Source organism: Klebsiella sp. GG_Kp173 (assembly GCF_040062415.1).
GTDB lineage: Bacteria > Pseudomonadota > Gammaproteobacteria > Enterobacterales > Enterobacteriaceae > Klebsiella > Klebsiella quasipneumoniae.
The window spans coordinates 1-42,603 of sequence record NZ_JBEAFZ010000013.1 but is presented as its reverse complement, the minus strand read 5'-3'; the positions used below and the strand labels follow the sequence as shown (position 1 = coordinate 42,603).

Below are 42,603 nucleotides of genomic sequence, written 5' to 3'. Positions count from 1 at the left end.
AATTTTAATCAGCGAGTCAGCTTGGGAAGAAATGACCTGCTTATTCGCACCTTCCTTAGCGAAATGGCATAGTTATTCAGGCGATAAAGCATGGCGTATGTGAATCATCTACTGACGTTTATTGAGAGTAATCCGGCGCTGGCGGTGGGATTTAACCTTATTCTGCTGCTGCTCTCCGGCATATTTGCCCACCTTTTATGCAAGTTCTTGCTGATTAAAGTGGTGCGTAAGGTCTTCTTTGGTAGCCATAAACAGGACGTGCCGCTGGAGAAGGATCGACGCATCGCCGAAAAGCTGTCCAATTTCATTCCGGTTATTATCGTCTATTACGTTCTGCAGTTTATGCCGGCGATGCCGGCATCGCTGGTGACGGCGATTAATACCGTCTGCGGGATCTTGTTTTTTATTTTTATGTCGGTGTTTTTCAACGAGATGCTGGATATTGTCAACAGCTCTTATCTGCGAAAAACCAAACGTAAAAATCATTCCATTAAGGGCTATATCCAGATAGGCAAAATCTTAGTTCACATCCTGGCGGCGATTATGATCCTCGCCGTGATGTCGAATAAATCGCCGATTATTATTATCTCCAGTTTGGGGGCGGTGGCGGCGGTGCTGATGATCGTGTTCCAGCATACCCTGCTGTCGCTGGTGGCGAACGTTCAGCTGTCGTCCAACGACGTGCTCCAGTTGGGGGACTGGATTGAAATGCCTGACAAGAACCTCAGCGGCGAGGTGACGGATATCGCGCTGCACACCATTACCATCCGCAACTGGGACAATACCATCTCCCGTATTCCCACCAAGAATTTCCTCACCGAGACCTATACCAACTGGCAGGCGATGTTCTCCTCCGGGGCGCGGCGGATCATGCGCAGTATCGCCATCGATCAGCACTCGGTGCGTTTTCTCGACCAGGAGATGCTCTCCTCGATGCTGGCCATCCGCGGGGTGAATGAGCCTTTGACCACGCTGCTTGACGGCCGGGATCCCGGCGGCGTGGCGGACCGCTGGTTTGTCGATAACGGCCTGACCAACCTGACTCTGTTTCGCCACTACCTGATGCACTATCTCGCCGAGCGGCCGGATATTATTAAGGAAATGTACATTGTGGCGAGAACGCTGAAACCGTCGCCGTCGGGTATCCCACTGGAGATTTACTGCTTCACCTCCTCGACGCTGTGGAAAGACTACGAAAACACCCAGTCGGCGATATTTGAGTACATTACCGCGGTGGCCGGGCAGTTCTCCCTGCGCCTCTATCAGTATCCCGCCGGGCACGATTTCTGGCGTCTCTCCCAGGAGCACGCCGCCCGGGCTGGCCTGCCGCCGTCGGCCGAAGGCTAAGCGCTGATCTGCTGGCGCCAGAGGGCAATCTCCTCTTCCAGCCAGGCGATGAACCGGGCGATTTCCGGCCGGTTCTCTGCCTGCGGGGAGACGGTCAGCCAGTAGTGCCAGGGGTAGGGGACGGTGACGGCGGTGAGCTGCACCAGCTCGCCGCGGGCTATGGCTCCCGCCACCAGCGAGCGCCGCTCCAGCGCCACGCCGGCCCCCAGGCGAACCGCCTCCAGCACCAGGTTGGAGTCGTTCAGGCGCAAGCCCGCGGGGACAATGGTCTTTTCCAGCCCCGCCTGGCTGCACCAGGCGTGCCACGACTCCATGGAAAAAACGATATCGCTGGCGGCGATCGCCTGCGGGGTGGTCGGCAGGTCGCCGCCGCGATAGTGCGGCGCGGCCACCACCAGCTGTTCATCGGCAAACAGATGCCGGCTTTCCATCCCCTCCCAGTCGCCTTGCCCCATGCGAATGGCCAAATCGATACCCTCCTGCTGCAGGTTGACTACCGCCAGGCTGGTCAGCAGGCGCACCGCGATCTGCGGATGTCGCGCCTGAAAGCGCGCCAGCCGCGGCAGCAGCCAGTGGCAGCCAAAGGAGGGGAGGGTCGCCAGGGTCAGTTCCATGGTGCGGGGTTTGATCTGCACCATCCGCGTGGCGTCGGCGATGTGCTGTAACGCCTCGCGGATTTGCAGGGCATAGAGCCGCCCCTCTTCCGTGATGCGCACCCCGCGGCCGTGGCGGACAAACAGTGAGACGCCGACCAGGGCTTCCAGCTGTTTGATGTGCTGGCTGACCGCCGAATGGGTCACGCTCATTTCGTGGGCGGCCTGCGTCACGCTGCCGAGGCGCGCCACCGCCTCAAAGCTGCGCAGGCTGGCGACAGGGGGAAAATCTGCCATGGTGATCTCTCAGTCAGTGAGTCGATACGTTAACGTTACTACCGGGTTAGCGGGTTTTATAGCCGCCGTGAACAGGCTGTCGAGGGGATGCAGGCTGTCTCAGTCGGTATAGCACAGGGGAGACCGGCGAACTACCCCGTGGCGCCAGTTTGTTAGTTTTCCTAACCATTGCGGTAAGCATCCCCTGATATTCGCGGGGCGGGTTTTCCAGTAAGGTAAGCCAGCAACCCCTTTATCGCAGGCAGGAGTGACGATGAAACTCATTGGTATGATGGATTCACCTTATGTAAGACGCGTGGCGGTTTCTCTGGCGCTCTATGGCGTGGAATTTGAGAGCCTGCCGCTATCGGTCTTTAGCGGCTTTGACGAATTCTCCCGTATTAATCCGGTGGTCAAGGCGCCGACGGTGATTCTTGATAACGGGACGCAGCTGATGGACTCCACGCTGATCCTCCATTATTTCGAAACGGCCAACCCCGCCGGGCGTCGGCTGCTTCCCGCTCATCCCGAGGCGCTGGCCCACGACCTGCACCTGCTGGGGGTGATCCTCGCCGCCAGTGAAAAAGCGGTCCAGCATGTTTATGAGCACCGTCTGCGGCCGGAAGAGAAGCAGCATCAGCCGTGGATAGCCCGGGTGACCGGCCAGCTGCTCGCCGCCTGTCGGGAATGGGACGCCCGGCTGGCAGACCGCGCTGTCGCCGCGCATCCGGACCAGGTGATGGTCACCAGCACGGTGGTCTGGTCCTTTATCCAGTTGATGATCCCGGCGGTGGTGCCGGCAGCGGAGTTTGCGCATATTCGCGTGCTGGCGCAGAAGGGGGAGGCGCTGCCGGCGTTTCAACAGTATCCTCTGGCTTAACGGCGGGGATGGAGAGGGGCGCCGCAGCGTGGCGCCCTGAAGCAGGAAAGGATCACCAGCAGACAAACCCGCCGTCGACCACCAGGTCTACGCCGGTGCAGAACGAGGCGGCGTCGCTGGCGAGGAACAGCGCCGGGCCGGCCATCTCTTCCACCTTCGCCATCCGCTGCATCGGCGTCTGGCTTTCAAACTCGCGGGTTTGGTGCACCATCTCCGGGCGGGTATTCATCGGCGTGGCGGTATATCCCGGGCTGATGGAATTGACGCGGATCCCTTTGGCCACCCACTCCATCGCCAGGCTTTTCGACAGATGGATCACGCCGGCTTTGGAGCAGTTGTAATGCGCCTGTTCGAGGCCGCGGTTAACGATAATCCCCGACATCGAGGCGATGTTGATAATCGACCCGCCGCCGGACTCCAGCATCAGCTCCGCTTCCGCTTTGCAGGAATTCCACACCCCGGTGAGATTGATATCGATCACCCGCTGCCATTGCTCGCTCTCCATCTCCAGCGCCGGATTGGCGTTGGCGATCCCGGCGGCGTTAACGGCGATGTCGAGGCGGCCAAAGCGGCTTTTGGCCAGCGCGACGGCGGCGCGCAGGTCGGCCAGCTGGCGGACATCGCCGGTGTAAGCGCAGGCCTGGCCACCAATGGATTCAATATGACTGACCGTTTCCGCCAGCCCGCCGTCGTCGCGAAGATCAAAACAGACCACCCGCGCGCCGGCGCTGGCGAGACTGCAGGCGATGGTCTGGCCAATGCCGCTGCCGGCGCCGGTGACAAAGGCGACGCGATCCCGCAGGCTAAACAGCTGTTGTGCAAAGTCTTTACCGATCATAATGATTATTCTCTTCAATATAGTGTCGAACATCGGGAGCCAGGCTTCCCGGTTGGCGGCGCGCCGCGCCTTAACCGGCTACCGTGCTCAGGACATAATCAAACCGCCATCGATGTTAATGGTCTGTCCGGTGAGATAGCGGGCGTCGTCGGAGGCGAGAAACGCCACCAGCCCGGCGACGTCTTCCGGCTTGCCGGCGCGCTTCATCGGAATGCCTTCGACCCACTCCGCCATGAGCTCGCCTTTGCCGTAGCGCTTCTGCTCGGTGCTGAGAATTTCGCCCCACACGCGGTCGTTGTAATCCCACATTTCGCTTTCAATAATGCCCGGGCAGAAGGCGTTGACGGTGATATTCCACGGCGCCAGCTCATGAGCCAGGCTTTGGGTAATGCCGATCACGCCCATCTTGCTGGCGGCATAGTGCGGGGTATAGATGAAGCCCTGGCGCCCCTGACCGGATGAGGTGTTGATCAGGCTGCCGTGATTCTGTTTCACCATATATTTGGCCGCCTCGCGGCAGCACAGCCAGACGCCGGTGGTGTTGACCGCCAGCACTTTCTCGAAATCGGATTTTGGCATCCGATCGTAGTAATCAATGGTGATCACCCCGGCGTTCTGAATGGAGACGTCAATGGTGCCGAAGCGGGCGGCGGCCTGCTCATACAGCCCCTGCACCTGGGCTTCGTCGGTGACATCGACCTGCAGCGATAAAATGTCCGCCTGATAGCGCTGACGCAGGGTTGCGGCGGTCTCATGAACGCGCTCGGCGTTGGAAACCATCACCAGGTTCGCGCCGTCGCGGGCGAAGCGCTCGGCAATACCCGCGCCGATGCCGCGGCAGGCGCCGGTGATCACCACCGTTTTGTTCTGGAAATCTCGTTGCATATGTTGTTCCCTTTCGCTGAGCCGGGCACCAGGCCCGGCGGAAGATATGAATCGTTGCCGGTTAGCTGGAGGTGGCGCCGTTGGGGGGGATGGCGGCCAGTTTCTCCTCATGGCGGCGCATCAGGATGACCTTGCTCTGCAGCTTCTGCTGGAACTGGTCGACGACCACGGCGGTGACGATCACCACGCCTTTAATCACCATCTGCCAGAAGTCGCTGACGCCCATCATCACCATGCCGTCGGCAAGGAAGACGATCACGAAGGCGCCGATAATCGAGCCGGTTACCCGACCACGGCCGCCGGCCAGCGCAGTGCCGCCGAGCACGGTGGCGCCGATGGCATCCATCTCAAACATGTTGCCGGTCATCGGGTGCGCGGTTTGCAGCTGTGATGCGACGATCAGGCCGACAAAGGCCGCGCACAGGCCGGAGAAGGCATAGACGAATATTTTCGCTTTCACGATCGGCACGCCGGCGAGGCGAGCGGCGGACTCGTTGCCGCCGATGGCGTAGATGTAGCGGCCAAGCGGCGTTTTGGTGGTCAGCCAGTAGCCCAGCACCAGGAAGCCGATCATCAGCCAGATCGGCAGATAGACGCCGAGCAGGGTGCCGGAGCCGAGGGTGGCGAAACCGGTGTTGCCCAGCGCTTCCATGCCGTTGAGATTCGGGTAGGTGCTCCCGTCGTTAAACAGCAGCGCGGAGCCGCGGGCGACGTACATCATGCCTAAGGTGCAGATAAACGGCGCCACGCCGAAGCGGGTGATCACCGCGCCGTTGACCAGACCGACCAGCACACCGAAGATCGCCACGCAGAGGATCACCTCCGGGACATTAAAGAAGAGGATATCGCCGTTCCACAGCGGCAGGCCGTTGGTCAGCAGCGCACCCGCCACCATGCCGCAGATCCCCGCCACCGCGCCGACGGACAAATCAATGCCGCCGGTGAGAATGACCAGCGTCATGCCGATGGCCAGCAGGCCGGTGATCGCCACGTGCTGGGTCATGATCAGCAGGTTAGAGGCGGTCAGGAAGTTGGGTACCATCACGCTGAAGAATGCGATCACCATCAGGAGGGCGATAAAGGTGCGGGCCTTCAGCAGGTACATATAAATCATATATTTCTGGTTCATGATGGATTCCAGCCTGATTAATCTTGAGGAGTTGAAGCCGCGATTAACTGTTCGCGGGTCACCGCGTGACGCGGTAGATCGACGGTAATGCGGCCATCGGCCATCACCAGGATGCGGTCGGCCAGGGCCATCACCTCATCCAGTTCAGAAGATGAAAACATCACCGCCAGCCCCTGCTGGGCCATTTTGCCGATCAGGTGGTAGACGTCGGTTTTCGCACCGACGTCGATGCCGCGCGTCGGTTCGTCGAGGAACACCACCTGCGGCTGGGTCATCAGCGCTTTACCCAGCACCACTTTTTGTTGATTGCCGCCGCTCAGCGAGGTGATGGGCAAATTGGCGTCGCTGACCTTGATCGCCAGCTGCTGGATCATCGCTTTCACGCAGGTCTCTTCTTTTTGCGGATTCAACCAGCGCCAGGCGCGGCGAAAACCCTGTAGGCTGAAATCAGAGAGCGTCATGTTGGCCTGAATCGACATCATCTGCACCACGCCTTCGCCCTGGCGGTCCTCCGGCACCAGCGCCAGCCCTTTTTTCAGACGCTGCTGAAAGCGTGCTTTGCCGATGCTTTCGCCATTGAGGTGCACCTCGCCGCGCTGGCAGGGCATCAGGCCCACCAGGCCTTTAAACAGCTCGGTGCGCCCGGCGCCCAGCAGGCCGTAAATACCGATCACTTCGCCTTTGCTGAGGGTGAAGGTAACGTCATTAAGTTTGTAGCCGCCGCTAGGATGCAGCGCGGTCAGCCCCTTGACGTCAAGCACTGCGTCGCCTTTTGGCGCCGGTTGATAATCAAAGTGTTTTTTCTTATCGCCGACCATCTGCTCGATGATCCACGGCACGCTGGCGTCGCTGACGTGACGCTCGCTGATAAAGCGGCCGTCGCGGAAAATGGTGATGTGGTCGCCGATCTCCATCAGCTCTTCGAGGCGATGCGAGATATAGATAATGGTCACGCCGCGGCGCTTAAGCTGCGCGATCACCTTGAATAGCACTTTCACCTCAGACTGGCTCAGCGCCGAGGTGGGTTCGTCCATGATCAGCACCCGGGTGTCTTTCGACAGCGCGCGAGCAATCTCGACTAATTGCTGGTGGCCGATACCGAGTTCGCCCAGCGGGGTGTAGGGATCGACATCCAGCTCCAGTCGCTCCAGCAGCGATTTGGCCAGCGCGTACTGATATTTTTCGTTGATGCGTCCTTTCTGAAAGAATTCATTTGCCATGAAGATGTTGTCCATCACATTCATATTGGGAAATAAATTCAGTTCCTGGAAAATAATGCTGATGCCGAATTTCTCTGCCTGATGGGTAGAGTTTAAAGTCACCGCCTCGCCATCGAGAATAATTTGCCCGGAGGAGGGTGTTTCCACACCGGCAAGCATTTTCATCATGGTGGATTTACCCGCACCATTTTCTCCGATCAGCACGTTGACCTTATTTCGATAGACCCGGTAATTGACATTATCCAGGGCGGTCACGCCGGGATAGACGCGCGACAGGCCGCGAGTTTCGATAATCACTTCAGACTCAACGGGCTGGGGAGCGACGAGATCGTGCGGCGCCATATTATTGCCCCCCCGCGTGAACGATTTTCGCCGGGGTAATTTCCGGGAGGGTTGGCGGAATATCCCACGCCGAGAAGACGCCGTACACATCCACGCTGTCGCCGGTTTTGACGTTGGCTGTCTGAATCATTTTGACCGCCTGGCTGTTGATATTCTTGCTGTACTCGCCGAACAGCACCTGGTCGTTAAAGTCCTGATAGCTGGCGCCGCTGTAGCCGTCGCGCAGCTGGGTGCCGCGCAGGGTGGGGCCAATTTGCACCGTCACATTGCCGACGCTGGCGTCGGACAGGGTCATCTTGCCGCTGCGCGAGGCGGTATCGAGCTTGCTGACAGTACCTGAAACCTTGACGTAGAAGATGCAGGGGTTTTCGTCCTGCGCGCGGTAGCCAAGGGCTTTGCAGGCGCTATCGATATCTTTTGCCGCCTTGAGCGCGCTCATCAGTTCCGCCGCCGGGCGCGCTTTCGCCACCACCTGGGGTACGATGCTCTGCTGCCAGGTTTTATCCATGTTCGCCATATGCGGGTTGGGCGGCGATTTCAGATCTGCCAGCTCCTGCTGCGAGACGATGCGACAGCCCCCAAGCGCCAGTACGGCCAGCGTCAGACAGGTTTTCTTAAACATAATGCTCTCCTCTGCGCCCCCGCGGGGGCGCAACCACCCGAACTCAGGACTTAATGTTGAAATCCTGGACTTTATCGGCGTTATCCTGGGTAATCAGAATGCCGCGGAACATCACGCGCTGTTTGGCCGGCTTTTCGCCTTTTTGCAGGTAATTATCCAGATCGGTGACGCCCTGAGCGGCGATGGCCTGCGCTTGGAGCATCACGGTCGCCTGCAGGGTGCCGGCTTTCACGGCGTCGCGCTCATCGTTGCTGCCGTCGATGCCGACGACGATCACATCGCTACGGTTGGCCGCTTTCAGCGCTGCAATCGCGCCGAGGGCGACCGGCCCGTTGCCGCAGATCACGCCTTTCACGTCCGGGTGAGCCTGCAGAATGCTGTCCATGATGCGCTTGCCGTCGATCAGGGTGCCTTTGGCATCCTGTTTCGCCACGCTGACCATATCCGGATACTGGTCAATGACCTGATGGAAAGATTTAGAACGGGTGACGCAGTTATTATCGGCGAGGTTGCAGGTCAGCTCGGCGTATTTGCCTTTCTCCGCCATCTTCTCGACGAAGACGTTGGCGACCTCGGAGCCGGCCTGGAAGTTATTGTGGGTAATTTGTTCCAGCGCCACATCATCAACCGGAATTTCACGGTTAATTAAGACCACCGGAATGCCGGCTTTTTTGGCCTTTTCAATGGCGGCGACGCTGGCGGTGGAGTCGGCGTTATCAAGAATAATGCCCTGCACCTTTTTACCAATGGCGGTGTCGATAAGCTCATTCTGCTTTTTGACATCTTCGCCATGCGACAGCACGGTGGTTTTATAGCCGAGCGCCTGGGCTTTTTCGCTGGCGCCTTTGGCTTCCGAGGCGTAATACGGGTTATCCAGCGAGTTGACCATGATCATAATGGTGCCTTTCTCCGCGGCGTGCGCGGCAAAGGAGAAGGCGGTCAGGATAGCAGCGGTTAAAAGGGTTATACGTAATTTCATGACTCTGTTCCTGTATTTTTATATTCGAACAAATGAGCCCCTGAGCGGGCAGGCTTTTACGGTCTGAAATTTCCCCTGATGTATTCGGGGATAGCGATATCGTTATGGGCCGGGTTTCTCCTGTGATAAGTGAATGCGTGTCGTCGCGCAGTCTGGCGTTCAGGCTGGCGAGTCCGGTTTCCATAATGTTCGGTCGACCGCATGGCGCCACTCCTGCCAGCGCGTTTGCAAGCGCTGGTGGCGGGCCATGTCGGGCTGAAAGGCGCTGTGTTCGGTTAAGAAGGCCTGCAGGTCGGCGGTCGACCCGGGATGGAGCGCTTTACGTGCCAGCAACGCCGCGCCGATGGCGGACAGCTCCGGCACGTCGCTGCGCATCACCGGGCAGCCGAGCAGATCGGCCTGGTATTGCATCAGCCAGTCATTGTTGGTCGGCCCGCCGTCCACCATCAGCGCCGTCAGGGTGAATTCCTCATGCTGACGCATCGCCACCACCACGTCGGCAATCTGATAGGTGATGGACTCCAGCGCCGCACGGATCAGATGCGCGCGTTTCACCCCGCGACTCAGGCCGCAGATCACGCCGCGGGCGCTATCGTCCCACCAGGGGGCGCCGAGACCGGTCAGCGCCGGCACGAAGTACACCCCGAGGGTCGAGTCGACGGAGGCGGGAAGGGTGTTCAGCTCATGGGCCAGCTCGGCGGCAGAGCGCTCGCTCAGACCGGTGCTGTCCGCCATCCAGGCGACGGCATCGCCGGTGTGGGGAATATTACCTTCCAGCCCCCACACCAGCTGATCGCCATCGTGCCAGGCGACAGTGGTCGCCAGCGCCTCGATATCGCACTGCGCCGATTTGACCGGCGCCATCACCGATGAGCCGGTGCCGTAGGTGGCTTTCACGCAGCCCGCTTCGCCGAGCGCGTGGCCGAACAGCGCCGCGTGGGAGTCGCCGATCATCGCCATAATGGGAATACCGTCTGGAATAGCGGCCAGCCCTTTGGTATGGCCGAAGAGGCCGCTCGACGGTTTAATGTCCGGCAACGCCGCGCGCGGAATGCCGAACAGCGCTAGCATCTCGTCGTCCCACTCGCCGCGGTGCAGATTCAACAACTGGGTGCGGGCGGCATTGGAGTAGTCGCAGCAGAAGGCTTCTCCGGCGGTCAGATTCCACAGCAGCCAGCTGTCGATGGTGCCGAGGCAAATCTCGCCGCGTTCGGCGCGCAGGCGGCCATCGGCAGTCGCATCCAGCAGCCAGCGCATTTTGGAGGCCGAGAATAGCGGGGCGATCGGCAGGCCGGTGGCCTGTTTAATACGCTGTTCCTGACGATCGTGACGCAGCGTGTCGCAGAACGCGGCGCTGCGGGTGCATTGCCAGGTAATGGCTGCGTTAATCGGTTCGCCGCTGTCGCGATACCAGCCGATGGCGGTTTCCCGCTGGTTGCTGATGGCCAGCGCGGCGACGTTTTCCGCGCCGACGTGGGCCACCGCGCTGGCGATCACCGCCAGCGAGGCGGCCACCAGCGCCTCGCCCGACTGCTCCACCCAGCCGTCGCGCGGCGTTTGGAGCGCCAGCGGCTGCGAGAATTTGACGATAACCTTGCCCCGGCTATCCAGCACCACCGCTTTGGCGTTGGTGGTGCCTTCATCCAGGGCGATGATGAACTCTTTTGCTGTCGCCTGCATCGTGCTCTCCTCGGTCACCCGGTGTCCTGGAACAGCGGAGACGGGATATCTTCCACCGTCTCATGCGTTTACGCAGGCCATGATGTGACATTTCGTTATCATCTTCTTAATCACTGAATATATATTCGATAGTGATTATTTATTTGATACCTTAAGCCACAAACCCGGTGACGGGCTACCGGAAAAATCATCAATTGTGCTGGCAATCACATTTCGCCGATCGGCGAAAGCGGCGGCAGGCGACTGGAGTGGTAGATTAACTCATTGAATTTCAATGCATTAAATGAGGCGGCCCTGAGGCTAAAAAAGCGCGTCAGGGCGGCAGAGAGGAAAAACAGCGCGGCAGGTTAGTCGCTGACCAGCATGCGGGCGGTAGGATAATCGGTGATTAAAACGTCAATGTAGCCGCCGGTGAGGGCGCCTTTGATGGCCGCGACTTTGTCAGTGCCGCCGGCCAGCGCGACCACATTCGGGCATTTTTTGACCTTCTCCAGCGCCATGCCGATCACCGGATCTTCATCATCGCGTAACACCGGATGGCCGTTTTTGTCGTAGTAGTGCAGGCAGATATCGCCCACCGCGCCGCGCGCCGCCAGCACCTGCAGCATATCTTCGTGATAGTAGTTCCCGGAGGTTTTCAGCAGCTGGGAGGGTTCGAGAATGCCGATGCCGACGATGGCGATATCCACCTCGTCAAAGCGCGACACTACGTCCGCGACGTCTTTGCTGGCCAGCAGCCGGTTGCGCTCCTCCATGGATCCCTCAATGCTCTGCGACGGCAGCAGCCAGGCGTCGCAGTTCAGGCGCTGGGCGAGGGTCTGGGTAAGAATCGTCGCCTGCACGTTACCGTTGGGCCCGACGCCGCCGAGCAGCTGGATCACGCCGCTGGCCTTCAGGTTCTGCGCATGAACTTCATCGACCATCGCGCGAATGGTTGAGCTCCAGGAGGAGACGCCAATCAGATCTTTTGGCCGCAGACGGGTTTCCAGGTAGTGGGCGGCGGCGGAGCCAATCGCCCGCTTAATGGTGTGATCGCTGGCCTCTTCCTCGGTATCCACCACCACCGCCTGCTTAAGACCGTAGCGATCCTCAAGCCCTTTTTCGAGCTTCAGAAAAATGTTTGACGGCTGTACGACGCTGATTTTGACGACGCCCTCTTTCTGGCAGCGGGTAATGGCGCGGGAGACAAATGACTGTGAGAGCGAGAGAAGTTGGGCGATATCAGACTGCTTTCGTCCTTCCAGGTAGTAAAGCGTGGCAATCTTAACCAATAGCCGTTGTTCATCCTGCTTAGCCATATTAATCCTCGAAAATCATTTATCGCCTGTGTTCAGGCGCTTAGCGGCAGCCATTTTATTTAGGGTATAGAGGCTTCTATCATACGCGAAAAAAAATCACACTTAAGTGTGACAGGCATCTAACTTTTGCCAATCCTCAAAATCGACTATGGACAAAAACAAGACAGCCAGGTCATAATCGAATAAAGAATCATAATTGAATATATATTCAAGGCGATTTCGAGTCAACGTGTTTTCCGGGCTAAGTCCGGAGCGGGAGGCAGAATGTTCCTGAGTAGGGCGCTGTGGCAGAAGGCTTACCACCCGGCATAGGGATATCTGGTTTTTTTAGTCCTTGCTGGAATAAATATTCCATGATGAAAATAAATTCAGAGGTGTGAAATGAATCCCTACAGATTTGATATTCAGACGCTGGAGCGTAAAGCCCGCGCGGTGCGGCGCCACATTGTGCGCTTAAACGCCAATAGTCCGGCCGGCGGCCACACCGGGGCCGACCTCTCGCAGGTCGAATTGTTAACCGCACTCTATTTCCGCGTTCTCAACGTCGCGCCGGATCGGCTCGACGACCCGCAGCGCGATATCTATATCCAGTCGAAAGGCCACGCGGTGGGCTGCTACTACTGCGTCCTGGCGGAGGCCGGCTTCTTCCCGGTCGAGTGGCTGGAGACCTACCAGCATGCTAATTCTCATCTCCCGGGCCACCCGGTGCGGCAGAAAACGCCGGGTATTGAGCTGAACACCGGCGCGCTGGGCCACGGTTTGCCTGTTGCGGTGGGGCTGGCGCTGGCCGCGAAGAAAAGCAACAGCACCCGCCGCATTTTTTTGATCACTGGCGACGGCGAACTGGCGGAAGGCAGCAACTGGGAAGCCGCTCTGGCAGCGGCGCATTACGGTCTGGATAACCTGGTCATTATTAATGATAAGAACAATCTCCAGCTGGCCGGGCCGACGCGCGAAATCATGAATACCGATCCGCTGGCCGACAAATGGCGCGCCTTCGGCATGGCGGTCAGCGAATGCCAGGGGAACGACATGGCCTCGGTGGTCGCAGCCATCGAGGGGCTGCAGCAGAAGGGTAAACCAAACGTCATTATTGCCAACACCACGAAAGGCGCGGGGATCTCCTTTATCCAGGGGCGCCCGGAGTGGCACCACCGGGTGCCGAAAGGTGAAGAGATCGCTCTGGCGCTGGAGGAACTGAAAGATGAGTAATGCAGAACACCTGGCTAACGTCATGGTCGAGGCCTTTATCGCCGCCGTGGAAAGCGGTGTCGATCTGGTGCCGGTGGTGGCCGACTCCACGTCGACGGCCAAAATCGCCCCCTTTATTAAGCAGTTTCCCGGCCGGCTGGTGAACGTCGGCATCGCTGAGCAGAGTATGGTCGGCACCGCCGCTGGTCTGGCGCTGGGCGGCAAAGTGGCGGTGACCTGTAACGCCGCGCCGTTTCTCATTTCGCGGGCCAATGAGCAAATCAAAGTGGATGTCTGTTACAACAACACCAACGTGAAGCTGTTTGGCCTTAACGCCGGAGCCAGCTACGGTCCGCTGGCCAGCACCCACCATGCGATTGACGATCTGGCGGTGATGCGCGGCTTCGGCAATATCCAGATCTTCGCCCCCTCCACGCCGCGCGAATGTCGGCAGATTATCGACTATGCCCTTGCTTATCAGGGCCCGGTCTATATTCGCCTCGATGGCAAGGCGCTGCCGGAGCTGCTTGACGAGTCGTATCGCTTTGTTCCCGGCGCCGTGCTGACCCTGCGCGAAGGCAAGGACGTCGCGCTGGTGGCCACCGGTTCGACGGTGCATGAGGTGGTGGAGGCAGCGCAGCAGCTTGCCGACCTCGGCGTTCAGGCGAAAGTGGTCAGCGTGCCGTCGATCCGCCCCTGCGATACCGCGGCGCTGCTGGCGGCGCTTCGGCCGTGCGGCTCGGTGATCACCGTCGAAGAGCATAACGTCAACGGCGGTCTGGGCAGCCTGGTGGCGGAGGTGCTGGCGGAAGCAGGCGTGGGCATGACTCTACAGCGCTTGGGGATCCCGGACGGGGAGTACGCCGCCGCCGCCGATCGCGGCTGGATGCGCCAGTACCACGGGTTTGATGCCGCCGCCATCGTCGCCCGGGTGCAAAACAGGGGCTGATGGTCTGAACGCCCGTCGCGTGAAGCGCGCGGGCGTTTACTGCTGCAATGCGCAAAGCGTGATGACCTGCTCCTCCGACGCGGTCCAGTGCAGCGGATAGCGTTGCCCCGCAAACCGCAGCGCTACGGTGCTTGCCGTTACCTCCACGATCTGAAAGTCGTCGAACCCCAGCGCGCGCTGGCTTGCCGTCGGCGTCGCCTTAAACCCACTCTCTTTCGCCGAAAACGCCAGCGTCAGCGCCAGCGGGAAGGGCAGGCCGCTGTGTAACAGCACCTTTTTTTCCACCTCGTTGATAATGCTGCTCTCCAGCTCCGCCGCCAGCGGTGGCGTAAACCGGCGCTCGATATCGACCCCCACCGGCCGGTCAGTCACTACCGCCAGCGCGCGCTGGCCGCAGTGGCTGATGCTGCCGAACCAGGGCGCGGGCCATAGCGGCTGGCGCCGATCGCCGATGGCGGGAGGCTGTTTTTCCCCGACCTCGCGCAGGGCGTAGACCGCGGCGATGCGCCCGGCCAGGTGCTCCGCCTGCCGCTTGCGGCCCCAGCCGCTCAGGCTGGCGTGGTAGGGCAGCCACAACAGATCTTCAGGCTGGAAAGTCGCCGGGTCGAAATCGATCTGCTGCAGCGTATAGCCGGCCAGCGGCAGGGTGGCGTGATGGATGCGCATAGGGCAAGAATACCGTGGTTGTCCCCGCCCTTTGTCCTGCAAGGGCGGGGCAGGGAGAACCCGCTATCAGAAGTGGGTGTTGACGCTCAGGTACCAGGTGCGGCCCGATTCGTTGTAGGTCTCGGCGCCGGCGCCGTACATCGTGCCGGTGGCACCCCCGGTGGTCTGGGCGTTGCCCGCGCGCCAGTGGCGCTTGTCGAAGACGTTATCCACGCCGCCGGTCAGACTAACGTATTTGGTGACGTCCCAGGTCGCGCTCAGGCCGAGGATGCTGTAGGGGCTGACCTCGTTCTTCTCGCTGCCGGTAACCGGTTGACCCTTATAGTTGTACTTCTTCGGCTCCTGTTTGCCGTACCAGGTAAAGGTCGATTGCAGCGAAACATCATCGCGTACCTGCCAGCTCAGCGTGGAGTTTAGCGTGTATTCCGGGATAATCGACAGACGATCGCCGGTCTCTTTGTTCTTACTCTGCAGCATATAGGTGATGTTGTTGGTCCAGTTGACGGTCTCGCTCACCGGGACGTTGAGCGTGCCCTCCAGGCCCTCCACTACCGCTTTCGGCACGTTTTCCCACTGGTAGAGATCGGTACCTTTACCGTTTTGATAGACCGGAGCATAGCCTGCCTCAATCTTGTTGCGGTAATCGTTGCGGAACCAGGTCACGCCCGCCAGCCAGCCGTCGCGTTTAAACTCAAGGCCAATCTCTTTGTTGATGCTGGTCTCGGCTTTTAAATCTTCATTCCCCTGCAGATAGCAGCCGTCTTTGCTGGCGTAGCAGCCCTGGCCTTTGCTGTAGAGAATGTAGTTCGGGTTGGTCTGATACAGGCTCGGCGCTTTATAGGCGCGGGCGATGCCCATCTTCAGCGTGAAGTCGTCCCACAGCCCTTGGGACAGGTTAAGGGACGGACTCCAGTTGTTGCCGACGATGCTGTGGTGATCGAAACGCAGCGCCGGGGTCAGCATGGTGGTGTCGGTCAGCTCCATGTTGTTCTCAGCAAACAGGGAGAAGATCTCCGCCTGCGAGTACGGGCTGCGGCCGGTGCTGTCGTAGCCCGGAATTTCTCCTCCCGACAGCGCCTGGGTATTGGAGGCATTATCCTTCATCCGCTGCTGGTTCCACTCGCTGCCCAGCGTCAGGTTCTGATTAACCAGATAGTCGAACGGGATGCTGACTTCGCTGTGCAGCATCACATCCGCCAGATCGATATCGGTGAACTGGTTGCTGTTGAAGATCCCCTCGGTACCCCCGGCCAGACCTTCGCCTTTGCGCGAGTTGCGGGTGCGTTCGTACTGCGCCCAGTTGCTGGTGGTCACGCCGTTGTCCCAGGCGCCGTTCCAGGTGACCGAGTAGGTGTTGCGGTACAGACGGTTGGTCTCTTTGCCGTAGTTCTCTTTCACCAGGTCGTTGGAGTTGGTGTTCTGAGTGTCGCCGGCATAGAGGTTCCCCTGGCGGCTGTAGCCGGCCTCAAACTCCAGCGACTGCATCGGGGCGAATTCCCAGCGCACCAGACCATCGATGTTTTTATTTTTTACCCCTTCGCGCCCGGCCGGCAGGGTGTCGGCATAGATCCCGGTGCGTTCGGACTGATGACCCTGGTTGATGTCCCAGGCGTCGGCCTGCGTTTTGTCGAGGTTACCGAACAGGCGGAAGCTGAAATCGCCGCCCAGCGGGCCGCTGAGGCTGAAGTTGGTGCGCTTGGTGGAGCCTTCGTCTTTGTGCTCCGGGGCGTTCATATAGGTGTTCCAGGAGCCGTGCCACTCATCGCCGGTTTTTTTGGTGATGATATTCACCACGCCGCCGGCGGCGCCGTTACCGTAGCGGGCGGCGGCCGGGCCGCGAATCACTTCGATGCGTTCGATCATCTCCGGCGGCACCCAGCTGGTGTCGCCGCGGGTGTCGCGCTCGCCGCGCCAGCCGAGACGCACAGAGTTGCGGCTGGTGACCGGCTTGCCGTCGATCAGGATCAGGGTGTTTTCCGGGCCCATGCCGCGGATATCAATCTGGCGGTTATTGCCGCGCTGGCCGCTGGTGGAGTTGCCGGTCAGGTTGACCCCCGGCATGGTGCGAATGATCTCCGAGACGTCGCGCGCCGGCGGACGCTTGCGGATTTCATCGGCGGTGATGGTGGAGACGCCCGGCGCCTGCAGGTTCTGCTCGGCGGCGGTGACCACCATGGTCTCTTCCGCGGCGCTGTTTTTATCGTCGGTGGCGGTTTCCGCTGCGCTTAACGGAAAAGCAACCCCGTAAATTCCCAGATTGACCAGCAAGGCCAGGGATTTGATCCTGTTATTCATTTTTATTCCTGCTTTTTTGTCGCCACGTTCCCCAAACGCCCCTTCCCACCGGGAGGGGAGGCGGCATAAATGTTGCCGGAAGAGGGCAAAGGCACTCCGTCGCTAGCTGAATAAGCTCTCTTCGACATGTGTTGTGAAAGACGCGCTTCCCACGGCGCGCTAATACGCTATTGCAAATGCAAATAGTTATCAATAATATTATCAATAAAGAATGACAATTAATTAAAAAAGTCACGCGATACATAGGGTTAATGACAGAATGTTAACGACAGGAAGCGAGGAGTGGTGGCGAACCCTGCAGGGTCCGCAGTCCCGGGCGGTGGATGACGCCATCGAGGTGACGTTCTGGTGGCGGGATCCGGCAGGGGATGAAACGCGTTCTCCGCGCCGTCGGGTATGGCTCTATATCACCGGCGTGACCGACCACCATCAGAATGCGCGGCCGCAATCGCTGCAACGTCTGCCCGGGACCGACGCCTGGTGCTGGCGAACCACGCTGTCGCCGACCTGGCGCGGCAGCTACTGCTTTATTCCCTCCGACCGTGACGATGATTTTTCCCCTGAGGTGTTCAGCGCTGATAAGCCGGACCGCGCGCTGCTGCGCGAAGGCTGGCGCAAACTGCTGCCGCGGGCGATAGCCGATCCGCTGAACCCGCACAGCTGGCGGGGTGGACGCGGCCATGGGGTCTCGGCTCTGGAGATGCCGCAGGCGCCGGCGCAGCCCGGCTGGGACCAGCTTAATGCAGCGCATCCTCCCGCCCATTGCCTTGAGTGGCGCAGCGCGCGTCTGGGCAACCATCGCCGGGTCTGGATCTACACCCCCGGCGAGGCCGTCGATCCGCAAACACGGCCGCTGGCGATCCTGCTTGACGGCCAGTTCTGGGCCGAAAGCATGCCGGTGTGGTCGCCACTGGCCGCGCTGACCCGCGAGGGGAGACTGCCGCCGGCGGTCTACCTGCTGATCGACGCGATCGATAACCAGCGCCGCGGGGTTGAGCTGCCCTGTCATCGCGATTTCTGGCTGGCGGTGCAGGAGGAGCTCCTGCCCCTGGTCCGCGGCCATGCCCCGTTCAGCGACCGCCCGGATCGGACGGTGGTGGCCGGGCAAAGCTTCGGCGGCCTGGCGGCGATGTTCGCCGCCCTCAACTGGCCGCAGCGCTTTGGCTGCGTACTCAGCCAGTCAGGCTCCTACTGGTGGCCGCATCGCGATGGCCGCGGGGAGGGCTTTATCGGCGAACGTCTGCGCCAGGGCGAGGCGTCCGCGGCCGGGCTGCGCATCTGGCTGGAGGCGGGCCAGCGTGAACCGATTATTTTTCGCGCCAACCAGGCGCTGCTGGCGCAACTCACCACCACGCAGCAGACAATTTTCTGGCGTCAGGTTGACGGCGGGCATGATGCGCTCTGCTGGCGCGGCGGGCTGACGGCAGGGCTTATTCAGCTCTGGCAGCCTCTGCTGTCGCCCCCTTAGCACAGCGCTTTACGACAGGAGTTTGATATGCAATTCAGTAACCCCTTCGACAATCCGCAAGGGCAGTTTTACATTCTGCGCAATGATGAGCAGCAGTACAGCCTGTGGCCGGGGCACTGCGCGCTGCCTGCCGGCTGGACGGTAGTGTGCCCTCCGCAGTCGGTTGAGGCGTGCAACGCCTGGCTGGCGGCTAACTGGCCGACACTGACCCCCGCTCATCATGCGGCATAAGGAGCTGACCATGACCACTCGTTTACCGCTGGTTGCCGCGCAGCCGGGGATCTGGATGGCCGAGCGCCTCTCCACTCTGCCTGGCGCCTGGAGCGTGGCCCACTATGTTGAACTGCGCGGCGCGCTCGACCCCGCGCTGCTGGGTAAGGCGATTGTCGCCGGTCTGCAGCAGGCAGACACCCTCAGCCTGCGCTTTGAGGAACAGGAGGGGGAAGTCTGGCAGTGGGTAGCGGCGGAGCGCACCTTTGCCGAACCGCCCATCATTGACCTGCGTACGACGCCGGATCCGCATCGTGCCGCCACGGAGCGGATGCAGGCGGATCTGGCGCAGGATCTGCGCGTCGACGGCGGTAACCCGCTGGTGTGCCATCAGCTGCTGCGCGTCGGCGACGACCGCTGGTACTGGTATCAGCGTTATCACCATTTGCTGGTGGATGGCTTTAGCTTCCCGGCGATAACCCGGCAGATCGCCGCCATCTACCGCGCCTGGCAGCGCGGGGAAGCCACTCCTGAGTCGCCTTTCACCTCCTTCGCCGAGGTGGTGGACGAGTACCAGCGCTACGCCGGCAGCGAGGCCTGGCAGCGGGATAAAGCTTTCTGGCAGGCCCAGCGCCAGGCGTTACCGGCTCCCGCCTCACTCTCTGCCGCGCCGCTGGGCGGACGCGCCGCCGGGAGCGATATCTGGCGGATGAAGCTGGAGATGAACGCCGACGCCTTCCGCCGCCTGGCCAGCCATGTGCCGCAGTGTCAGCCCGCTGATCTGGCGCTGGCGCTCACCACGCTGTGGCTGGGCCGCCTGTGCAACCGGATGGACTACGCGGCGGGCTTTATCTTTATGCGCCGGATGGGCTCAGCGGCGCTGACCTCGACGGGGCCGGTGCTCAATGTCCTGCCTCTGGCGGTGCATATTGACGCCCAGGAGACGCTGGCGGACCTGGCGATGCGCCTCGCCGCTCAGCTGAAAAAGATGCGCCGCCATCAGCGCTATGACGCCGAGCAGATCGTCCGCGACAGCGGCAAAGCGGCAGGGGACGAACCGCTGTTTGGCCCGGTGCTGAACGTCAAAGTCTTTGATTACCTACTGGATATCGACGGCGTCGAGACGGTGACCCATACTCTCGCCACCGGCCCGGTCAACGATCTTGAGCTGGCGCTGTTCCCCGATGAGACCGGCGGGCTGTCGCTGGAGATCCTCGCCAACAAGGCCCGGTATGATGAAGCCGAGCTGCGTCGCCACATGGCGCGACTGACCGCGCTGCTGGTGCAGTTTGCCGCCGATCCGACGCTGCGCTGCGGCGACGCGGAGATGCTCTCCGCCGACGAGCTGACCCGCCTGGCGGCGGTCAACGATACCGCTATGCCGCTGCCCGCCACCACCCTCAGCGCGCTGGTGGCCGACCAGGCGCGGAAGACCCCTGATGCCCCAGCGCTGGCGGATGCTAACTGGCAGTTCAGCTATCGCGAGATGCGTCAGCAGGTGGTGGCGCTCGCGCAGCTGCTGCGTCAACGCGGCGTGAAGCCGGGCGACAGCGTGGCGGTGGCCCTGCCGCGCTCGGTGTTCCTGACCCTGGCGCTGCACGGCATTGTCGAAGCGGGGGCCGCCTGGCTGCCGCTGGACACCGGCTACCCGGACGACCGTCTGCGGATGATGCTGGAAGACGCCCGGCCGTCGCTGCTGATCGCCTCGGAGGATCAGCTGGCCCGCTTCAACGATATCCCCGGGCTGGAGAGCCTCTGCTACCAGCAGCCGCTGGCCGTTGCGGATGACGCGCCGCTGGCGCTGTCAAAACCGGACCATACCGCCTACATCATCTTTACCTCGGGCTCCACCGGGCGGCCGAAAGGGGTGATGGTCGGCCAGACCGCCATCGTCAACCGCCTGCTGTGGATGCAGGATCGCTATCCGTTATCTGCCGACGACGTGGTGGCGCAGAAAACGCCGTGCAGTTTTGACGTTTCGGTGTGGGAGTTCTGGTGGCCGTTTATCGCCGGCGCGCGGCTGGTGATGGCCGAGCCGGAGGCGCACCGCGACCCGCAGGCGATGCAGCAGTTCTTCGCCCACTACGGCGTGACCACCACCCACTTTGTGCCGTCGATGCTGGCGGCGTTTGTCGCCTCGCTGGATGCCGACAGCGTCGCCGCCTGCCGCACGCTGCGGCGGGTATTCTGCAGCGGCGAAGCGCTGCCGACGGACTTGTGCCGCGAGTGGGAGCGCTTGACCGGCGCGCCGCTGCATAACCTGTACGGCCCGACGGAAGCGGCGGTGGACGTCAGCTGGTATCCGGCCTGCGGGCCTGAGCTGGCGGCGGTGACCGGCAGCAGCGTGCCGATTGGCTGGCCGGTATGGAACACCGGGCTGCGCATTCTGGATGCCGCGATGCGCCCGGTGCCGCCGGGGGTGGCGGGGGATCTTTATCTCACCGGCATTCAGCTGGCGCAGGGCTATCTGGGGCGTCCGGACCTCACCGCCAGCCGCTTTATCGCCGACCCGTTTGCCCCCGGCGAGCGGATGTATCGGACCGGCGACGTGGCGCGCTGGTTGGCGAACGGCGCGGTGGAGTATCTTGGCCGCAGCGACGATCAGCTGAAGATCCGCGGGCAGCGCATCGAGCTTGGCGAGATTGACCGGGCGATGTCGGCCCTGCCGGACGTGGCGCAGGCGGTGAGTCACGCCTGCGTCTTCAACCAGGCGGCGGCGACCGGCGGTGATGCCCGGCAGCTGGTGGGCTATCTGGTCTCTGACTCCGGCCTGCCGCTGGATACCGCGGCGCTGAAAGCGCGGCTGGCGGAACAGCTGCCGCCGCATATGGTGCCGGTGGTGCTGATGCAGCTCGCTGACCTACCGCTCAGCGCTAATGGCAAACTGGATCGCAAAGCGCTGCCGCTGCCGACCCTCGGCGGCGAGCGCAGCGGCCGGCCGCCGGAGCCCGGCATGGAAACTCTTGTCGCCGCCGCCTTCAGTCAGCTGCTGGGCTGCGAGGTGAATGATATCGACGCTGATTTCTTTGCCCTCGGCGGCCATTCGCTGCTGGCGATGCGCCTGGCGGCACAGCTTAGCCGCCAGCTGGCGCGACAGGTGACCCCGGGGCAGGTGATGGTGGCCTCGACGGTGGGCAAACTGAGCGCGCTGCTGGCGGCCGATCTCAGCGATGAGCAGGCTCAGCGCCTGGGGCTGGATACGCTTCTGCCGCTGCGCGAGAGCGACGGTCCGACGCTGTTCTGCTTCCATCCGGCCTCCGGCTTCGCCTGGCAGTTCAGCGTGCTGGCGCGCTATCTCAGCCCGCGCTGGTCAATTACCGGTATTCAGTCGCCGCGCCCGCAGGGGCCGATGGCCAGCGCCGCCAGCCTCGACGAGGTCTGCGAGCATCATCTGCAAACGCTGTTGGCGCAGCAGCCGCACGGCCCTTATTACCTGTTCGGGTATTCGCTGGGCGGCACCTTAGCCCAGGGCATTGCCGCCCGCTTGCGCCAGCGCGGCGAAGCGGTGGCCTTCCTCGGCCTGCTGGATACCTGGCCGCCGGAGACGCAAAACTGGGCGGAGAAAGAGGCTAACGGGCTGGATCCGGCTGTGCTGGCGGAGATTGCCCGCGAGCGCGAAGCGTTTCTTGCCGCCCAGCAGGGGCAAGCCTCCGGCGAGCTGTTCAGCGCCATCGAAGCCAACTATGCCGATGCGGTACGGCTGTTAACCACCGCGCACAGCGCGAAGTTTGACGGCAAGGCGACGCTGTTCGTGGCGGAGAAGACGCGGCAGGCGGGGATGGATCCGCAGGTCGTATGGGGCCCATGGGTGGGCGAGCTGGAGGTGTTCAGCCAGAACTGCGCCCACGTCGACATTATCTCCCCGCAGGCCTTTGAAGCCATCGGCCCGGTGGTCAAGGAGATTCTGGGATAACGGTTGAGTTCGGGCTACAGCAGGTAGCCCGGCTCAGGGTAGCGCAAGCCGGGGAAAGGGAGAATTACCGGCGCCCCAGCGGCACCACCAGCGGCGTATGCGCCACCGGATCCTCAATGATCGTGCAGCGCAGGCCGTAAATTCGTTCAATCAGTTCCGCCGTGACGATCTCCTTCGGCGCCCCCTCGGCGACGATCTTGCCGTCGCGCAGGGCGATCAGGTGGGTGGCGTAGCGGCAGGCCTGGTTAAGATCGTGCAGCACCGCCGCCAGGGTATAGCCCTTCTCGCGATTCAGCTCGCTCAACAGCTCCAGCAGGTCGATCTGATGGCTGATGTCCAGCCAGGTGGTCGGCTCATCCAACAGCATAATCTCTGTCTCCTGGGCCAGCACCATCGCAATCCACGCCCGCTGGCGCTGGCCGCCGGAGAGCGTATCGACGCTCTGCAGCGCCAGGTCGCTGATTCCGGTAGCCCGCATCGCGTTGTTTACCGCCGCTTCATCTTCTTTGCGCCAACGGGTGAACAGCGGCTGGTGCGGGTAGCGCCCGCGGGCCACCAGCTCCTGCACCGTGATATCGCCAGGAGTGGTGGCATTCTGCGCCAGCAGTCCGATGCGGCGGGCAACCTCTTTCGTGGCATATTGCTGGATCTGCGCGCCGTCGAGCCAGACATGGCCGCTGGCCGGCGCCATCAGGCGGCTGAGGGTGCGCAGCAGCGTCGATTTGCCGCAGCCGTTGGGGCCGATAATGGCGGTGAAGTGGCCGTCAGGGATGGTCACGTTCAGCGACTCGGCGATAGTCTTGTTCCCGTAGGCCAGGGTTAACTTCTCGCCGCGCAAACGGGAGGGGACAGCACTCATTTTTTGCGGGACTCCTGAATCAACAAAGCAATAAGGTAAATACCGCCGAGGCTGACGGTTAGCACGCCCACCGGCAGTTGCCAGGGCATAAACAGCCGCTGGGCGCCGTAATCGGCCAGCGCCAGCAGCAGCGCGCCGCACAGGGCAGACTGGGTTAATCCCCAGCGGGTCGTGCCGCTCAGGCGGCGGGCGATATGCGGCGCCACCAGCGCGATAAATGAGATTGGCCCGGCCAGCGCCGTCGAGGCGGCGGTGAGCACCACTGCCACCAGCATCAGCAGCAGGCGCGAGCGTTCGACCTGCACCCCCAGCGCGCAGGCGGTATCGTCGCCCATCTCCAGCAGCCGCATCCGGCGAACCAGCAGGGCGCTGCCCACCAGCATCAACAGGATCAGCGGCGCTGACGGCCAGGTTTTACCCCACGTCAGGCCATTAAGCGATCCGGCGTTCCACAGGCCCGCAGAAAGGGCGGTCTCCAGCGAGGCGCGCAGCAGCAGCCAGGTGTTGAATGCCACCAGCATGGCGCGCACGCCGATGCCGATAATGATCAGGCGGAAGGTCTCGATCCCGTTGCGCCAGGCCAGCAGCCAGACCACCAGCGAGGTCAGCACCCCGCCGGCCATCGCCGCCAGGGCGATCGCCGTCAGGTTCTGGCCGAAGAGCACCATCGCCACCAGCACGCCGCTCCAGGCGCCGGTGTTAAAGCCCATCACGTCCGGGCTGCCGAGCGGGTTACGGGTCAGCGACTGGAAAATGGCGCCGCTGACGCCGAGTGCGGCGCCGATGAGCAGCGCCATTAACACCCGCGGCAGCCGCCATTCGTTTACCACCATCGTGACGTTGCGCGGCGCGTCGCCGAACAGCGCCGAGAACACCTGGTCAATCGTTAGCGGCACCGGGCCTTGCGCCAGCCCGAGCAGGGAAATCAGCAGGCTGGCGGCCATTAGCAGCAGACAGCTGGCTATCAGGCGGCGGGACGGGGCAATCACAGGCCACCTCCCCGCGGCTGGCGGCGCACCAGCCAGATCAGCACCGGCGCGCCGAGAAAGGCGCTCACCACCGATACCCGCAGTTCGCCGGGCACCAGCAGGCGGCCAATCACGTCGGCAAACAGCAGCAGCGCCGGGGTGGCGAGCAGGGTGACCGGCAGCGACCAGCGATGATCGGCCCCCACCAGCCAGCGCGCCATATGCGGCATCATCAGACCGATAAAGGCGATAGGGCCGACGACGGCGGTGGCGCTGCCGCACAGGACGGTGATAACGATCAGGCCGATCAACTGGGTGCGGGCGACGCGGCTGCCGAGGGCGGTGGCGGTATCGTTGCCGAGGCTCAGGCTGTTAAGCGCCCGGCTCAGCAGCAGGGCGGCGATCCCCGCCATCACCACCGGCAGCAGGACAATTTTCAGCGTCTGCAGGGTGCGGATATCCAGCGAACCGGCCTGCCAGAAGCGCAGCTGATCGTAGACGTCGGGGTTGAGCAGGGCGATGCCGTTGGACAGCCCTTCCAGCACCGCCGCAAGGGCGACCCCGGCGAGGGTGAGGCGCACCGGGCTCAGCTGGCCGCCGCCCTGGCTGCCGGTGAAAGCCACCAGCAGCGAGGCGCAGAGCGCGCCGCAAAACGCCAGCAGCAGCTGCTCCTGTGGAGAGGTGATCCCGAACAGCGCCGCGCCGAGGACGATGGCGAAGCTGGCGCCGGAGTTGACCCCCAGCAGGCCGGGGTCGGCCAGCGGGTTACGGGTGAGCGTCTGCATCAGCGCGCCGGCGAGACCGAGGGCGATGCCCGCCAGCAGACCGGCCAGGGTGCGCGGCAGGCGCGCATCCAGCACGATGGTGCAGTCGGCGCTTTGACAGGTTCCGCTAAAGGCGGTGAATACCGTGCCGATCGGCAACGATTTGGCGCCGATGGTCAGGCTAAGCGCGGCGGCTAAGGCGAGTAGTAGCAACAATCCGGGCACGGCGACAGAGCGTACCGCGGTCGTAGAAAACGACATAACTGACATCCCTGATATGATAATGATAGTAATTATCGTTATCGATTTTATTCAGCTATGGTAGCATGACCCACAGGAAAAAGGGTATTAAAAATAACGACAAGGCGCTGTAATGAACCGACAATCCTGGCTGCTTAACCTCAGCCTGCTGAAAACTCACCCGGCGTTTCGCGCCGTTTTTATCGCTCGCTTTATCTCTATTCTGTCGCTTGGTCTGCTGGGCGTGGCCATCCCGGTGCAGATCCAGATGATGACCCATTCGACCTGGCAGGTCGGGTTGTCGGTGACCTTGACCGGCGCGTCGATGTTTATTGGCCTGATGGTGGGGGGCGTACTGGCTGACCGCTATGAGCGCAAACGCCTGATCCTGCTGGCGCGCGGCACCTGCGGCGTGGGCTTTGTCGGCCTGTGTCTGAACGCCCTGCTGCCGGAGCCGTCGCTGGCGGCGATTTATCTGCTGGGGATCTGGGACGGTTTCTTCGCCTCTTTAGGCGTGACCGCGCTGCTGGCGGCGACCCCGGCACTGGTGGGGCGGGAAAATCTGATGCAGGCCGGGGCCATCACTATGCTGACGGTGCGCCTGGGCTCGGTGATTTCGCCTATGATCGGCGGCCTGCTGCTGGCCTCCGGCGGCGTGGCGTGGAACTTCGGCCTGGCGGCGGCGGGGACGTTTATCACCACCTTAACCCTGCTGCGTCTGCCGCAGCTGCCGCCGCCTCCGCAGCCGCGTGAGCATCCGCTGCGTGCCCTGCTGGCGGGGCTAACCTTCCTCTGTCAGAGCCCGCTTATCGGCGGGATTGCGCTGCTCGGCGGCCTGCTGACCATGGCCAGCGCGGTGCGGGTGCTCTATCCGGCGCTGGCCGGGAGCTGGCAGATGTCGGCCGGACAGATTGGCCTGCTGTACGCCGCGATTCCGCTCGGCGCTGCGCTGGGGGCGTTGACCAGCGGCCAGCTGGCCCAGACCGTGCGGCCGGGCGCGCTGATGCTGGCGACGACGGTGTGCTCCTTTGTCGCCATTGCGCTGTTCAGCCTGATGCCACACTGGGCGTTGGGTGCGCTGTGCCTGGCGCTGTTTGGCTGGCTGAGCGCTATTAGCTCGCTGCTGCAGTACACCCTGATCCAGACCCAGACGCCGGAACATATGCTCGGGCGGATTAACGGTCTGTGGACCGCCCAGAACGTTACCGGCGACGCCATCGGCGCGGCGCTGCTCGGCGGGTTAGGGGCGGTGATGACGCCGGTCGCTTCCGCCAGCGCCAGCGGCTGGGCGCTGGCCCTCGTCGGCGTGCTGCTGGTGGGGCTGCTACGCGAGCTGCGCCGCTTCCAGCGCCCGGAAATCGTCAAAGAAAGTTAAGTAGGGGGCGATTGCACGGTGGCGGCTGCGCCTTACCGGGCCTGGGGGCGCGGGCATTGTAGGCCGGGCAAGCGCAGCGCCGCCCGGCAAAGCGTTCAGGCTGGGTTCCCGTCCTGATGGCACAGCCCGCGCTAGCCGAACAGGCTGGAGAGACGCTGGAGCACCAGCAGGGCGCTGTAGTAGTCAAGACGGAAGGTCTCGGTGCCCAGCGGGTAGACGCGTTTCCCTTCGACCGCCGGGAGATGCGCCAGCAGCGGATTGGCGTAGATGGCATCGACATCTTTCTGGTCGCCAGCGAACAGGAACAGGCTCTGGCCGTTCAGTCCGGCCGCCAGGTTCTCCCCGCCCAGCTGCACGATATCGTGGCGTTTGCCCTGGCTGTGGCTGGCGGGCAGGCCGCCTGGCAGCGTCGCCAGACTAAAGCCCAACTGCTGGAGCATCTGCCCCTGGGCCGATTCCGGCGTCCAGATATTGGCGCTGTGCGCGGCCGCGGTATAGACGAGGGCGGTGACCGGCTGTGGCGGCAGCTTCATTTTTTCTTTTAACGAAACGAGCTGTTTATTGAAGTCGGCGATGCGCGCGCTGGCCTGCTGCTCATGGCCGGTGATCTGCCCCAGCTGGGTGAGCAGCGTTTGCCAGCTTTTATCGTCATAGTTGATGACCAGCGTCGGGGCGATTGTTTTGAGCTGATCGTACAGCGGCAGGGCGGAGTCGCCGCCGGTGGCGCTCACCAGGATCAGATCCGGCATCTGGGCGGCCACCGCTTCCGCGCTCGGTTCGCCGATATACAACCGCGCCAGCTTGCGGGCTTTGGCGACCTCGCTCCACTGGCGCAGAAAGCCCTGGCTATCGGCCACGCGGTTGTTCGGGGTGGTGGCGCCGCTGGCGACCACCGGCGCGTCGATCGCCAGCAGCGAGCCGGTGAGGGTCACGCTGGTGGAGACAATGCGCAACGGCTGGCTCGGCAGGGTGTGTGTCCCGTAGCTGTCGGTGACCTGGCGCGGCCAGTCCGCCGCCTGGGCTGAGGTAATTCCTAAAAACAACAGCATGCCGGTCAGCGCACCGCGGCGGCAAAAAGAAGAGAAGTTCACGTCATCGCATCCTGATTCGAAGGGTAATAAATGCGTCTCATTTTCAACTTTGCGTTGACAGGATGCAAGCCAAAGTGGCGGCGCGATGACGTAACGCGGTTGACATGGCGGGCAATACCTTTTAGGTTAGCCAACCAAAATACAAATGATAATTATTCGTAATATATTTATCGTTTTTGGAGGATGATATGGAAACGTCACTGGCTGAGGATGTACAGAAACCTACCCGGACCTTGTCGCCGGACAGCTTCTTCTTTATGTCGCCGTACCGCAGTTTTAGCACCTCAGGCTGCTTCCGCCGCCTCTCAGCGCCCGCCGTCGGCGGCGATGCGCTGAACGGCGAGTTCCAGCAGCAGATGGCCGCCGCCTTTGCCGAGGCCCGGGCGGCGGGGATCCGCAAGCCGGTGATGGTCGGGGCCATCCCGTTCGACACCTGTCAGCCTTCCGAGCTTTATATCCCCGAGCGCTGGGAAGCGTTCTCGCGACCGGAAAAACAGCGTTCCGCCCGCTATGCCGCGCCGCTGGAGGCGATGGCGGTGGTGGAGCGCCGGGAGATCCCGGAGCAGGACGCGTTTCTAGCCATGGTGGAACGCGCCGCAGCGCTGACCGCCACCCCGGAAGTCGACAAAGTGGTGCTATCACGACTAATCGATATCACCACCCGCGATCCTGTCGATAGCGGTGCCCTGATGGAGCGCCTGATCGCTCAGAACCCCGCCAGCTTTAACTTCCATGTGCCGCTCGCCGACGGCGGCGTGCTGCTGGGCGCCAGCCCGGAGCTACTGCTGCGTAAAGAAGGGGCGCACTTCAGCTCACTGCCGCTGGCCGGCTCCGCCCGCCGCCAGCCTGACGATGTGCTGGACCGCGAAGCGGGCAACAGGCTGCTGGCGTCCGGCAAAGATCGCCATGAGCACGAGCTGGTGACCCAGGCGATGAAGAGCGTGCTGGGCCCGCGCAGCAGCCAGCTGTCGCTGCCGTCATCGCCGCAGCTGATCACCACCCCGACGCTCTGGCATCTGGCGACGCCGATCGAAGGCACGGCGCTGGCGGAAGAAAACGCCATGTCGCTGGCCTGCCTGCTGCACCCGACTCCGGCGCTGAGCGGCTTCCCGCACCAGGCGGCGAAGCGCCTGATTGCCGAACTGGAACCCTTCGACCGTCAGCTGTTCGGCGGCATCGTCGGCTGGTGTGACGATGAAGGCAACGGCGAATGGGTGGTGACCATCCGCTGCGCGCGTCTGCAGCAGCGTACGCTGCGCCTGTTTGCCGGCGCGGGCATTGTTCCGGCCTCCTCGCCGCTGGGCGAATGGCGCGAAACCGGCGTCAAACTGACCACCATGCTTAACGTATTTGGCTTGAATTAAGAGGCAAGGATGATTGCATTTACCCGTTGGCCGGATGAGTTCGCGGCCCGCTATCGTCAAAAAGGCTACTGGCAGGATCTGCCGTTAACCAATCTGATCACCCGTCACGCAGAAAACGACGCCGTGGCGATTATCGATGGCGATCGACACATTAGCTACCGCCAGTTTAACCAGCGGGTGGACAACCTTGCCTGCTCTCTGCAGCGTCAGGGACTGAAGCGCGGAGAAACCGCGCTGGTGCAACTGGGCAACGTCGCCGAGTTTTACATCACCTTCTTCGCGCTGCTGCGCATCGGCGTCGCGCCGGTGAACGCGTTGTTCAGCCACCAGCGCAGCGAGCTTAACGCCTACGCCGCGCAGATTAAGCCGGCGCTGCTGATCGCCGACCGCGAGCACGCGCTGTTTGCCGACGATAGCTTCCTCCATGCGTTTATCGCTGAACATGCTTCCCTGCGCGTGGCGCTGCTGCGTAACGACGGCGGCGAGCGCGATCTGGCGACGGAGATTAACCGCCCGGCGGATAACTTTATCGCCAACCCAACCCCTGCCGACGAAGTGGCCTTTTTCCAGCTCTCCGGCGGCAGCACCGGGACGCCGAAGCTGATCCCGCGTACCCATAACGATTACGACTACAGTATCCGCCGCAGCAACGAGATCTGCGGGATTAACGCTGAGACACGCTACCTCAACGCGCTGCCGGCGGCGCATAACTATGCGATGAGTTCCCCGGGTTCGCTCGGCGTTTTCCTCGCCGGCGGGCGGGTGATCCTCGCCGCCGACCCGAGCGCCACCCTCTGTTTCCCGCTGATTGAACAACATCAGATCAACGTTGCCTCGCTGGTGCCGCCGGCGGTCAGCCTGTGGCTGCAGGCCATTCACGAATGGGGCAGCAACGCGCAACTGCAATCGCTGCAGCTATTGCAGGTCGGCGGCGCGCGCCTGTCGGCGACCCTCGCCGCGCGCATTCCGGCGGAAATCGGCTGCCAGCTGCAGCAGGTGTTCGGCATGGCGGAGGGGCTGGTGAATTACACCCGCCTTAACGACAGCCCGGAGCGGATCATCCATACCCAGGGCTGCCCGATGTGCCCGGACGATGAAGTGTGGGTGGCAGATGCCGAGGGCAACCCGCTGCCACGCGGCGAAGTGGGCCGCCTGATGACCCGCGGGCCCTACACCTTCCGCGGCTACTACAACAGCCCGCAGCATAACGCGGAGGCCTTCGACGCCGAGGGTTTCTACTGCTCCGGCGATCTGATTTCGATCGATGAGGACGGGTATATCACCGTTCAGGGCCGGGAAAAAGATCAGATCAACCGCGGCGGCGAGAAGATCGCCGCCGAAGAGATCGAAAACCTGCTGCTGCGCCATGAGGCGGTGATCCACGCCGCGCTGGTCAGCATTGAAGACAATCTGCTGGGCGAGAAGAGCTGCGCTTACCTCGTGGTGACCTCGCCGCTGCGCGCCGTCGCGGTGCGCCGCTTCCTGCGCGAGCAGGGGGTGGCTGAATTTAAACTGCCGGACCGCGTGGAGTGCGTTGCCGCGCTGCCGCTGACGCCGGTGGGCAAAGTCGATAAGAAACAATTACGTCAGTGGCTGGCCGAAGGCAAGCTGGGCTGAAGGAGAACAGAAAATGGCAATCCCTAAATTACAGGCTTACGCGCTGCCGGAAGCCAGCGATATTCCGGCGAACAAAGTCAGCTGGGCCTTTGAACCTTCCCGCGCCGCGCTGCTGATCCATGATATGCAGGAATATTTTCTCAATTTCTGGGGCGAAAACAGCGCGATGATGGAAACAGTGGTGGCCAATATCGCCGCCCTGCGCGACTTCTGCAAACAGAACGGCATTCCGGTGTACTACACCGCCCAGCCGAAAGAGCAGAGCGATGAAGACCGCGCCCTGCTGAATGATATGTGGGGGCCGGGGCTGACCCGTTCGCCGGAGCAGCAGCAAGTGATTGCCGCCCTGGCGCCGGACGAAGACGACACCGTGCTGGTGAAATGGCGCTACAGCGCGTTTCATCGCTCGCCGCTTGAAGAGATGCTGAAAGAGAGCGGCCGCGACCAGCTGATCATCACCGGCGTTTACGCCCATATCGGCTGCATGACCACCGCCACCGACGCCTTTATGCGCGATATCAAACCGTTCTTTGTCGCCGACGCGCTGGCGGACTTCAGCCGCGAAGAGCACCTGATGGCGCTGAAATACGTCGCCGGCCGTTCCGGCCGCGTGGTGATGACCGAAGAGCTGTTGCCGCTGCCGGCCAGCAAAGCGGCGCTGCGCGCGCTGATCCTGCCGCTGCTCGACGAATCCGACGAACCGCTGGATGATGAAAACCTGATCGACTACGGTCTGGATTCGGTGCGGATGATGGCCCTCGCCGCCCGCTGGCGCAAGGTGCACGGCGATATCGACTTCGTGATGCTGGCGAAAAACCCGACCATCGACGCCTGGTGGGCGCTGGTTTCCCGCGAGGTGCAATAATGGCGACGCTGGATTTTCGCGGCCAGACCGTGTGGGTGACCGGCGCCGGTAAAGGCATTGGCTATGCCACCGCGCTGGCTTTTGTGGAGGCCGGGGCCAACGTCACCGGTTTCGACCTCGCCTTTGACGGCGAACGCTACCCGTTTGCCACCGAAACGCTGGACATCGCCGATGCCGACCGGGTACGCGAAGTGTGCCGCCGCCTGTTGGCGAACACCGAGCGATTAGACGTGCTGGTGAACGCCGCCGGGATCCTGCGCATGGGCGCCACCGACCAGCTGAGCGCGGAAGACTGGCGGCAGACCTTCGCGGTCAACGTCGGCGGGGCGTTTAATCTGTTTCAGCAGACGATGGCCCAGTTCCGTCGCCAGCGGGGCGGGGCCATCGTCACCGTCGCTTCCGATGCCGCGCATACGCCGCGTATCGGCATGAGCGCCTATGGCGCCTCGAAAGCGGCGCTGAAAAGCCTGGCGCTAACCGTCGGCCTTGAGCTGGCGGGCAGCGGGGTGCGCTGTAATCTGGTGTCGCCGGGCTCTACCGATACCGATATGCAGCGCACGCTGTGGGTCAGCGACGATGCGGAGCAGCAGCGGATCCGCGGTTTCGGCGAGCAGTTTAAGCTCGGCATCCCGCTGGGTAAGATTGCCCGCCCACAGGAGATCGCCAATACCATTTTGTTCCTCGCCTCTTCTCACGCCAGCCATATCACCCTGCAGGATATCGTGGTAGACGGCGGCTCGACGCTGGGGGCGTAAATGACCTGGAAACGAGCGCTCACGCTGGCGGCGCTGAACGCCAGTAGCGAAAACACCCTGGTGGCGCATCTGGGGATCGTCTACACCCGGCTGGAAGCTGGGCTGCTGGAGGCGGAAATGCCGGTGGATGCCCGCACCCATCAGCCGTTTGGCCTGCTGCACGGCGGGGCCTCAGCGGCGCTGGCGGAGACGCTGGGGTCGATGGCCGGCTGGCTGATGACCGAAGAGGGGCAGTGCGTGGTGGGTACCGAGCTGAACGCCACCCATCACCGGGCGGTCTCCAGCGGGAAAGTGCGCGGCGAGTGCCGCCCGCTGCATCTTGGCCGGCAGAGCCAGAGCTGGGAGATTGTGGTGTATGACGAGAAGGGGCGGCGCTGCTGCACCTGTCGTCTGGGCACCGCGGTGCTGGGCTAAGGAGCCGCTGTTTCCCCGGCTCGCGCTACGCTTAGCCGGGCTACGGTTTTGACGCCCGGCGGCGCTGCGCTTGCGCGGGCCTACGGTCTGCCCCGGCCTTTCGGGAATGTCTCAGCGATGTTGAGACCGCCAACACCGGCAGTTTCAGTCAGCATCGATGCCGTTGTAGGCCGGGTCAGCGCAGCGCCACCCGGCAAAATCACGGCGTAACTGGACCGATTCGGTCATCGACTGGCAACCCGCATAATCCTTTCATTCATTTTCCAGCCTTAAGTGATCTCGCTAGCAATGTGAGACAAATCTCTGTGGGTGGACGGCATCTGCGCTGTTTCGATGTTGTTAAATTCTGCGTTGTGATCTAGAAACAAAATGTAACATCCTGATTACCCTACCGGTGGACCACAACAATGAATAATTCAGGGAAATACCTTATCTGGGCACTGCTCTCCGTGATCGGAGCCTTTGCCCTCGGCTACATTGCTTTAAACCGGGGTGAGCAGATCAACGCGCTGTGGATTGTCGTCGCGGCAGTCTGCGTTTATCTGATCGCGTATCGTTTTTACGGCCTGTATATCGCCAAAACCGTGCTCGGCGTCGATTCGACGCGCATGACGCCCGCGGTGCGGCATAACGATGGCCTCGACTATGTCCCGACTGACAAAAAAGTGCTGTTCGGACACCATTTTGCCGCCATCGCCGGCGCGGGGCCGCTGGTGGGCCCGGTGCTTGCCGCGCAGATGGGCTATCTGCCGGGGATGATCTGGATCCTCGCCGGCGTGGTGCTGGCCGGGGCGGTGCAGGACTTTATGGTGCTGTTCGTTTCCACCCGTCGCGACGGCCGTTCGCTGGGCGAACTGGTGAAAGAGGAGATGGGGGCGACCGCCGGGGTGATTGCCCTGGTGGCGACCTTTATGATCATGGTGATCATCCTCGCGGTGCTGGCGATGATCGTGGTGAAAGCGCTGACCCACAGCCCGTGGGGAACCTATACCGTGGCCTTTACCATTCCGCTGGCGCTGTTTATGGGGATCTATATTCGCTATCTGCGCCCGGGGCGCATTGGCGAAGTGTCGGTGATTGGCCTGATATTCCTGGTGTTCGCCATTATCTCCGGCGGCTGGGTAGCGGAAAGCCCGACCTGGGCGCCGTTCTTTGACTTTACCGGCGTCCAGCTCACCTGGATGCTGGTGGGCTACGGTTTTGTCGCCGCGGTGCTGCCGGTCTGGCTGCTGCTGGCCCCGCGCGACTACCTCTCCACCTTCCTCAAAATCGGCACTATCGTCGGTCTGGCGATCGGCATTCTGATTATGCGTCCGACCCTGACCATGCCGGCGCTGACCAAATTTATCGACGGTACTGGCCCGGTATGGACTGGCAACCTGTTCCCGTTCCTGTTTATCACTATCGCTTGCGGCGCGGTGTCGGGCTTCCACGCCCTGATTGCCTCCGGTACCACGCCGAAGATGCTGGCGAATGAAAATCAGGCCTGCTTTATCGGCTACGGCGGCATGCTGATGGAATCCTTCGTGGCGATTATGGCGCTGGTCGCCGCCTGTATCATTGACCCGGGCGTCTACTTCGCGATGAACAGCCCGATGGCGGTGCTGGCGCCGGCGGGAACCACCGATGTGGTGGCGTCGGCGGCGCAGGTGGTGAGCGGTTGGGGCTTTGCGATTACCCCGGAAACGTTGACGCATATCGCTAATGAGGTGGGCGAGCAGTCCATTATCTCCCGCGCTGGCGGGGCGCCTACGCTGGCGGTGGGCATGGCCTACATTCTCCACGGCGCGCTGGGCGGGCTGATGGACGTCTCGTTCTGGTACCACTTTGCCATTCTGTTTGAAGCGCTGTTTATCCTGACGGCTGTGGATGCCGGCACCCGTGCGGCGCGCTTTATGCTGCAGGATCTGCTGGGTGTGATCTCCCCGAACCTGAAGCGTACTGATTCGTTACCGGCTAATCTGCTGGCGACGGCGCTGTGCGTGCTGGCGTGGGGCTACTTCCTGCATCAGGGGGTGGTCGATCCGCTGGGCGGTATTAACACCCTGTGGCCGCTCTTTGGTATCGCCAACCAGATGCTGGCGGGGATGGCGCTGATGCTCTGCGCAGTGGTGCTGTTCAAGATGAAACGTCAGCGCTATGCGTGGGTGGCGCTGGTGCCGACGGCCTGGCTGCTGATCTGTACCCTCACCGCCGGCTGGCAGAAAGCCTTCAGCCCGGACAATAAAGTGGGCTTCCTGGCGATTGCCAACAAGTTCCAGGCGATGATCGACAGCGGCAAAATCCCGGCGCAATATACCGAGTCGCAGCTGGCGCAGCTGGTGTTTAACAACCGTCTCGATGCCGGGCTGACCATCTTCTTTATGATCGTGGTGGTGGTGCTTGCGCTGTATTCTCTCAAGACCGCGTTGGCGGCGTTGAAAAACGATAAGCCAACGGCGAAAGAGACGCCGTACGAGCCGATGCCTGAAAACCTGGAAGAGATTGTGACCCAGGCGAAAGGGGCGCACTAACCTTTGTGCCGGGTGGCGGCTTCGCCTTACCCGGCCTACATTCCCTGTGAGATCAGAATCATGTTCGACACCCTTTCCAAAGCAGGTAAGTACCTGGGCCAGGCCGCCAAAATGATGATTGGCGTGCCGGACTACGATAACTACGTCGAGCATATGCGCGTCAACCATCCGGACCAGACGCCAATGACCTACGAAGAATTTTTCCGCGACCGCCAGGACGCCCGCTACGGCGGCAAGGGCGGGGCGAAGTGCTGTTAACCCTCTTTCGGGAGATAGAGGCTGATCTGCTCCTGCTTACAGCCGTAGATCGCCGCCAGCTTTTCGCGGGTGCGTTTTTGCGGACGGGAGTCCAGCGCTTCCAGCTGTGACACGGCGGACTGGCTGATACCGAGTTTCTCCGCCACCTCCTGCTGGGATAACCCACGCAGGATACGCCACGCGGCCTGCAGGCTGACGTTCTCGCTATGCATGATGTCGCACACTTCACCCGGTAAACCTACGTTATCGTAGATATCTGATTCGTAAGGGATGTCTTCCCAGTCGTTTTCATCATCGTCATCATACTCAAGCATGGCTAAACGCATGCGAAAATATTCACCGTAGGGAATGACAACATACTGTTTTTTTCCTTCTTCATCCTTGATGAACTGAATAGTCATATTCCGTATGCTCCTCATGAAGGTAGGTGGTGGTTGTCCGGCGTTTTACCGCCACTACGTAACAGGTATCACCCGGCGGGTCTCCGAAGGTGTAAATGACCCTGTAATCACCTAATCGCAACCTGTAGTGGTTTTCGGGAGAAGATAATTTCTTGATATCCGCGACAGGTGATGTTTTATCATCCATCTTCTCCAGCCTGAATTTAATGCGGTTCTGATATCGCGTATCGATTTTAGAAAATTGCTTCTCTGCTGTTTTTGACCAGACAATCTTCATCCGTACCTCCACTGTACGCCCACACAGAATATAAGGAAATAATAAGACTATTAGATAAATTCCGAATTTCTAATGGGTTACTGTAGAGCGGAGAAAAACCGGGAGAAAGCGGCAAAACGGGAACCGTCGAGGGTGCTCGGGAAGGCCTCTGCCGGACGACAGAGGCTTGCAGGAAATGTGCGATCAGGCGTTCAAACCACCGTCCACATCGAGACCGGTACCGGAGATCTGCCCGGCAGCCGGGCTGGCAAGGAAGGTGACCGCCGCCGCGATGTCTTCCGGCTGGCCGTAGTGGCCTAACGCAATAAGTTGACGCTGAGCATCGGCCTGCTCGCCGTCTTCCGGGTTCATATCGCTGTTGGTCGGGCCGGGATGGACGAGGTTAACGGTGATACCGCGGGGGCCTAAATCGCGCGCCAGGCCGCGGGTCAGGGAGTTGAGAGCGGACTTGGTCATTGAGTAAACCGCGATGCCCGGCTGCGCCACGCGGTTAGCCAGACAGCTGCCGATGTTGATGATGCGGCCGCCGTCGGACATATGCACCAGCGCCTCCTGGATAGCGATAACCACCCCACGAATATTGACGTTAATAAGCGCGTCAATGTCCGCCAGCGTCATGGACTCCAGCGGGCCGCCGCGCGCGATCCCGGCGTTGTTGACCAGAATATCCAGCCCGCCGAGGGAACGCGCCGCATGGGTCACAGCATCCTGTATCGCCTGCGCGCTGGCGCTGTCGGCCTGCACCGCTTCACCGTGCCTACCCAGCGCCTTTATTTCATCGGCGACCGCCTGGGCTTTATCGGCCGATTTTTCATACGTTATAACCACATCTGCGCCGGCGCGCGCCAGCGACAGCGCGATAGCGCGCCCCAATCCACGGCTGGCGCCGGTAACCAGCGCCTTCTTACCTGTTAAATCGATCTGCATGATGACCTCGTTGCGAGAGTGGTGAGCATCATCATTAGGTATAGACGGTCGGGGTGATTAACGGCTGAAGTATTCCACCTTCTCAAACGCCGCGCGCAGAACCCCAGGGGTTAAGGTCACCGGTAAATAATGAATCGACTCGCCCGGGCGCAGGGTATGGGCAATGACCCGGTCAAGCTCTGCGCGGTTATTGATATCAACCTCCAGCGCCGCCAGCGTCGCCGGCAGGTTAAAGCGCTGCCAGGCCTGCACCAGCTGCGCCAATACCTCATCCTGACCGAGCAGGGCGCTTTGCACCAGAATGCCGTAGGCCACCTTGGTGCCATGGAGGAATTTATCCGTCTGCGGCAGCACCGTCAGCCCGTTGTGCACCGCATGGGCGGCGGCGACCCGGGTGTAGCGTTCCCCCAGCCCGCCAACCATCCCGCCGCCGGCGATAACTGCATCCACCACATCGCGAAACGCCTGGGTCAGCTCGCCGCGGCGCTGGTCCGCCAGCGCCGTTTCGCTGCTGTCCAGCAGCACGTCGCGGATCGCCAGCGCGCCGTTAATCCCCAGCCGCACGGTGAGCGGCAGAGCCTCCGGCTGCGGCACCAGTACCACGGCCTCATACCATTTGGCTAAGGTGTCGCCAATGCCCGCCAGCAGGTACTCCGCCGGGGCGTTGAGAATGATGCGCGGCTCGACCAGCACCAGGAAATTCGCGTCATCGAACATCTCAAAATTCAGCGCCTGTCCGGCGTCGCTGTACCACACCGACAGCGGCGTCCACGCCGCGCAGGTGGCGGCGATGGTCGGGATGGCCACCAGCGGAACCCCCAGGCGGCGGGCCAGCACTTTCGCGCTGTCGAGCAGCGCGCCGCCGCCGACGCCAATCACTACCGCCCGATCGTCACCTGAGGCCTGCACCAGCCCCGCCACGTCGCGTTCGCTGCAGTGGCCGGTAAAGAGGATCTTTTTCGCTTCCGGCAGGTGGAAGGCCGCCGGCAGAAAAGGCTCGGCGCCGGCCAGGGCGCGCTCGCCATAGACCCACACCGCCCGCGACAACTGGTCGGCGTTAAAAAAATCGCTTAGCCGCTCAAGGCTGCCAGGGTGGGAAAAATAGTTGGCCGGGCCGGGCACGACGCGGATATCGCTGTTGCTCATGGAAGCTGTCCTTATTGGTGTTGGGCTAACCTGATGTTATGTCTGGACATCCAGATGGCTAATATTATTTCGTTGTATCTTATGCTTTTTACGCAGTTGTCAGCCAGCGGCGGCTATGAAAAATTCGTTAAATCAGAAGATTAATTGCCGCACGGGAGCAGTGATGAGCTCGAATCGCCTTGAGATGCATAACATTAGCCTGGCCTTCTCCGGCTTTCAGGCGCTGAACAAGGTGGCCTTCACCCTTTATGGCGGGTCGGTGCATGCCCTGACCGGCGCCAACGGCGCGGGTAAGTCGACACTGATGGCCGTGTTGTGCGGCACCCACGCCCACTATGAAGGCGAGGTGACGATCAACAACCAGCCGGTCACCATTCGTTCGCCGCGGGATGCCAAACAGCTGGGGATCCACCTGGTGCAGCAGGAGGTGGACGTGGCGCTGGTGCCGGGCCTGAGCATTGCCGAAAACATCATGCTGGACAGGCTGGCTGAGCCGGGGACGACCTTCCGCTGGGCGCGGGTTCGGCAGCTGGCGCGCGAGGCGCTGGCGCAGCTGGACGTGGCGCTGGACGTCAGGCGCTCTATTGATAGCTGCACCCTTGCTGAAAAACAGCAGATCCTGCTGGCCCGCGCCCTGTCGCACCATTGCCGCTTTTTGATTCTGGATGAACCCACCGCGCCGCTGGATCAGCATGAAAGCGAACGCCTGTTTGCGGTGGTGCGCCGTCTGCAGCAGCAGGGGATCGGGGTGGTGTTTATTTCGCACCGTATTCACGAGCTGAAGGCGATCTGCGACACCCTGACGGTGCTGCGTGACGGGCGGCTGATTGAGAGCGGCCCGATGGCGCCGCTGAGCGGGGAACAGATTGTCGAAAAGATGCTGGGCCACGAGCTGAGCGATATCTTCCCGCCGCCGCGACCGCCGCACGGTGAAGAAGTGCTGCTGCAGGTAGAAGGGCTGCACGATGAGGCGCTGCTGCAGGATATCTCGCTGCGCCTGCGCAAGGGGGAAATTCTTGGTATCGCTGGGCTGGCCGGCGCGGGCAAAACTGAGCTGTGCAAAGCGCTGTTCGGCGCCAGCAAAAGCCGGGTACAGCGCGGCGAGCTGAACGGCCAGCCGTGGCGGCCGCGCGATCCGGCCGATTCGGTAGGGCGCGGCCTGGCGCTGGTCCCGGAGGAGCGGCGCAAAGAGGGCATTTTCATCGAAGAGCCGATCGCGATGAACCTGGCGGTCAGCGCCGATAACCACTTTTCGCGCTGGAGCCTGTTCGGCCATCGGCAGGCCTGGCGCTGGGCGGAGGAGGTGATTGCCCGCCTTGGCGTGCGCGCCACCGGTCCCGGTCAGACGCTGCGCCGTCTTTCCGGCGGCAATCAGCAGAAGGTGGCCATTGGCAAATGGCTGCGCAGTCATGCCAATGTTTTGATTTTTGACGAACCGACCAAAGGGGTCGATGTGAAAGCGAAAACCGATCTGTTCATGCTGATCGATGGTCTGGCGCGGGAAGGCAAAGGGGTGATTTATGCCTCGGGTGAATTCGCCGAGCTGGTCGGTTTATGCGACCGCATCTGCGTACTGTGGGACGGACGGATCGTGGCGGAGATCCCCGGCGCGGAAGCCCGGGAAGAGACACTGCTTTATTATTCAACCGGAGGAGCGGCAGCGTGAGCAAGGCCCTGGCAGTGAACGCGACGGTATCGGGCCGTCAGCGATTTTTTGATTTTCTCTATAAGTGGGGCATGTTGCTGACCGTGGTGCTGCTGGTGGCGGTCTTTGGCCTCGCCTCGGACAATTTCCTTGACCCGTTCAACATCATCAATATTCTGCGCTCGATTGCCATCGTGACGGTGATTGCCATTGGGGTGTCGATTTCCCTCACCATCGGCGGCTTCGATCTGTCCGTCGGATCGACGGCATCGCTGGCCAACGCTCTGGTGATCTCCCTGTTCGTCTGGCATGGCCTGGGGACCACCGAAGCAATCCTGATCACCCTCGTGCTCTGCACTCTGGTAGGGCTGTTTAACGCCTTTCTGATCGTGGTGCTGCGCATCCCCGACATGCTCGCCACCCTGGCCAGCCTGTTTGTGATTCAGGGGGTGGCGATGACCTACAGCTACGGCGGGTCGATTACCGAAAACATGGTGCTGCCGAGCGGCGAGATGGCGGAAGGCACCATCCCGGCGGCGTTTGGCTCGCTGGGCCAGGTGCCGACTATCGTCATCATCATGCTGGTGGTAACGCTGGTCGCCCAGCTGGCGCTGTCGTTCACCACCCACGGCCGGCGGATGTACGCCATCGGCGGCAACCCGGAGGCGGCGCGGCTCTCCGGCCTGCGGATCACGCGTTATAAAGTGGCGGCGTATGTGATTGCCTCGCTGCTGGCCGGGCTGGGCGGCATTCTGCTGGCCTCGCGCATCGGATCCTCGCAGGTTAATGCCGGCGGCGGCTATTTGATGGACGCGGTGGCGGCGGCCTGGATCGGCTTTTCGCTGGCCGGTTCCGGGAAACCGAACGCCCTGGGGACGCTGGTGGGGGCGGTGATCCTCGGCGTGCTCTCCAACGGCCTGGTGATGCTCTCGGTGCCGTATTACGCGATGGACATTATTAAAGGGCTGGTACTGGCTGGCGCGCTGGCACTGACCTATTTTCAGCGCCGTACTTAACATTTTACAGGGTAAACCGCATGAAAAAGATCGCACTCTCTCTCATTACGCTGGGTCTGCTGCAGTCGACGGCGGCGCTGGCCACCGCCCCGACGCCGGTGCCGGCGGCCATTGCCGAACACAACGGCCCGATCCGCATTGCCGTGATCCGCAACCTGGGGTCTGACGATAACACCACCCAGTTTGTCGCCGGGGCGCTGCAGGAAGGCAAAAAGCTCGGTTTCAAAATCAGCACCTTCCTGAGCAACGGCGATGACGCCAAGTTCCAGGACTTCGTCAACCAGGCGATCAGTCAGAAATATGACGGCATTATTCTCTCCCAGGGGCGTGACCCCTATTCGACGGCCCTGGTGAAGAAGGCGGTGGACGCCGGGATTAAAGTGGCGGTGTTCGATACTGCGGTGAGCGGTGAGATCCCGGGAGTGACGGTCAGCCAGCAGGATGACGCCTCACTGACCGAGCTCTCCTTTGGCCAGCTGGTGAAAGACTTCAACGGCAAGGCCAACATCGTCAAGCTGTGGGTGGCGGGCTTCCCGCCGATGGAGCGCCGTCAGGCGGCTTACCAGACACTGCTGAAGCAAAATCCGGGAATTAAAGAGCTGGAGTCGATCGGCGCCGTTTCATCCGATGTGCAGGGCGACACCGCTAACAAGGTGGGGGCGATCCTCGCCAAGTATCCGAAAGGGAAAATCGACGCTATCTGGGGCACCTGGGATGCCTTTAGCCAGGGGGCCTATAAAGCGCTGAAAGAGAACGGCCGCACCGAGATCAAACTCTACAGCATTGATATTTCTAACCAGGATCTGCAGCTGATGCGCGAAGCCGGCAGCCCGTGGAAGGTGAGCGTGGCGGTGGATCCGAAGCTTATCGGCGCGACCAACGTGCGGCTGATCGCTAATAAGATTGCCGGCGAGCCGACGCCAGCCACCTACGACTTCAAGGCGGCGGCGATCCCGCAGGCGCTGCTGGCGGCCCAGCCGGGGGCGGTGAACGTGGCCTCGCTGGGGAAAATCATTCCGGGCTGGGGCCAGACGGAAGACTTTATCGCCCCGTGGTTCGCGACGCTGGAAGCGAAAAACAAATAAAACGAAGCCGGGTGGCGGTGGGGCGGTCTGGTGCCCTCACCCCGGCCCTCTCCCGCAGGGAGAGGGGGAACACCAACTGCACCCGTAGGCCCGGTAAGCGTAGCGCCACCGGGCGTAAGGAATCCACTATGTCAGCATTACCTTCCCCCGAATACAGCCGCAATATGCGGCTGATTGGCCATAGCGACAGTAATAATGCCGATGTCAGTCTTTACCACCACTTAGTTTGCCGTTTAACCAGA

37 protein-coding genes and 1 pseudogene are annotated in these 42,603 nt (G+C 61.8%); 19 read left to right on the top strand and 19 right to left on the bottom strand.

Going from position 1 to position 42,603, the window contains the following annotated elements; genetic code table 11:
- Window positions 1-90: 90 nt before the first annotated feature.
- Window positions 91-511: pseudogene (locus ABLU50_RS09035) on the top strand (hypothetical protein).
- Window positions 412-1,347 carry a mechanosensitive ion channel domain-containing protein gene (locus ABLU50_RS09030; RefSeq protein WP_276418254.1) on the top strand — a complete coding sequence of 312 codons (936 nt, stop codon included), beginning with the start codon at window positions 412-414 and terminating at the stop codon, window positions 1,345-1,347. The pseudogene ABLU50_RS09035 and the gene ABLU50_RS09030 overlap by 100 nt, the downstream one beginning before the upstream one ends.
- Here the strand turns inward: ABLU50_RS09030 and ABLU50_RS09025 are convergent.
- Window positions 1,344-2,237, bottom strand: coding sequence for a LysR substrate-binding domain-containing protein (locus ABLU50_RS09025; RefSeq protein ID WP_004885684.1), 894 nt, complete (start codon window positions 2,235-2,237; stop codon window positions 1,344-1,346). The genes ABLU50_RS09030 and ABLU50_RS09025 overlap by 4 nt on opposite strands.
- A 253-nt stretch (window positions 2,238-2,490) precedes the next feature.
- Here ABLU50_RS09025 and ABLU50_RS09020 point away from each other — a divergent pair, with 253 nt between their 5' ends.
- Complete coding sequence (locus ABLU50_RS09020; protein WP_087832408.1) at window positions 2,491-3,096, top strand: glutathione S-transferase; 606 nt, start codon at window positions 2,491-2,493, stop codon at window positions 3,094-3,096.
- 52 nt (window positions 3,097-3,148) lie between these two features.
- Here ABLU50_RS09020 and ABLU50_RS09015 read toward each other — a convergent pair whose 3' ends face one another.
- From ABLU50_RS09015 to ABLU50_RS08980, 8 genes are all read right to left on the bottom strand, one after another.
- Window positions 3,149-3,934, bottom strand: a complete 786-nt coding sequence (locus tag ABLU50_RS09015) for an SDR family oxidoreductase (protein WP_087832409.1) — start codon at window positions 3,932-3,934, stop codon at window positions 3,149-3,151.
- Window positions 3,935-4,021: 87 nt separating this feature from the next.
- A complete protein-coding gene (locus ABLU50_RS09010; protein WP_087832410.1) occupies window positions 4,022-4,819 on the bottom strand; it encodes an SDR family oxidoreductase in 798 nt (265 codons plus the stop codon).
- A gap of 61 nt (window positions 4,820-4,880) precedes the next feature.
- Window positions 4,881-5,948: an ABC transporter permease gene (locus tag ABLU50_RS09005; protein ID WP_087832411.1), complete on the bottom strand. Its 1,068-nt coding sequence runs from the start codon at window positions 5,946-5,948 to the stop codon at window positions 4,881-4,883.
- Window positions 5,949-5,965: 17 nt separating this feature from the next.
- Window positions 5,966-7,510, bottom strand: coding sequence for a sugar ABC transporter ATP-binding protein (locus ABLU50_RS09000; protein WP_087832412.1), 1,545 nt, complete (start codon window positions 7,508-7,510; stop codon window positions 5,966-5,968).
- Window position 7,511: 1 nt separating this feature from the next.
- Window positions 7,512-8,132 (bottom strand): DUF2291 domain-containing protein, encoded by a 621-nt coding sequence (locus ABLU50_RS08995; protein WP_017899045.1) that lies wholly within the window; start codon window positions 8,130-8,132, stop codon window positions 7,512-7,514.
- A 43-nt stretch (window positions 8,133-8,175) separates the two neighbouring features.
- The gene (locus tag ABLU50_RS08990; RefSeq protein WP_087832413.1) at window positions 8,176-9,111 is read right to left on the bottom strand and encodes a D-ribose ABC transporter substrate-binding protein; all 936 of its coding nucleotides are present in this window, start codon (window positions 9,109-9,111) and stop codon (window positions 8,176-8,178) included.
- Window positions 9,112-9,270: 159 nt separating this feature from the next.
- Complete coding sequence (locus tag ABLU50_RS08985; protein WP_064182979.1) at window positions 9,271-10,791, bottom strand: FGGY-family carbohydrate kinase; 1,521 nt, start codon at window positions 10,789-10,791, stop codon at window positions 9,271-9,273.
- A gap of 347 nt (window positions 10,792-11,138) precedes the next feature.
- Complete coding sequence (locus ABLU50_RS08980; protein WP_002893602.1) at window positions 11,139-12,089, bottom strand: sugar-binding transcriptional regulator; 951 nt, start codon at window positions 12,087-12,089, stop codon at window positions 11,139-11,141.
- 381 nt (window positions 12,090-12,470) lie between these two features.
- Between ABLU50_RS08980 and ABLU50_RS08975 the strand changes: the two genes are divergently transcribed.
- The gene (locus tag ABLU50_RS08975; protein ID WP_017899047.1) at window positions 12,471-13,301 is read left to right on the top strand and encodes a transketolase; all 831 of its coding nucleotides are present in this window, start codon (window positions 12,471-12,473) and stop codon (window positions 13,299-13,301) included.
- A complete protein-coding gene (locus ABLU50_RS08970; protein WP_065878906.1) occupies window positions 13,294-14,229 on the top strand; it encodes a transketolase C-terminal domain-containing protein in 936 nt (311 codons plus the stop codon). The genes ABLU50_RS08975 and ABLU50_RS08970 overlap by 8 nt, the downstream gene beginning before the upstream one ends.
- Before the next feature lie 36 nt (window positions 14,230-14,265).
- Here the strand turns inward: ABLU50_RS08970 and entD are convergent, their stop codons facing one another.
- Entirely contained in the window at window positions 14,266-14,895 is a 630-nt protein-coding gene (entD, locus tag ABLU50_RS08965) for an enterobactin synthase subunit EntD (protein ID WP_048294361.1), read from the bottom strand.
- A 66-nt stretch (window positions 14,896-14,961) separates the two neighbouring features.
- Entirely contained in the window at window positions 14,962-17,190 is a 2,229-nt protein-coding gene (gene fepA, locus ABLU50_RS08960; protein ID WP_017899050.1) for a siderophore enterobactin receptor FepA, read from the bottom strand.
- A 259-nt stretch (window positions 17,191-17,449) separates the two neighbouring features.
- On the opposite strand from fepA, the gene fes reads away from it, so the two are divergent.
- The 3 genes from fes to entF are packed head-to-tail and all read left to right on the top strand — an operon-like array spanning window position 17,450 to window position 22,781.
- Window positions 17,450-18,658 (top strand): enterochelin esterase, encoded by a 1,209-nt coding sequence (gene fes / locus ABLU50_RS08955; RefSeq protein ID WP_049004478.1) that lies wholly within the window; start codon window positions 17,450-17,452, stop codon window positions 18,656-18,658.
- A 27-nt stretch (window positions 18,659-18,685) separates the two neighbouring features.
- Window positions 18,686-18,889 (top strand): MbtH family NRPS accessory protein, encoded by a 204-nt coding sequence (locus tag ABLU50_RS08950; RefSeq protein WP_087832414.1) that lies wholly within the window; start codon window positions 18,686-18,688, stop codon window positions 18,887-18,889.
- A 10-nt stretch (window positions 18,890-18,899) separates the two neighbouring features.
- Window positions 18,900-22,781 carry an enterobactin non-ribosomal peptide synthetase EntF gene (gene entF, locus ABLU50_RS08945; protein ID WP_087832415.1) on the top strand — a complete coding sequence of 1,294 codons (3,882 nt, stop codon included), beginning with the start codon at window positions 18,900-18,902 and terminating at the stop codon, window positions 22,779-22,781.
- A 64-nt stretch (window positions 22,782-22,845) separates the two neighbouring features.
- Here entF and fepC read toward each other — a convergent pair whose 3' ends face one another.
- From fepC to fepD, 3 genes are read right to left on the bottom strand one after another with little or no spacing between them, the layout of a single operon-like run.
- Window positions 22,846-23,640 (bottom strand): iron-enterobactin ABC transporter ATP-binding protein, encoded by a 795-nt coding sequence (gene fepC, locus ABLU50_RS08940; protein ID WP_087832416.1) that lies wholly within the window; start codon window positions 23,638-23,640, stop codon window positions 22,846-22,848.
- The gene (fepG, locus tag ABLU50_RS08935; protein ID WP_176391526.1) at window positions 23,637-24,629 is read right to left on the bottom strand and encodes an iron-enterobactin ABC transporter permease; all 993 of its coding nucleotides are present in this window, start codon (window positions 24,627-24,629) and stop codon (window positions 23,637-23,639) included. Before fepG ends, fepC begins: the two co-directional genes overlap by 4 nt.
- On the bottom strand, window positions 24,626-25,633 hold the full coding sequence (gene fepD / locus ABLU50_RS08930; protein WP_060876223.1) for a Fe(3+)-siderophore ABC transporter permease: 1,008 nt from the start codon (window positions 25,631-25,633) through the stop codon (window positions 24,626-24,628). The genes fepG and fepD overlap by 4 nt, the downstream gene beginning before the upstream one ends.
- A 112-nt stretch (window positions 25,634-25,745) precedes the next feature.
- On the opposite strand from fepD, the gene entS reads away from it, so the two are divergent.
- On the top strand, window positions 25,746-26,987 hold the full coding sequence (gene entS, locus ABLU50_RS08925) for an enterobactin transporter EntS (protein WP_017899055.1): 1,242 nt from the start codon (window positions 25,746-25,748) through the stop codon (window positions 26,985-26,987).
- A gap of 131 nt (window positions 26,988-27,118) precedes the next feature.
- Here entS and fepB read toward each other — a convergent pair whose 3' ends face one another.
- Window positions 27,119-28,036, bottom strand: a complete 918-nt coding sequence (fepB, locus tag ABLU50_RS08920) for a Fe2+-enterobactin ABC transporter substrate-binding protein (protein WP_153650209.1) — start codon at window positions 28,034-28,036, stop codon at window positions 27,119-27,121.
- Between the two features lie 230 nt (window positions 28,037-28,266).
- On the opposite strand from fepB, the gene entC reads away from it, so the two are divergent.
- The 7 genes from entC to ABLU50_RS08885 all read left to right on the top strand — a co-directional run bounded on the left by entC (window position 28,267) and on the right by ABLU50_RS08885 (window position 35,864).
- A complete protein-coding gene (gene entC / locus ABLU50_RS08915) occupies window positions 28,267-29,442 on the top strand; it encodes an isochorismate synthase EntC (RefSeq protein WP_004885741.1) in 1,176 nt (391 codons plus the stop codon).
- A gap of 9 nt (window positions 29,443-29,451) precedes the next feature.
- Window positions 29,452-31,059 (top strand): (2,3-dihydroxybenzoyl)adenylate synthase EntE, encoded by a 1,608-nt coding sequence (gene entE, locus ABLU50_RS08910; RefSeq protein WP_057213923.1) that lies wholly within the window; start codon window positions 29,452-29,454, stop codon window positions 31,057-31,059.
- A 13-nt stretch (window positions 31,060-31,072) separates the two neighbouring features.
- On the top strand, window positions 31,073-31,924 hold the full coding sequence (entB, locus tag ABLU50_RS08905; protein WP_087832417.1) for an enterobactin biosynthesis bifunctional isochorismatase/aryl carrier protein EntB: 852 nt from the start codon (window positions 31,073-31,075) through the stop codon (window positions 31,922-31,924).
- Window positions 31,925-31,932: 8 nt separating this feature from the next.
- A complete protein-coding gene (entA, locus tag ABLU50_RS08900; RefSeq protein ID WP_087832435.1) occupies window positions 31,933-32,679 on the top strand; it encodes a 2,3-dihydro-2,3-dihydroxybenzoate dehydrogenase EntA in 747 nt (248 codons plus the stop codon).
- The gene (entH, locus tag ABLU50_RS08895) at window positions 32,680-33,093 is read left to right on the top strand and encodes a proofreading thioesterase EntH (protein ID WP_017899059.1); all 414 of its coding nucleotides are present in this window, start codon (window positions 32,680-32,682) and stop codon (window positions 33,091-33,093) included.
- Between the two features lie 407 nt (window positions 33,094-33,500).
- Window positions 33,501-35,606 (top strand): pyruvate/proton symporter CstA, encoded by a 2,106-nt coding sequence (gene cstA / locus ABLU50_RS08890; RefSeq protein WP_087832418.1) that lies wholly within the window; start codon window positions 33,501-33,503, stop codon window positions 35,604-35,606.
- A gap of 60 nt (window positions 35,607-35,666) precedes the next feature.
- Window positions 35,667-35,864 carry a YbdD/YjiX family protein gene (locus tag ABLU50_RS08885; protein ID WP_006809671.1) on the top strand — a complete coding sequence of 66 codons (198 nt, stop codon included), beginning with the start codon at window positions 35,667-35,669 and terminating at the stop codon, window positions 35,862-35,864.
- Here the strand turns inward: ABLU50_RS08885 and ABLU50_RS08880 are convergent.
- The 4 genes from ABLU50_RS08880 to ABLU50_RS08865 all read right to left on the bottom strand — a co-directional run bounded on the left by ABLU50_RS08880 (window position 35,861) and on the right by ABLU50_RS08865 (window position 38,615).
- On the bottom strand, window positions 35,861-36,265 hold the full coding sequence (locus tag ABLU50_RS08880; RefSeq protein WP_023305666.1) for a helix-turn-helix transcriptional regulator: 405 nt from the start codon (window positions 36,263-36,265) through the stop codon (window positions 35,861-35,863). The two genes, ABLU50_RS08885 and ABLU50_RS08880, sit on opposite strands and share 4 nt — an antisense overlap.
- On the bottom strand, window positions 36,240-36,542 hold the full coding sequence (locus tag ABLU50_RS08875) for a type II toxin-antitoxin system RelE/ParE family toxin (protein WP_017899060.1): 303 nt from the start codon (window positions 36,540-36,542) through the stop codon (window positions 36,240-36,242). Before ABLU50_RS08875 ends, ABLU50_RS08880 begins: the two co-directional genes overlap by 26 nt.
- Before the next feature lie 183 nt (window positions 36,543-36,725).
- Window positions 36,726-37,469: a 3-oxoacyl-ACP reductase family protein gene (locus ABLU50_RS08870; RefSeq protein ID WP_023288792.1), complete on the bottom strand. Its 744-nt coding sequence runs from the start codon at window positions 37,467-37,469 to the stop codon at window positions 36,726-36,728.
- A gap of 57 nt (window positions 37,470-37,526) precedes the next feature.
- A complete protein-coding gene (locus ABLU50_RS08865) occupies window positions 37,527-38,615 on the bottom strand; it encodes an oxidoreductase (protein WP_087832419.1) in 1,089 nt (362 codons plus the stop codon).
- Between the two features lie 163 nt (window positions 38,616-38,778).
- On the opposite strand from ABLU50_RS08865, the gene ABLU50_RS08860 reads away from it, so the two are divergent.
- The 3 genes from ABLU50_RS08860 to ABLU50_RS08850 are packed head-to-tail and all read left to right on the top strand — an operon-like array spanning window position 38,779 to window position 42,361.
- Window positions 38,779-40,281: a sugar ABC transporter ATP-binding protein gene (locus tag ABLU50_RS08860; protein WP_087832420.1), complete on the top strand. Its 1,503-nt coding sequence runs from the start codon at window positions 38,779-38,781 to the stop codon at window positions 40,279-40,281.
- The gene (locus ABLU50_RS08855; RefSeq protein WP_057213946.1) at window positions 40,278-41,276 is read left to right on the top strand and encodes an ABC transporter permease; all 999 of its coding nucleotides are present in this window, start codon (window positions 40,278-40,280) and stop codon (window positions 41,274-41,276) included. The genes ABLU50_RS08860 and ABLU50_RS08855 overlap by 4 nt, the downstream gene beginning before the upstream one ends.
- A 20-nt stretch (window positions 41,277-41,296) precedes the next feature.
- Window positions 41,297-42,361, top strand: coding sequence for a sugar ABC transporter substrate-binding protein (locus ABLU50_RS08850; protein WP_004885784.1), 1,065 nt, complete (start codon window positions 41,297-41,299; stop codon window positions 42,359-42,361).
- Window positions 42,362-42,603: the final 242 nt, after the last annotated feature.

What these genes read in the sequence shown, in the direction of transcription:
- ABLU50_RS09030 (WP_276418254.1), top strand. Translation starts at nt 412, where the DNA reads ATGTCGGTGTTTTTCAACGAGATGCTGGATATTGTCAACAGCTCTTAT.
- ABLU50_RS09025 (WP_004885684.1), bottom strand. Translation starts at nt 2,237, where the DNA reads ATGGCAGATTTTCCCCCTGTCGCCAGCCTGCGCAGCTTTGAGGCGGTG.
- ABLU50_RS09020 (WP_087832408.1), top strand. Translation starts at nt 2,491, where the DNA reads ATGAAACTCATTGGTATGATGGATTCACCTTATGTAAGACGCGTGGCG.
- ABLU50_RS09015 (WP_087832409.1), bottom strand. Translation starts at nt 3,934, where the DNA reads ATGATCGGTAAAGACTTTGCACAACAGCTGTTTAGCCTGCGGGATCGC.
- ABLU50_RS09010 (WP_087832410.1), bottom strand. Translation starts at nt 4,819, where the DNA reads ATGCAACGAGATTTCCAGAACAAAACGGTGGTGATCACCGGCGCCTGC.
- ABLU50_RS09005 (WP_087832411.1), bottom strand. Translation starts at nt 5,948, where the DNA reads ATGAACCAGAAATATATGATTTATATGTACCTGCTGAAGGCCCGCACC.
- ABLU50_RS09000 (WP_087832412.1), bottom strand. Translation starts at nt 7,510, where the DNA reads ATGGCGCCGCACGATCTCGTCGCTCCCCAGCCCGTTGAGTCTGAAGTG.
- ABLU50_RS08995 (WP_017899045.1), bottom strand. Translation starts at nt 8,132, where the DNA reads ATGTTTAAGAAAACCTGTCTGACGCTGGCCGTACTGGCGCTTGGGGGC.
- ABLU50_RS08990 (WP_087832413.1), bottom strand. Translation starts at nt 9,111, where the DNA reads ATGAAATTACGTATAACCCTTTTAACCGCTGCTATCCTGACCGCCTTC.
- ABLU50_RS08985 (WP_064182979.1), bottom strand. Translation starts at nt 10,791, where the DNA reads ATGCAGGCGACAGCAAAAGAGTTCATCATCGCCCTGGATGAAGGCACC.
- ABLU50_RS08980 (WP_002893602.1), bottom strand. Translation starts at nt 12,089, where the DNA reads ATGGCTAAGCAGGATGAACAACGGCTATTGGTTAAGATTGCCACGCTT.
- ABLU50_RS08975 (WP_017899047.1), top strand. Translation starts at nt 12,471, where the DNA reads ATGAATCCCTACAGATTTGATATTCAGACGCTGGAGCGTAAAGCCCGC.
- ABLU50_RS08970 (WP_065878906.1), top strand. Translation starts at nt 13,294, where the DNA reads ATGAGTAATGCAGAACACCTGGCTAACGTCATGGTCGAGGCCTTTATC.
- entD (WP_048294361.1), bottom strand. Translation starts at nt 14,895, where the DNA reads ATGCGCATCCATCACGCCACCCTGCCGCTGGCCGGCTATACGCTGCAG.
- fepA (WP_017899050.1), bottom strand. Translation starts at nt 17,190, where the DNA reads ATGAATAACAGGATCAAATCCCTGGCCTTGCTGGTCAATCTGGGAATT.
- fes (WP_049004478.1), top strand. Translation starts at nt 17,450, where the DNA reads ATGTTAACGACAGGAAGCGAGGAGTGGTGGCGAACCCTGCAGGGTCCG.
- ABLU50_RS08950 (WP_087832414.1), top strand. Translation starts at nt 18,686, where the DNA reads ATGCAATTCAGTAACCCCTTCGACAATCCGCAAGGGCAGTTTTACATT.
- entF (WP_087832415.1), top strand. Translation starts at nt 18,900, where the DNA reads ATGACCACTCGTTTACCGCTGGTTGCCGCGCAGCCGGGGATCTGGATG.
- fepC (WP_087832416.1), bottom strand. Translation starts at nt 23,640, where the DNA reads ATGAGTGCTGTCCCCTCCCGTTTGCGCGGCGAGAAGTTAACCCTGGCC.
- fepD (WP_060876223.1), bottom strand. Translation starts at nt 25,633, where the DNA reads ATGTCGTTTTCTACGACCGCGGTACGCTCTGTCGCCGTGCCCGGATTG.
- entS (WP_017899055.1), top strand. Translation starts at nt 25,746, where the DNA reads ATGAACCGACAATCCTGGCTGCTTAACCTCAGCCTGCTGAAAACTCAC.
- fepB (WP_153650209.1), bottom strand. Translation starts at nt 28,036, where the DNA reads ATGCTGTTGTTTTTAGGAATTACCTCAGCCCAGGCGGCGGACTGGCCG.
- entC (WP_004885741.1), top strand. Translation starts at nt 28,267, where the DNA reads ATGGAAACGTCACTGGCTGAGGATGTACAGAAACCTACCCGGACCTTG.
- entE (WP_057213923.1), top strand. Translation starts at nt 29,452, where the DNA reads ATGATTGCATTTACCCGTTGGCCGGATGAGTTCGCGGCCCGCTATCGT.
- entB (WP_087832417.1), top strand. Translation starts at nt 31,073, where the DNA reads ATGGCAATCCCTAAATTACAGGCTTACGCGCTGCCGGAAGCCAGCGAT.
- entH (WP_017899059.1), top strand. Translation starts at nt 32,680, where the DNA reads ATGACCTGGAAACGAGCGCTCACGCTGGCGGCGCTGAACGCCAGTAGC.
- cstA (WP_087832418.1), top strand. Translation starts at nt 33,501, where the DNA reads ATGAATAATTCAGGGAAATACCTTATCTGGGCACTGCTCTCCGTGATC.
- ABLU50_RS08885 (WP_006809671.1), top strand. Translation starts at nt 35,667, where the DNA reads ATGTTCGACACCCTTTCCAAAGCAGGTAAGTACCTGGGCCAGGCCGCC.
- ABLU50_RS08880 (WP_023305666.1), bottom strand. Translation starts at nt 36,265, where the DNA reads ATGACTATTCAGTTCATCAAGGATGAAGAAGGAAAAAAACAGTATGTT.
- ABLU50_RS08875 (WP_017899060.1), bottom strand. Translation starts at nt 36,542, where the DNA reads ATGAAGATTGTCTGGTCAAAAACAGCAGAGAAGCAATTTTCTAAAATC.
- ABLU50_RS08870 (WP_023288792.1), bottom strand. Translation starts at nt 37,469, where the DNA reads ATGCAGATCGATTTAACAGGTAAGAAGGCGCTGGTTACCGGCGCCAGC.
- ABLU50_RS08865 (WP_087832419.1), bottom strand. Translation starts at nt 38,615, where the DNA reads ATGAGCAACAGCGATATCCGCGTCGTGCCCGGCCCGGCCAACTATTTT.
- ABLU50_RS08860 (WP_087832420.1), top strand. Translation starts at nt 38,779, where the DNA reads ATGAGCTCGAATCGCCTTGAGATGCATAACATTAGCCTGGCCTTCTCC.
- ABLU50_RS08850 (WP_004885784.1), top strand. Translation starts at nt 41,297, where the DNA reads ATGAAAAAGATCGCACTCTCTCTCATTACGCTGGGTCTGCTGCAGTCG.